Consider the following 48,480-nt stretch of genomic DNA (forward strand, 5'->3'; position numbering starts at 1 on the left):
TGTCGGCGCTGATTGAAAATTGACCCACCCTGCCGATTGAAAAATGACCCAGGGCTGCTTGCCGATTTAGACCCCGGCAATTGTGGATAAGCCTAGCAGTCGACAGCGTCGTAAAAGTGCTGACCCTGCACTCAGCAAGGCCAGCCCAAAGAGGTCAAAACGGGTCGTCCTCCGCCTCCTCGATATCCTGTCGCCTACGCTCCCTCGCCTGGATCTTGGTCTTGGCCACCAAGGTGCTGTTTTGCAGGCGGTACGATTCATTCCCCGTCTCGACGATGTGGCAGTGGTGTGTCAATCGGTCGAGCAAGGCCGTGGTCATCTTGGCGTCGCCAAATACGCTCGACCATTCGGCGAAGCTGAGATTGGTGGTGATGATCACGCTGGTGTGCTCGTAAAGCTTCGAGAGCAGGTGGAACAGCAAGGCTCCGCCGCTCTGACTGAAAGGTAGGTAACCAAGCTCATCAAGGATTACCAGATCTGCACGCAGTAGCCCCCGGGCGATCCGCCCCGTTTTGCCCTCGTGCTTATCACGTTCCAGCAGGTTGACCAGATCGACCGTGGAGTGGAAGCGTACACGCTTGTTGTGTTGGGTGATGCCGGCCACCGCCAGGGCGGTGGCGAGGTGCGTTTTACCGGTGCCAGGGCCGCCGATGAACACCACATTTTGAGCTGTGTCGGTGAAGGTCAGAGTGGACAGTTCCTTGATCAGCCGGGCATCAGCGCTGGATACACCGAAGTCGAAGCCAGCCAGATCGCGGTGCATGGGCAGTTTCGCCATATTCATCTGATGATGTACCGAGCGCACTGCCCGGTCGGCGTGTTCCTGATCGAGGAGATGCTCGATCAGCCATTTCGATGAGGCGGTGGTGGATTCACCTTGTGCGGCCAGATCTGCCCAGGCAGTGGCCATGCCGTGCAGGCGTAAGTCTTTGAGTTCCTCTGTAAGATCACGCATTGCGCACCTCCTCATCTGTGCTGCGCAACCGGTCATAGCGCGCGGTATTGGCGATAGGGGTAACTTTCAGTTGCAGGTTGGTTTCGACCGAGGGTGGTGCGTCACGGGCGGTCAGACGGGCCACGATATTGAGGATGTGGTCAGCGCTCAGGCTGCCGGACTCCAAAACCAGCTCAACCGCTACGAGGACAGCATCCAGCCCAGCGATGGGCACGGCGGCCAAGACCTGGGTCATGACCCGATCACCCTGTAGATGCCGCCGCAGCCCGCGCCTGAGCAGGCGTAGTGGCTTGGGCAGGTCGGCAAACGGGGCACCATTGCGTAGGGCTCCCGGTTTACGCTCAATGAGGGGGATATAGTGTTGCCAGTCGTAGCTGACCTGATCGCGATCAAACAGGCGCTCATGGCTGGCAATCACACCATCATCGGCAATCACGACGATCCGCGAGGGATAGAGCTGACTGCTAACCCACTGTCCAACACGCTCGCAGGGTACTGAATAGCGGTTGCGAGCCACGTTGATCAGACAGGTGCTGGAAACGCGAACCGTGCGCTCTACATAGCCGTTGAAGGGCGTCGGCATCGGCATCATTTCGACGCGCTCCAGCTCCAAGACTTCTGCGACGGTGAGGCCGTTGTACTGCGGATGGATCAGCTCGTGCCACAGAGCCCGGCAGCGCTGGGCAAGCCAGGCATTCAGCTCTTCGAAGCTATGGAAAGTGTTGTCGCGGGCGGCCAGCCAGATGCGGCGCCGACTGTCTTGGACGTTCTTTTCGACGATACCTTTTTCCCAGCCGGACGCTACGTTGCAGAAGTCCGGGTCGAACAGGTAGTGCGAGCACATCACCATGAAACGAGCATTGACCGTGCGACCTTTACCCTTGGAGACCTTGTCGACCGCCGTTTTCATGTTGTCGTAGATGCCGCGACGCGGCACGCCGCCCAAGGCGGCGAATGAGCGGGTATGGGCATCGAACAGCATCTCATGCCCTTGGCTGGGATAGGCCACAAGCCAGAAGGCTCGGCTGGCACAGAGCTTCATATGCGCGACCTGGACGCGCCTGAAAACACCGCCAATCAGCAGACCTTCCTCGCTCCAATCGAACTGGAAGGCCTCGCCCAGCGCGAACGCCAACGGCACAAATGCCCGTACCGCCTTGCCTTGTTCTCCGCGCCAATGACGAACGAAGGCAGTGAGCTGGCTGTAGCCGCCGTCATAGCCTTCAGCGCGAATCATGGCCAGTAGCGCCTTGGCACTGCGGCGATGTTGCTTCGCCCTCAAGGCATCAGCCCGCAGCGCCTGCTCCAACATCTCGTGAAAGGGACTGAGCTTGTTGAACACGGCTCGACGCTGATAAACCGGCTGCTTGGACTCCGGCGCTCTGACCCATTTTCGGATGGTGTTGCGCGACAGGCCGGTGCGCTTGACTATCTCATGCAACGACAGCTTGTCGCGGAAATACATCCGCCGAATTTTGCCCATCATTTCCATGCTGATCACCCTGTGTTCTCCTGCTCAAAAAATGAGCAGGTGCAGTGGAACACCTGGGTCAGTTTTCAGTCAGCACAATGGGCGAAACTGGGTCAGTTTTCGGTCAGCGGCAACAGCTTCACGTTTGACGTTGCAACGCAGCACCTTGGTAGGCAGTGGCACGGCAACGGCAGCCCAACTGTTTGGTAATGCCGAGTTGATCGCGCAAGACAGCACGATAGTGGGAGGCAGCGATGGCTTGCGCGTGCTGGCGGACTCCGCCTTTACCGGGCCTGCCAAGGTTAATTTGGTGGGCTCCACAGTTGAGGGCAAGGACGGCTCGGCAATTGTGGTGGGCAATCCGCTAATCGGCCCGGCAAAGGCAGACATCATCGTTGCTGGCGGTACCAGCCTGGTGGCGAGCAATGGCGTCCTGCTTGATGTGGTCGGCGGGTCGGACGCCAACATGACCGTAGACAACAGCCACTTGGTGGGGGACGTACGAGTCGAAGCGGGTTCTACGGCCTCGTTGATGCTGGACAACCAGGCCAGCCTGACCGGCAGGCTGGAGAACGTGGCTGGGTTGAGCTTGAGCAACCAGGCACGTTGGAACATGGTGGAGGACAGCCAGGTCGGCAGCCTGGCGCTCGACGGTGGTGTAGTCAATTTTGGCGAACCTGGGCAATTTCAGCGGCTCACACTCGGCACGCTGGCCGGTAACGGTACTTTTGTCATGGATGCCGATTTCAGTACGGGTGAGTCCGACTTCCTCGATGTAGGTAACGCCAGCGGCACCCATAGCCTGCTTGTGAGCAGCAGTGGTGCGGACCCGCTGACTGAAAACCGGATTCACTTGGTGCATACCGCAGCTGGCGATGCCAGTTTCTCCCTGCTCGGCGGGGTGGTGGATCTGGGGGCCTTCTCATACGAACTGTTGCAGCAAGGGGGTGATTGGTACCTTGACGGTTCGCGCAAGATCATCAGCCCTGGTACCGCATCGGCGTTGGCGCTGTTCAATACTGCACCCACCGTATGGTACGGCGAGTTGACGACGCTGCGCAGCCGCATGGGCGAGTTGCGCCTGGATGAACGTAAATCGGGCGCCTGGATGCGCGCCTACGGCAACAAGTACAACGTATCGGACAGTGCCGGCAGCCCCTATAGCCAAGTTCAGCGCGGCTTTTCGATCGGTGCCGATGCGCCGCTGCCGGTTGGCGATGGCCAGTGGCTGGTCGGGGTGATGGCGGGTCACAGTTCGTCGGACCTGGACCTGATCCGTGGGAGTTCTGCCGAGGTCAAAAGTTATTACGTCGGGCTCTATACCACTTGGCTGGATGCCCAGAGCGGTTACTACTTCGACGGCGTGGTGAAAGCCAACCGCTTCGATAACAGCGCCAAGGTCGAAATGAGCGACGGCAAGCGCAGCAAGGGCGATTTCAACAACGTGGGCGTGGGTGCCTCTGCTGAATTCGGGCGCAATATCGACCTGGGCAAAGGCTACTTCGTGGAGCCCTATACCCAATGGTCGGTGGTATCGATCCAGGGAAAGGACTATCACCTGGACAACGGGCTGCAAGCGCGTGGTGATGATGCGCGGTCGGTGCTGGGCAAGTCGGGGGCAACTGTCGGGCGTACTCTGCAGCTTGGTAATGGCCAGCAGGTCCAGCCTTATGTACGGCTTGCCTACGTGCATGAGTTCATTCGCAACAATGAAGTGAAGGTGAATGACCATCGGTTCGACAACGACTTGTCAGGGTCACGGGCAGAACTGGGAATGGGCGTCGCCATCAATCTGAATGATCGCATGCAGCTGCATGCCGACTTCGACTACTCCAACGGGGAGAAGATCGAACAGCCGTGGGGGGCGAATGTAGGGCTCCATTACAGCTGGTAAGTATCAAGACGAAGGAAGGCCTGGGCCTTCCTTTTTTGTGGCTGGCAAAAAGAGGGTGGTGTAATGCGCATGATTCTAAAGCGGGCGCTGGGTTGGCTGAGCGCACTGTGGCCTGGCTTTTTCCAGACCAAGTTGCTTGCCCCGCCAGACGCGCCAGATGCGTTGGAGGATATTCCTGACGGCGAGCCAAACCTGCTGCCGCTTTCAATCCTGGGTCAGCCCTTGAAGATTACAGTGCCCATGTGGCCGATCTCCAACCCGACACCGGCCACCCCGGAAATGCTTCGGCTGTACTGGAACGATGCGCTGGTTGATGAAAAGCGATGGGAGGCTCCGATTGCCGAAGCGGACCTGTTCGTTGAGGCCCCGGTTTCCGTACTGCAGCATGGCCGGGCAGAAGTATCGTACGAGGTGCAGGGTTTCAATAGTGTCATTACACCTTCCCAAGTGTTGATAGTGACGATAGACAAAGTGCCGCCAGTGCTCGGCAGTGCTGAGGGACTTCTGCTTTTCGATGAGGCGGTCCTGCGCGAAGGGTTAACGGCGCGCTATCTGGAGCAGCACGAGGATGTTGTACTTGCTGAGTTGCCCCCTTACGATGCGCCCGCTGTGGGTGATGTCATCACCTTGTATTGGGATGATAAGCCGTTCGCCAATGATCGGCTAAGTGAGCGCATTGTCACCAGGCAAGACCTTGACAAGACGATTTACCTGTCGATACCAGGGGATGATGTCAGGGCCCGCGGCGATGGGCAGCGCTATGTTCATTACCAGATTCGCGACCGTGCGGGTAACCTCAGTGCGCGCTCCAGGCCGGCAGTGCTGGAGGTGGATGCCACGCCCATTCCCAGAAGCCTGCCGTGGATCGAGGTGCCCCAGGCCGTTGGTGCCGAGGGCGACCTTTCCATGAGGTTGGATGATTATGCCGACCCGTTGGTGGTCATCGTACCGGCAGATGCGGTGATCTATCCGGACGAGCGGATCACCGTGCAGTGGGGGGCGCCGGGTGACCATGGTTACTACACCTCGTCCGAGCCGCAACCGGGAACGAATGACCGGTTTTTGATTCCAGAGCCTAATGTATTGGCGTACAGCAAGCGCACGCTGGAAGTCAGATATGTGGTGAACGATGGAAAACAAGATTTCGCAAGTGTGCCATGCAGCCTGAAAGTGATCGAATTTGCTACGGGGGGATTGCCCAGAGTCGCGCTCGAAGGGGCCAATTCCAGCGGCTTCAGCCTCGGCTCAGCGCCACAGCAGGTGCCTGTCAGCCTGGGGACATGGAGGGGGATTGCCGTAGGGCAGCGGGTCAACATCACGGTGACCGGGGTGCTTCAGAGTGGGGCGGATGCGCGCCCCTACAATGTCCTGACCGCCCATGCAGTCACGCAGGCGCAAGTAAGGCAGGGCATTGGCGCGAACAAGGAAGTGACCCTGCCCAGGGCCTATCTTGAAACGCTGCGCAGAGGCGAGGCGTTCACCTTCCATGTCCAGGTCAGTTTTGACGGCGGTACCACATGGGTCGACTTCCCACTCTACAGCCCCAAGCTGATCCCTTGAGTGCATTCACAGGCGCCCCACTGGGCGCGACAATTCGGGCGTGAGGCCGCCGTAGTCATTGATGGTTGTGAACTGGACCTTCAGGCCGTCCTGCACGGTTGCAGCTTTGAGTGGGTAGGTTTGTCTGCCCATGGGGATAGCCATCTTCCTGGCATCGATTTTTTCGCTGCCCTTGGCGCTGTGCAAGGTGAGCTGGTTGAAGGTGAAGTAGTACGGAGATGGGTTGTCGACCACCAGGTGAGGCTTGCCGTCCAGCGTTTGCACCGACCAGGCCAGGCTTTGCAGGTAGTCTTGTGGACGGCCCTTGAGTTGGGTGGGGCGGTAGAAGACCTTGATGCGGGTCCGCAGGGCGATGGTCAGGCTATTGCTCGGCTTATCGTCTGCCTGCGGAATTTCCTGCAGATTGAAGTAGAACACCGACTCACGGTCGTTGGGCAGATCATTGGGCAGGCGGTTGAGCTGAACCGTCTGTTCGCCGGTCGGATCGATGCGGAACAGGGCAGGTGAAGCGATCAGGGGTACTGCGGTGGTGCTGTCGTCGGCCTCGGTATTGATCCAGGCCTGGGCCGCGTAAGGGCGTTGGCTGGGGTTGGCGACCACGATGCTGGTGCTTTGACGGTCGCTGGGCTGGATCACTCGGGTAGAGCTGATGGTCAGGGCAGCGTGGGCGCTGGCTTGGACGAGCAAGGCAAGGCAGGTGCCGATTACCATGGCAAGCCTGGAGGCAAAGGAGTTGGGGCGGGGCATGGGCATGTCTCTCTGCTGCATTTCGCAGGGGACTCCAGGTGCATTCGCGGACGCGCCTGGAGTGCAACGGATTACTTGATGTCCACGAGGAAGGTGACTTCCGATGCCGCGTCGCCTTCAGTTACGGTAGCTGCGGTGGACTGATACATGGCGTAGAACAGCATGTCGGTGGGTTTTGCAACATCGAGCAGGTAGGCGACCGATTCCTTGTCCGGGGCCAGGTTGGTCAGGCTCTTGTCCTGAATGGCCAGTGCCAGCCCGCTGGTGCCGCCTGGGCGCAGTGCGTAGAGGTCGGTGCCTTCGGGGCCGTAGATCGCCGAGAAGGTGACATAGCCCTGTTCGCCAGCGGCGATGGTGCAAGTACCAGGGGTAAGGCGCAGGGCGAACGGAATAGGGCGTGTTTGCTTGCCGACCTTGTCGAAGAAACTTGGGTGATAGCTACCGATCACGACGCGAGGCAGACCACCGCCAGTGCCCGGTTCGACCACTTCGATAGGGCAGGTACCGCCTGGGGTGATGGTGCCGTGGAAGTTGATATTGCCAGTGTTTGCAAATGCTGCAGTGCTCGCCAGGCTCATGGCGAGAGCGATAAGGGTCCGTTTCATTGTTTATATCCTGGTGTTGGGAGGCGTTCGAACATGCATCTGAATGTTCGGTCGGCAGGATATTCAGGCGAGGCGGGTCGAGGCTGTAGGGCAATTCAACAATGGATGCAGGAGCGATGGACAAAAACCGGGACGGCGCAGCGAACCACGCCGGTCGGTCGACGTGGCTAGATGCACAGACTCAGTGTTGGAGGTTCCCGCCAGCTTGGCTCAGCAACTGCTTATGCTGGTTCCAGTCAAAGGCTTCGCCGTTCTGTTCAGCCTCGTAACGGCGTTCTTCCAGCTGTTGGTAAAGCTCCAGCTCTGGGTCAGGCATGAAGTGCAGGCAGTCGCCGCCGAAGAACCACAACAGGTCGCGCGGAACCAGGTGAGCAATTTGCGGGTAGCGCTGTATCACCTGGCAGATCAGGTCCTGGCCCAGGTACTGGCTTTGCAACGGGTCTGTCGGCAGCAGGGTCAGCAGTTCGTCGAAGCGTTCGAGGAACAGGCCGTGGCTTTCCTCCGGTACCTGCTCGGCCTCACCCAGTGCCACCAAGATGGTGCGCAGGTGATGCAGCAGTTGCAGGTGGTATTCCAGGTGGGGGTTGGCCATCGTGTGATCCTTGAGGGTAATTCAAACAAGGCAGAAGTATACGCCGGTTGTGGGTCTATTGTGGAACGTCCGCCGGACCAGCCGCCTGTCTGCCCATGATGTGTGCCGACCTATCATTTCTGCCAGGTGCGTGCCTGTCGCCGCTGATTTAGATTCAAGCCTGAGTCAACGATGCGGTCCTTCAACAGGTGATGGCCGGTGTCGAGGGCATACAATTTTCTGCGCGAGATCAGCACCATGGCAAACGACAACACCCTAAAGCAGAGCGGTTCTATCATCTTCTGGAATGGCAGCAACGATAGCGTTGGACTCAACTTGCCGGCAGAAGGAAGCGGCGAAAGCGTCAGCAAGACAATTGTCGCCAACTACAGCAAAATCGAGATGAGTGACATCCCTTCTGCCACGACCATCACGTTGGTCTACAGACCAGCCCCAGACGACTGGACTGTCCTATCCTCCATTACACTGCGTACCACTCACAGACCCGCGTCGCTTAACCGTACCGAATACAGCTATCTCTTGAACACCTATGCCGTTGGCGATTTCATCAGTGAGGCGCTAGGTGTGGAGGTGATTGCAAAAAAGGCCGGACCTTCCCGTCAGGCTGATGTCCTGGCGGACCATCAAGTCGATTGTCACGTCAAACTTTCCAGCTCGCCGCCCAGCGCCTGAACGGATCTCACCCCGGCATATGAGTATCGGTGATTGCAAGGTGCGGGGGCGTGCCGGGGAGGCACGCGGATGACGCTGCCTCTTGGCCAAGCGCCGCCCTGGCACCTGAATGGGGTTATCGCCTAGCGCACCTTACCCGCTTGCGGTAGCAACTGCCCCTTGTCGAAAGCGTCCACATCAATCACTGCGCGGCAGGCTTGCTCTGCTTCGCGCAGCCGTTGTGCCGAGCCGGGTTGAAGCACGCCGCATTCGACTGCCGCGTCGATCACCGATTGACCGAGCGCCGTTTGCACCTTTCCCTCCTTTATTGCCTGATGCAGCACCTTGCGCAATGGCCCTACTTCATCAAGTAGATCACAGGCCCGCTGCAGTGTTGCCACAGGGTCGTCTTTGGCGTGTGGTCGGAAGCAGCCGGCCAACAACGCTTCCAGCGCCGGGTCGCCTTTGCTGCGCCCGATCAGTGCCGCCACTTCGGCATCCAATTCATCGCTCGGCCCTGTATGACGGCGGCCGAACGGGAACACCAGCACGCGCAGCGCGCAGCCGACAAACCGGTTAGGGAAGTTGTCGAGCAACTGATCCAGGGCTTCTTCGGCCTGGCCCAGGCTTTCTTCCATGGCCCAGCGCAGCAAGGGCTGCATGTGTCCTGGCGAACCCAGGTCGTGGTAGCGCTTGAGTGCGGCGCTGGACAGATACAGGTAGCTCAGCACATCGCCCAGGCGTGCACTCAGGCGTTCGCGGCGCTTGAGCGCACCGCCAAGCAGCATCATCGACAGGTCCGCCAGTAGAGCAAAGGCGGCAGCCTGGCGATTGAGGGCGCGGAAGTAGCCCTGGCTCAACGTATCGCCCGGTACTTTCTCCAGGCGCCCTAGCCCCAGCCCGAGTATCAGCGTACTGGCGGCGTTGCCGGCGGCGAACAGGATGTGTTTCATCAGCAGGTCGTCGAATTCCTTCAGTGCCTGGTCACTGTCTTCCCGGCCGGCCAGGGCCATCTCCTTGAGCACGAACGGGTGGCAGCGAATGGCGCCCTGACCGAAGATCATCAGGTTGCGCGAAAGGATGTTGGCGCCTTCGACGGTGATGAAGATCGGCGCCCCTTGCCAGTTGCGGCCCAGGTAATTGTTCGGCCCCATGATGATGCCCTTGCCACCGTGCACGTCCATGGCGTGCTGGATGCATTCGCGGCCACGCTCGGTCAGGTGGTACTTGAGGATCGCCGACAGCACCGAGGGTTTTTCCCCCAGGTCCACGGCCTTTGCTGTCAGCAGTCGGGCACTGTCCATCAGCCAGGCGTTGCCGCCAATGCGCGCCAGCGACGCCTGAATGCCCTCGAAGGCTGCCAATGGCACGTTGAACTGTTCGCGAATGTTGGCGTACTGGCCGGTGACCAGGCTGGTGTACTTGGCCGCACCGGTGCCAACGGCCGGCAGCGAGATCGAGCGGCCCACCGACAGGCAGTTCATCAGCATCATCCAGCCCTTGCCGAGCATGGCCTGGCCGCCGATCAGGAAGTCCAGCGGTACGAACACATCCTTGCCGCTATTGGGGCCGTTCATGAAGGCAGCGCCCAGAGGCAGGTGGCGTCTGCCGATTTCGACCCCAGCGGTGTCGGTGGGGATCAGGGCCAGGCTGATGCCCAGTGCTGTCTCTTCACCCAATAGATGGTCCGGGTCATAGGCCTTGAATGCCAGCCCAAGCAACGTCGCGACGGGGCCGAGGGTGATGTAGCGCTTCTCCCAGTTCAGGCGCAGGCCGAGCACTTCTTCGCCGTTCCACTGGCCTTTGCAGATGATGCCGGTGTCGGGCATCGCGCCGGCATCGGAGCCGGCCAGCGGGCCGGTGAGGGCGAAGCATGGGATCTCGTCGCCGCGTGCCAGGCGCGGCAGGTAGTGGTTGCGTTGCTCGTCGGTGCCGTAATGCAGCAGCAGTTCGGCGGGGCCCAGCGAGTTGGGCACCATCACCGTCGAGGCCAGGTCGCCGCTGCGGGTGGCGAGCTTCATGGCTACCTGCGAGTGGGCGTAGGCCGAGAAGCCTTTGCCGCCGTATTCCTTGGGGATGATCAGGGCGAAGAAGCCCTGTTCCTTGATGTACTGCCAGGCTTGGGGCGGCAGGTCCATGTCCTGACCGATCTGCCAGTCGCTGACCATGGCGCAAAGCGTTTCGGCAGGGCCATCGATGAATGCCTGTTCTTCTTCGGTCAACCTGGGCGCTGGGTAGGCAAGCAGGGTGCCCCAGTCGGGGCGGCCGCTGAACAGTTCGCCGTCCCACCAGACGGTGCCGGCTTCGATGGCTTCGCGTTCGGTCTGCGACATCGGCGGCAGGGTCCGTTTGAACCATTTGAACACCGGGCCGGTGAATACCTTGCGCCGCCATTCCGGCAGTGCAACCAGGGCAGTCTTCAGGGCCAGCACGATCCACAGTAGCGCCAGCAGCCAGCCAGGTGCGCTGCTGAAAATGCTCATCAGCAGCACATAGGCCGCCATGGTGCCGAGAATCTGCAAGGGCGCCAAGCGCCGATGCGTGAGGTACGCTGCGCCGATCACCAGCACCACCAACCACAACAGCAACATAATCGGTCCTCCTTGGAACCAGGGGCTTGAGCCGTCCCAGATAGCTTAGACGCATCGCTGTGAACGACAGGTTCACAACAGTGACAGGGTGTGGCGGTGGGAGTTTCAGTTGTTTGTTTGCCTGTGCCGGCTCTTTCGCGGGTAAACCCGCTCCTAGAGGAATATCGATGGCCTGAAGGTTGGGGCGATCCTGTAGGAGCGGGTTTACCCGCAAAAGGGCCGGTACAGGCGGCGAAGGTCTGGAGTAGACTGTGCCCCTCCCGCATTCATAAGGACGTTGCCATGCTGAAGATCTGGGGCCGCAAGAATTCGAGCAATGTGCGCAAGGCGCTGTGGATCGCCCATGAGCTGGGCCTTGATTTCGAGTCCATCGATGCCGGCGGTGCCTTCGGCGTGGTCAACGAGCCGCACTACCGGGCTCGCAACCCCAATGGCCTGGTGCCCCTGCTGGAAGACGGCGACCTGACCCTGTGGGAATCCAACGCCATCGTCCGCTACCTGTGCGCAGAATACGGTGCAGAGCAGGGCTGGTACCTGGACGACCCGCGCCAGCGCGCCCTGGCGGACAAATGGATGGACTGGACCACCTCATCCTTCGCCGGCCCGTTCCGCCCATTGTTCTGGGGCCTGCTTCGCACCCCCGAAGACCAGCGCGACTGGGTGGCGATCAATGCGGCGCACAAGCAATGTGCCGAACTGCTGTCGATCGCCGACCAGACCCTGGCCCACCAGCCATACCTGTCCGGTGACCAGATCGGCATGGGCGACATCCCACTGGGTTGCTTCATCTATGCCTGGTTCGAAATGCCTATCGAGCGCCCGGAAATGCGCCATCTGGAGGCTTGGTACGCGCGCCTGAAACAGCGGCCCGCCTACCAGGCAGCGGTGATGACTGCGCTGACTTGATGCCGCTTCGATAGTCACTATCAATAGACATGACTGTACTTGTGCGGCCAGGCCTTGCACCATGGCCGCACTCACTGCGCCAGTGACCTGCCCTGGCGTGTCCTGACCTTTTCACTCGGTACGTGACCCGCTATGAGTTCCGCCCTGTCCATCCGACAGCTGACCAAGACCTACGGCAACGGCTTTCAGGCCCTCAAGGGCATCGACCTTGACGTCGCCGAAGGTGACTTTTTCGCCTTGCTTGGCCCCAACGGTGCTGGCAAGTCCACCACCATTGGCATCCTCTCGACCCTGGTCAACAAGACCAGCGGCACGGTGAGCGTGTTCGGCCATGACCTGGACCGCGAGCCAGCGGCGCTCAAGCGCTGCCTGGGCGTGGTCCCCCAGGAATTCAACTTCAACCAGTTCGAAAAGACCTTCGACATTGTCGTGACCCAGGCCGGTTACTACGGCATCCCGCCCAAGGTGGCCAAGGAGCGCGCCGAAAAGTACCTGACCCAACTGGGGTTGTGGGACAAGCGTGACGTGCAGTCGCGTTCGCTGTCCGGCGGCATGAAGCGCCGTCTGATGATCGCCCGCGCGTTGATCCATGAGCCGCGTCTGCTGATTCTCGACGAGCCGACCGCAGGTGTGGACATCGAGCTGCGCCGCTCGATGTGGAGCTTTCTCACCGAGCTCAACCAGAAGGGCATCACCATCATCCTGACCACTCACTACCTCGAAGAAGCCGAGCAGCTGTGCCGCAACATCGGCATCATCGACCACGGCACCATCGTCGAGAACACCAGCATGCGCCAGCTGCTGGGCAAGCTGCACGTCGAGACCTTCGTGCTGGACCTCAAGCAAGACCTGGCCAGCGCACCGACATTGCAAGGATACCCCTGCCGCTTGCTGACCCCGCACACCCTGGAGGTGCAGGTGGACAAAGATATTGGCATCACCGCGCTGTTCGGCCAGCTGGCGCTGCAGAACATCGAGGTGCAGAGCCTGCGCAACAAGACCAACCGACTCGAGGAGCTGTTCGTGTCCCTGGTGGAAAAGAACCTGTCGAAGGTGGCCGTATGAGTGTGGAGCTGCGCACCAACTGGGTCGCCCTGAACACCATCGTCTACCGCGAAGTACGGCGCTTCCTGCGCATCTGGCCGCAGACCCTGCTGCCGCCAGCGATCACCATGGTCCTGTACTTCGTTATCTTCGGTAACCTGATCGGTCGGCAGATCGGCGACATGGGCGGGTTCACCTACATGGAGTACATCGTCCCGGGCTTGATCATGATGTCGGTGATCACCAACTCCTACGGCAACGTGGTGTCGAGCTTCTTCGGCAGCAAGTTCCAGCGTTCCATCGAAGAGCTGATGGTGTCGCCGGTTTCGCCGCACACCATTCTGGTCGGCTACGTGCTGGGTGGCGTGCTGCGGGGCCTGGCAGTGGGTGTGATCGTGACCATCCTGTCGTTGTTCTTCACCCATTTGCAGGTCCATCACTTGGGGGTGACGGTGGTGGTGGTGTTGCTGACCGCGACCATCTTCTCGCTGCTGGGCTTCGTCAATGCGGTGTTTGCGCGCAACTTCGACGATATCTCGATCATCCCGACCTTCGTGCTGACGCCGCTGACCTACCTGGGTGGGGTGTTCTACTCCATCAACCTGCTACCGCCGTTCTGGCAGACCGTGTCGCTGGCCAACCCGGTGCTGCACATGGTCAACTCGTTCCGCTACGGCATCCTAGGGGTGTCGGACATCAGCATTGGCACGGCGATCACCTTCATGCTGGTCGCCACCGCAGTGCTCTACGGGGTGTGCGTTCGCCTGCTGGTCAGCGGCCGCGGCATGCGCGCCTGAGGCCTTGCACCGGCATTGGCGGCGGCGCCACTGCCGGCCCACCCACCAGCGCCAGTAGGCCATGGTGGTGAAGTAGGCAAGGATGCCGAGGACGATTCCGCATACCACCGAACCCAGCAGGAAGGGCTGCCAGAGGGTCGACAGCTGGTCGGTGATCCATTCGAAGGTCAGGTCGTCGGGCAGCGTGCGTGCCGGTGTCTGCAGCAACCAGGCACCGGTCATGTAGGTGACGAAGAACACCGGCGGCATGGTCAGCGGGTTGGTCAGCCACACCAGGCTGACCGCGATCGGCAGGTTGCCGCGCACCGGAATGGCCAGGCTGGCTGCCAGCAGCATTTGCATGGGAATGGGAATGAGCGCCGCGAACAGGCCAACCCCCATGGCCCGCGCCACCGAGTGGCGGTTCAGGTGCCAGAGGTTCGGGTCATGCAGCAGCTTGCCGAAAAAGCGTAAGGACTTGTGTTCCCGAATGCTGGTCGGGTCCGGCATGTAGCGTTTGAAAAGTCGGCGCGGCATGTAGGCTCCCGGGGCGTTGATGAAGGCAGTATGCCCTGATTCCATCTCTGCCTTGTTCAGAGTTTGTGACAATTGTTGAGCAAGCTCAGGCGCCAATTCGTCTATGCCTCAGAAGGTATTTTCGCTTCTGGAGCTCTATCTCATGCGCAAAGGGATGCTTGCGCTCGCCATTGGGCTGTTGTGCCTGGGGTTTCTGCCGGCCTTGCCGTCGGTCGGCTGGCTATTGCTGTTGCTGTGCTGTGGCTTGGGCTGCCTGTGTGTTCGGTGGTGGCCGGTCGCCTGTTTTCTGCTGGGCGTGTGCTGGGCCTGCTGGTCGGCCCAGCAGGCCCTGGATGATCGGTTGGCGCCGCAGCTCGATGGCCGTACGTTATGGCTGGAGGGCAGGGTGGTCGGGTTGCCGACTCGCACCGCGCAAGGCGTGCGTTTTGAGTTGTCGCAGCCACTCTCGCGCCGAGCCGAGTTACCGACCCGTCTGCAACTGAGCTGGTTCGACGGTCCGCCGCTGCGCGCGGGCGAACACTGGCGTCTGGCCGTGACCTTGCAGCGTCCGACAGGCTTGCTCAACCCCCATGGCCCGGACCGCGAGGCAAGCCTGTTGGCCCGACGGATCGGCGCAACCGGCACGGTCAAGGCCGGCGAGAAGCTGTCGTCCGTAGCGGGCAGTTGGCGCGACCAACTGCGTCAGCGGCTGCTCGCGGTCCAGGCACAGGGCCGTGAAGCCGCGCTGGTTGCCTTGGTGTTGGGCGATGGAGCGGCATTGGCCCGGGACGATTGGCAAACCTTGCAGGCCACGGGCACGGTGCACTTGCTGGTCATCTCCGGGCAACACATCGGTCTGGTGGCCGGCCTGCTGTACGGGTTGGTCGCCGGGCTGGCGCGCTGGGGGCTCTGGCCTCATCGCCAGCCTTGGCTGCCGTGGGCCTGTGGCCTGGCCATGGCGGCGGCGCTGGGGTATGGCGGGCTGGCGGGGTGGGGCGTGCCGGTGCAGCGAGCCTGTTTGATGTTGGCCGTGGTACTGGCCTGGCGCCTGCGCTTCCGCCACATCGGTTCCGGGATACCCTTGCTGTTGGCGCTCATCGCGGTGCTGTTGTTCGAGCCATTGGCTGCGTTGTTGCCCGGGTTCTGGTTGTCTTTCGCCGCGGTGGCCGTACTCATTTACTGCTTCAGCGCACGTCTGGGTGGCTGGCGACCCTGGCAAGCCTGGACCCGTGCGCAGTGGGTAATCGCCATTGGCCTGCTGCCAGTGTTGGTCGCCACAGGGCTGCCGGTCAGCCTGAGTGCGCCCCTGGCCAACCTCTTTGCAGTGCCCTTGATCAGCCTGACGGTGTTGCCGCTGGCGTTGCTCGGCACGCTGCTGCTGCCATTGGGCAGTGTGGGCGAGGGCTTGCTGTGGCTGGCGGGTGGCTTGTTGGAGCTGCTCTTCTGGCTTTTGGGCAAGGTGGCGGGTTGGCGTTCTGCCTGGATGCCCGCTGCATTGCCCCTGTGGGCATGGCTGTTGGTGGCGGGCGGGGCACTGCTGGTGTTGTTGCCCGGAGGCGTGCCACTGCGTGGCTTGGGTGGGGTGATGCTGCTGGCCTTGTGGGTACCGCCAGAGCAGGTGCCGCAGGGGCAGGTGGAGGTCTGGCAATTGGATGTCGGCCAAGGGTTGGCGGTACTGCTGCGAACCCGAACCCACAGCCTTCTGTACGATGCAGGGCCGGCACGCGGTGACAGCGACCTAGGTGAATGGGTGGTGCTGCCGACCCTGCGCAAGCTGGGGGTGAGCCGCCTGGACATGATGCTGATCAGCCATGCCCATGCCGACCACGCCGGTGGCGCGCAGGCTGTGGCGCGCGGGTTGCCCATCGGGCGCCTGCTGGCGGGAGAGGCACAGGCGCTGTCTGGAGCGCAGCCCTGCGTCAGCGATGAGCGCTGGGAATGGGATGGCGTGCGATTTTCGCTGTGGCGATGGCCCGAGGCGCAAGGCAGCAATGACCGCTCTTGCGTGCTACTGGTCGAGGCGCAAGGCGAGCGGCTGCTTTTGGCGGGTGACATGGAGGCGGGTGCCGAGCGTGCCTGGCTGGCCGCCAGCGAGCAGCCCGACATCGACTGGTTGCAATCGCCCCATCACGGTAGTCGCACGTCGTCCACCGAGGCTTTCATCAAGGCCACCAAGCCGCGTGGCGTGTTGATTTCTCGAGGGCGCAACAATGGGTTTGGCCATCCGCACCCGCAGGTGATCGAACGCTACCGGCGCCATGGCGTGGTGATTCATGATACGGCGGTGGAGGGGGCATTGCGCTTGCGCCTGGGGCATCGCGGTGGGGTAGAGGGCCTGCGTGCGCAGCGGCGTTTCTGGCGTGCGGCAGCCCCCTCGCCATCCAGCCAGGTACCGCGCTGATGCCTGTGGGAGCCGGCTTCGCGGCGATAGGGCCAGTGCCGTCGGCACAATTCCCTGACCTCCGGCAGATGAGCCCCCTCCGGTCCTATGGTAGAGTGGCGGCCTTTTTCCGAAGGGGCGTTTACTGTGTGGGAATTGGTCAAGTCCGGCGGTTGGATGATGCTGCCGATCATTCTGAGCTCCATCGCCGCCATGGCTATCGTCGTCGAGCGCCTGTGGACCCTGCGCGCCAGCCGTGTCACTCCGCCGCACCTGTTGGGCCAGGTGTGGATCTGGATCAAGGACAAACAGCTTACCAGTGACAAGCTCAAGGCCTTGCGCGCCGACTCGCCGCTGGGTGAAATCCTCGCCGCAGGCCTGGCCAACTCCCGCCATGGCCGCGAAATCATGAAAGAGTGCATCGAGGAAGCCGCCTCGCGCGTCATCCACGAACTGGAGCGCTACATCAGCACCTTGGGCACCATCGCCGCCATGGCTCCGCTGCTCGGCCTGCTGGGCACCGTGTTGGGCATGATCGACATCTTCAGTGCCTTCATGGGCTCGCAGATGACCGCCAATGCTGCCGTGTTGGCCGGGGGGATCTCCAAGGCCCTGGTCACCACCGCTGCGGGCCTGATGGTCGGTATTCCGGCAGTGTTCTTCCATCGCTTCCTGCTGCGCCGCATCGATGAGCTGGTGGTCGGCATGGAGCAGGAAGCGATCAAGCTGGTGGAAGTGATCCAGGGCGACCGCGAAGTGGAAGTGGCTGGAGGCAAGGCGTGAAGTTCCGGCGCAATCGCCAGCGGGAGAACGTCGACATCAACCTCGCGTCGCTGATCGACGTGGTGTTCGTGCTGCTGCTGTTCTTCGTCGTCACCACCACCTTCACCCGCGAAACCCAGTTGCGGGTCGAACTGCCCGAGGCCGCCAGTGCAGAGCAGCCACCAGCCGACCAGGACAAACTGGTGGAAATCACCATCAGTGCCGATGGCGTGTACTCGGTGAACAACCACCTGCTGCCCAAGAGCGACCTGGCCACCCTGACCGAGGCCATCGAGCGCGAATCCGGTGGTGACACTACGTTGCCACTGGCCATTAGCGCCGATGGCAAAACCCCGCACCAGGCCGTGGTCACTGCGATGGATGCTGCCGGTAAGCTCGGTTTCAGCCACCTGCGCATGACCACTGTCGAGGCTGCCCAGGGGACGCCTTGATGGCCTTCGCCGACCGTCTGCTCGCGGCCTGGTATGCCGGGCACCCGGCCCTGGCCCTGCTGCGCCCGCTCGAAGCCTTGTACCGGCGTGTGGTGGTGGGCAAGCGCGCGCGATTTCTCAGCGGCGAAAGCCCCAGCTACCGTGCGCCGGTGCCGGTCATCGTGGTGGGCAACATCACCGTCGGCGGTACCGGTAAGACACCGATGATTCTGTGGTTGATCGACCACTGCCGCCAGCGCGGGCTCAAGGTCGGCGTGGTCAGTCGTGGCTATGGCGCCAAGCCGCCGCAGTTGCCGTGGCGCGTCAGCGCTGAGCACAGTGCCGAACAGGCCGGCGACGAGCCGTTGCTGATCGTCCAGCGCACAGGCGTGCCGTTGATGATCGACCCAGACCGCTCCCGCGCCGTGCAGGCGCTGCTGGCCAGCGAACCACTGGACCTGATCCTGTGCGACGACGGCATGCAGCACTACCGCCTTGCCCGCGACCTGGAACTGGTGCTGATCGACGCCGCCCGTGGCCTGGGCAATGGCCGCTGCTTGCCGGCTGGGCCCTTGCGCGAGCCAGCCGAGCGCCTGCAGGCGGCCGATGCGGTGCTGCTCAACGGCGCCAGCGCTGACCGCGAGGGTGGTTTCGCCTTCAGCCTGCAGCCCTCTGCGCTGGTCAACCTGCGCAGTGGCGAGCGTCGTGCGCTGGACCATTTCCCTGCCGGCCAGGCACTGCACGCCGTGGCGGGCATCGGCAACCCCCAACGTTTCTTCAACACCCTCCTAGGGCTAAACTGGCAGCCGGTGCCGCATCCTTTCGCTGACCACGCGCAGTTCAGCGCTGAAAGCCTGGCCTTCAGCCCTCCGTTGCCGCTGGTCATGACCGAGAAAGATGCGGTCAAATGCCGGGCCTTCGCAGCGGATGACTGGTGGTACCTCACCGTCGAGGCGCAGCCCTCGCCAGCGTTCGTCGGCTGGTTCGACGGCCAGCTGCAGCGCTTGCTGCCCCAGCCCTGAGCCCTTATTCAACACACGGCCACCTGGCCTCAAGGACGCTTTCCATGGACACCAAACTGCTCGACATCCTGGCCTGCCCGATCACCAAGGGCCCGCTCAAGCTCAGCGCCGACAAGACCGAGCTGATCAGCAAGGGTGCAGGCCTTGCCTACCCGATCCGCGATGGCATCCCGGTTATGCTGGAGAGCGAGGCTCGCACCCTGACCGACGACGAGCGTCTGGACAAATGAACCTGAACTTCACCGTGGTCATTCCGGCCCGCCTGCGCTCCACGCGCCTTCCGGGCAAACCGCTGTTGCCGATCGCCGGCAAGCCGATGATCCAGCACGTCTGGGAACAGGCCCGCAAGAGCGGTGCCAACCGCGTTGTGATCGCCACCGACGACAGCAGTATCGTCGAAGCCTGCCAGGCATTCGGCGCCGAAGTGCTGATGACCCGTGCCGACCACGAGTCCGGCACCGACCGTCTGGCCGAAGTGGCGGCCCACCTGGGACTGCCTGCCGATGCCATCGTGGTCAACGTGCAAGGCGACGAGCCGCTGATTCCCCCGGTGATCATCGACCAGGTGGCGGCTAACCTGGCGGCCCACCCGGAAGCGGGCATTGCCACCCTGGCAGAGCCGATCCACGAGCCGCAGGCGGTGTTCAATCCCAACGCGGTCAAGGTGGTCAGCGACAAGAACGGGCTGGCCCTCACGTTCAGCCGCGCGCCACTGCCGTGGGCTCGCGATGCTTTCGCCAAGGACCGCGATCGACTGCCCGAGAGCGTGCCTTACCGCCGCCATATTGGCATGTACGCCTACCGCGTGGGCTTCCTCCAGGACTTCGTCAGCTGGGGCCCATGCTGGCTCGAGCAGACCGAGGCACTGGAACAGCTGCGCGCCCTGTGGCATGGCGTGCGTATTCACGTCGAAGATGCGATCGAAGCGCCAGCGGTGGGTGTGGATACCCCTGAAGACCTGGAGCGCGTCCGGCGCTTGCTGGAGGCCTGATGCGCGTTCTGTTCGTCTGCCTGGGCAACATCTGCCGTTCGCCGACCGCCGAAGGGGTGCTACGCCATCAACTGCGGGCCGCTGGCCTGGCCGACCAGGTGCACGTGGCCTCGGCCGGCACGGCTGAATGGCATGTGGGCAAAGCCCCTGACAGCCGCACCAGCAAGGCGGCGCTGGCGCGTGGCTACGACCTGTCGCAGCAACGTGCGCAGCAGGTGAAGGCGGCGCATTTCACCGAGTACGACCTGATTCTGGCCATGGATGAAAGCAACCTCAGCCACCTGCGCGCCCTACGTCCGCATACGGCAAAAGGCGAGCTGGACCTGTTCCTGCGCCGCTACGGTGCTGAGCTCGACGAAGTGCCAGACCCTTACTACGGTGGGGCAGAAGGTTTCGAGCGCGTGCTGGACCTGATCGAAGCGGCATGCCGCGAGCTGGTCGTGGAAATCAAGGGGCGGTTATGACGGCGCATTGGCAGGAGCAGGTATCGCTCAAGGCCTACAACACCTTCGGCATCGACGTGAAGGCACGATATTTTTTCCAGGCCCACAGCGATGCCGAAGTGCGCGCGGCGTTGGCCGAGGCGCAGCAGTGTAACGTGCCGGTGTTCGTTCTGGGGGGAGGCAGTAACCTGCTGCTGACCCGCGACATCGACGCACTGGTGCTGCACATGGCCAGTCGCGGCCAGCGGGTGTTGCTGGACGATGGCAGTCGCGTGGTGGTCGAGGCCGAGGCCGGTGAGCCCTGGCATCCTTTCGTGCAATCGACGTTGGCGAAGGGTTTCAGTGGTCTTGAGAACTTGAGCTTGATCCCCGGCACTGTTGGCGCGGCGCCAATGCAGAACGTGGGTGCCTATGGCGTCGAGATCAAGGACGTGTTCGCTGGGTTGACCGCGCTCGACCGGGAAACCGGCGAGGTGCGGGATTTTGCCCTGGAAGAATGCGCGTTCGGCTACCGTGACAGCGTATTCAAGCGCAACCCAGGCCGCTGGCTGATCTTGCGCGTGCGCTTTGCCCTGAGCCGAGCCTTGCAGGCGCATCTGGATTACGGCCCGGTGCGCCAGCGTCTGGTGGAGCAAGGCATCGAACAGCCGACTGCGCAAGCGATAAGCGACGCGATCTGCAGCATTCGTCGCGAGAAATTGCCTGATCCGGCCGAGCTTGGCAATGCCGGGAGCTTCTTCAAGAACCCGGTGGTACCCGCAGCGGTGGCTGAGCGAATTCGTGCACAGCATCCAGGCGTGGTGGCGTATGCCCAGGCCGATGGCCAGGTCAAGCTGGCGGCGGGTTGGTTGATCGAACAGGCGGGCTGGAAGGGCTACCGTGATGGGGATGCCGGCGTGCATCGGTTGCAGGCGCTGGTGCTGGTCAATCATGGCCAGGCAAGTGGGGCGCAGTTGCATGATCTGGCGCGACGGATTCAAGCGGATATTTACGAACGGTTTGGGGTTGAGTTGGAGATGGAGCCCAACCTCTACTGAGGGCTGGGGTTGCCTTGCGCTTGTCTTGGGTTTAGAGGTGGTGGGTAAATCGAGCGCCGCCCGCGCGGCGCATCGCGAGCAAGGCTCGCTCCTACGCTTGTTTACGGCCAAACATGTCTGTGACAGGCGCACGTGACCGCTTTCTTGCGTCGTGTGACAGAGCGCTCGCGCGCAAATCCCGCAGGACTCATTGGCCCGAAACAAGCGTAGGAGCGAGCCTTGCTCGCGATGCGCCGCGCGGGCGGCGCTCGATCTCAAAGCCGCTGAAAAACCTCCGACAAGCGCATCCATCCTCAAATCAAAACGCTCCCCAAGAAAAAGCCCCGCCCAGTTTGCACTGGCGGGGCTTTTTCACTCAGGCGATGGCATCAACCGTGGTGTGGCTTCTGCTCGTCAGCGGTTTCCAGCGCTGGCTCTCCAGCCGACGCAGCCGCTTCTTGCGCAGCCTTGGCCGCTGCTTCGGCTTCGAGGCGGCGGCGGCGCACTTCACGTGGGTCGTTCGGTGCACGGCCGTTTGGCAGCATCACGGTAGCAGGTGCTTCAGCCGCTGCTGGCTCGGAAACCACAGGGGCGGGCTCGGCCGCTACTTCGGGCTGGGCTCCGACCGCCGGGGCCTCGACCACGGGCTCGGCAACCGGGGCCGCTTCAACGACCACAGGTGCCTGCTCGACTTCGACGGCAGGTGCTTCAACGGCGGCTACTTCCGCCGGCGCTTCGACAACCACCGCAGAGGCTTCTTCTACCGCAGGCTGTGGCGCGACTTCCACTGCCGGCTCGACACTGGCTTCAACCGGAGCGACCGGCTCGCTGACTGGCTGTTCGACCGCAGGGGCAATCGCCACTTCTTCAGCCTGTTCAGCCTTGACGCTTGCTTCAACCTGCTCGGCAGCCTGAGGCGCTTCGACGGTTTCAGTGCTGGCGACTTCAGCGGTGGCACGCTCTGCCTGCTGATTGGCTTCGGCCTCGGCGGTGGCGCTGATGTTGCTGGTGGCGACCGCGGCGGTGACGGCCAGGCCGGCTGCCAGTTCGGCACCCAGCTCGGTGGCCTGGTGCTGTTGTGGCTGCTCTTCGCTGCCTTCTTCCTCGCTGCCTTCGATCAGCTCGCCGTTGGCATTGCGCTGGCGCTCACGGCGGTTGCTGCGACGACGCTGACCGCGCGAACGGCGGCGTGGGCGCTCGCCATCGGCACCTTCCAGCTCGTCCTGCAGTTGCTCTTCGTTCGGCAGTTGCTCTTCGGCCTGCTCCGCAGCCTGTTCGCTAGCGCGAGGCTGGCGCTCCTCACGCGGTGGGCGCGGCGCACGCTCCTCACGGGGGGCGCGTTCTTCGCGTGGGGCGCGTTCTTCACGCGGAGCCCGCTCTTCGCGTGGTGCTCGTTCTTCACGCGGAGCGCGCTCTTCACGTGGCGCGCGTTCCTCACGCGGTGCACGTTCTTCGCGAGGCGCACGCTCTTCACGCGGTGCGCGTTCTTCTCGGGGCTGACGTTCTTCACGCGCGGTCGGTGCGGCGTCCAGCGGTTCGCGCAGTTCGCGTACCCGCTCTTCACGGTTGGCACGGCGATCTTCGCGGGGTTGGCGTGGTTGACGCTCCTCGCGTGGGGCGCGCTCTTCGCGGGCGACACGCTCCTCGCGCGGTGCACGTTCCTCACGCGGCTGGCGCTCTTCGCGGGGGGCGCGCTCGGCACGCTCTTCACGCGGCTTGCGTTCGTCGTCGCGACGGCCGTTTCGGTTGCGGCTCTGCTGGCGACCGTTACGACGCTCTTCGTTGCGTTGAGGGCGTTCGGTAGCGGGCTTCTCGGCGGCGACCGCTGGCGCTGCGGCAGGCTCTTCCTTGCCGGCGAACAGGCTGACCAGCGACTTCACCAGGCCTTTGAACAGGCTTGGTTCTGGTGCGCTCGGGGCCGGGGCCGGGGCGGGTGTTGCGGCAGGCTGTTCTTCAGCGCTCGGGACCGGTGCGTTGGCGCGGGCCGGGGCGGTCTTGACAGCGGCTTCCTGACGAACCAGGGTGCGGGTGGCGGTCGGCTGCGGCGCTTCTTCGGTCTCGGCGGCGGCGATTTCGTAGCTGGACTGGTTGTTCAGCACGTCCGGGTTGTCGTCGCGCAGGCGCTGGACTTCGAAGTGCGGTGTCTCCAGGTGATCGTTCGGCAGGATGATGATGCGCGCACGGGTACGCAGTTCGATCTTGGTGATCGAGTTGCGTTTCTCGTTGAGCAGGAAGGCCGCGACTGGGATCGGCACTTGGGCGCGAACCTCGGCGGTGCGGTCTTTCAGCGCTTCTTCTTCGATCAGGCGCAGAATCGCCAGCGACAGCGACTCGACGTCACGGATGATGCCGGTGCCGGAGCAGCGTGGGCAGACGATACCGCTGCTTTCGCCCAGCGACGGACGCAGGCGCTGACGGGACATTTCCAGCAGGCCGAAACGCGAAATGCGGCCAACCTGGACACGGGCGCGGTCGGCTTCGAGGCATTCGCGCACGCGTTCTTCGACGGCACGCTGGTTCTTGGCCGGGGTCATGTCGATGAAGTCGATGACGATCAGGCCGCCGATGTCGCGCAGGCGCAGTTGGCGGGCGATTTCCTCGGCCGCTTCCAGGTTGGTCTGCAGGGCGGTTTCCTCGATGTCGCTACCTTTAGTGGCGCGCGCCGAGTTGATGTCGATGGACACCAGGGCTTCGGTCGGGTCGATCACGATCGAGCCGCCGGACGGCAGGTCGACGACGCGCTGGAAGGCGGTCTCGATCTGGCTTTCGATCTGGAAACGGTTGAACAGCGGCACGCTGTCTTCGTACAGCTTGACCTTGCTGGCGTACTGCGGCATGACCTGGCGAATGAAGGTCAGGGCTTCTTCCTGGGCGTCGATGCTGTCGATCAGCACTTCGCCGATGTCCTGGCGCAGGTAGTCGCGGATGGCGCGGATGATGACATTGCTTTCCTGGTAGATCAGGAAAGGCGCGGCGCGATCTTGGGATGCTTCCTTGATGGCGGTCCACAGCTGTAGCAGGTAGTCGAGGTCCCACTGCATTTCTTCGCTGCTGCGGCCCAGGCCGGCGGTGCGCACGATCAGGCCCATGTCGCCGGGAACGGTGAGGCCGTTCAGGGCTTCGCGCAGCTCGTTGCGCTCTTCGCCTTCGATGCGGCGGGAGATGCCACCGGCGCGCGGGTTGTTGGGCATCAATACCAGGTAGCGACCAGCCAGGCTGATGAAGGTGGTCAGGGCGGCGCCTTTGTTGCCGCGCTCTTCCTTCTCGACCTGGACGATGACCTCCTGGCCTTCGCTGAGGACTTCCTTGATGTTGACGCGGCCTTCAGGGGCTTTCTTGAAGTATTCGCGGGAGATTTCTTTCAGCGGCAGGAAGCCGTGACGTTCGGAGCCGAAGTCGACGAAGGCGGCTTCGAGGCTAGGTTCGATCCGGGTGATCTTGCCTTTGTAGATGTTGGCCTTTTTCTGCTCGCGGGCCCCGGACTCGATGTCCAGGTCGTAGAGACGTTGGCCGTCCACCAGGGCTACACGCAACTCTTCGGGTTGAGTCGCGTTAATCAGCATTCTTTTCATGTTGTACCGTCGGTTTCCGGGCTGCCGGAAACGGCGTTCGGCACACACGACTTCTCATGGTCGGTGCCAAGGTGCGCAAAGGGTGGTAAGGCCACCCCCGTGTCTGGCGACGTTCGGCACCAGCCGGTTGCCCAGCCTGCCGTTGTCGCGACGACGCGTCCTGTTTGCTGCGGTGTCATGAAGCCTGTGGTATCCGAATCAACCAAGCAGGCCTCGTGCACTCAGTCAGGAGGAGGAATCAACCGTCAGCCGTGGACGCCCGGAGGCATCTGTTCAGGACCTTATCCGCTCGCCGGCCATTCAGTGGGCCGGTGGCCGGACGCGGTGCTACACGGTCCGAGGGCTGTGCATCTCCACCCTGCACGTATCCCTGATAATTCGGGTGCTGCCGCGCGCTGAATCCGCAACGGGTTGCATTTTTCGCCAGCGCATGTTCTGGGCTGGCGCCATTCATGTCCGAGGCAGGTATTTCCGAAGCATTCGCCAAACGTTGCGTGGAAGCGACGGGCGGGCAGAGGTGCAGCGAAAAGAATCGGGTAAGCAGGTGAAACACCGCACTTGTCGTTTTTTTTCGGTCTTCTCTACACAGCGCTGGTGGCGATTCCAGGCAATTCGGTAAACTGGCGAAAACCCCGTCGGACGGCCTCGCGTCCTCGAGAATTGCGTTGGTCAGGGCCGGCGAAGAGCCTGGTGCCGCTGGCCTGCCGCTTTTGGCGGCGTTCGCGACTATAGCAGTAATGATTAAGTGCTTCAATTCCATAAAAAATTGTTATGATCCCGCCATGACGACCAATACCCCTCCGACTTCCGGCGTTCAGCTGATCGAAGTCGCGCCGGAACTTGCCGGCCAACGCATCGACAATTTTCTCATTACGGCCCTCAAGGGCGTGCCCAAGACACTTGTGTACCGCATCCTGCGCAAGGGTGAGGTGCGGGTGAACAAGGGGCGGGTCAAGCCTGAATACAAGATTCAGGCTGGCGACATCGTCCGTGTACCGCCTGTCCGGCTGCCTGAGCGCGACGAGCCAGCGCCGGTCGCCCAGGGCTTGTTGCAGCGGTTGGAGGCGGCCATCGTCTACGAAGACAAGGCGCTGATCGTGATGAACAAGCCGGCTGGCATCGCCGTGCATGGCGGTAGCGGCCTGAGCTTTGGTGTGATCGAAGCGCTGCGTCAATTGCGTCCGGAAGCCAAGGAGCTGGAGTTGGTGCACCGCCTGGACCGCGACACCTCTGGCCTGCTGATGATTGCCAAGAAGCGCAGCATGTTGCGCCACCTGCATGCCGCGTTGCGCGGTGATGGCGTCGACAAGCGCTACATGGCGCTGGTGCGCGGACATTGGCCGGCGTCCAAGAAGCAGGTGAGTGCGCCCTTGCAGAAGAGCAACCTGCGCTCCGGTGAGCGTATGGTCGAGGTGGATGAAGAGGGCAAGGAGGCGTTGACGCTGTTCCGCGTCCTGCGCCGTTTCGGTGAGTTCGCGACCATCGTCGAGGCGCGTCCGATCACCGGTCGTACCCATCAGATACGCGTGCACACCTTGCATGCCGGTCACATGATTGCCGGCGACAGCAAGTATGGTGACGAAGATTTCTCCCGCGAGATCCGCGAGCTGGGTGGCAAGCGCCTGTTCCTGCATGCCTATGCCCTGACCGTGCCGCTGCCGGATGGTGGTGAGCTCAAGCTCGAAGCGCCCGTGGATGAAATGTGGGCCAAGACCATTGAACGCTTGAGTGCGAGCTGATCCATGCGAAGCCGTTACGAGCTGTTGATCTTCGACTGGGACGGCACTCTGGCCGATTCCATTGGTCGCATCGTTCATGCCATGAACGTCGCTGCCGAGCGCGCTGGCGAGTTGCCAAGTGATGATGAGGCGGTGAAAGGGATCATCGGCCTGGCGCTAGATGAGGCCATTGCCACGCTGTATCCGCATCTCGATGCTGTGCAGGTTGAACGTTTCCGTCAGCACTATGCCGATATTTACGTGGCTCTGGATCAACAGCCTTCGCCGTTGTTCGACGGCGTGGTGGAGTCGCTGGAAGCGTTTCGTGCCGAGGGCTACCGCTTGGCGGTGGCCACTGGCAAGGCCCGTCGAGGCCTGGATCGGGTGCTCAAGGCCAATGGCTGGGAGCACTTTTTCGATATTGCGCGTGCGGCGGATGAGTCGCGCGGCAAGCCGCACCCGCTGATGCTCGAGCAGATTCTCGGCCACTGCCGGGTCGATGCCGGGCGTGCGTTGATGGTGGGGGATTCGGCATTCGACCTGCAAATGGCCAGCAATGCCGGCATGCACTCGGTTGCAGTGGGTTATGGCGCCATGTCGCTGCACGCGTTGGCCGAATTTGGCCCGCAAGTGTGCATCGATCATTTTTCTCAGTTGCGCGACTGGCTGTCCGGTTCCGCGCACGTTCAATTCCAAGGTAGGTGAGCATGGCTGACGAATGGAAGGCGCCCGAGCCCGAAGGTGACGGCGAAGAGCGCAAGAGCTGGAAGTTGCTGGAGAAGACCCTGCTGGCGGGTGTTCAGGAGCAGCGCCGCGCGCGCCGCTGGGGGATTTTCTTCAAGCTGCTGACCTTTCTCTACCTGTTCGGTATCTTGTTCCTGTTCATGCCGATGATGGGTGTGGACAAGGCGGCTTCGCGCAGTGCCAGTCACACCGCGCTGGTCGAGGTGCGTGGGGTGATTGCCGACCAGGAAGCAGCCAGCGCCGACAATATCGTCAAGGGGCTGCGCGAGGCGTTCAGGGATGCCAAGACCAAGGCCGTGGTGATGCGCATCAACAGCCCGGGGGGCAGTCCGGTTCAGGCGGGTTACGTGTATGACGAGATCCGGCGTCTGCGGGCCGAATACCCGGCTATCAAGCTCTATGCGGTGATCAGCGATCTGGGGGCTTCCGGTGCCTACTACATTGCCAGCGCCGCTGACGAAATCTATGCCGACAAGGCTAGCTTGGTGGGTTCTATCGGGGTTACCGCGGCGGGTTATGGCTTCGTTGGCTCGATGGAGAAGCTCGGTGTCGAGCGTCGCACCTATACGGCAGGCGAGCACAAGGCCTTCCTTGATCCGTTCTCGCCTGAGAAGCCTGAGGAGAGGGCGTTCTGGCAGGGTGTGCTGAACACCACGCATCAGCAGTTCATCGCCATGGTCAAGCAGGGGCGGGGCGATCGTTTGAAGGACAAGGAGCATCCGGAGCTGTTCAGTGGCCTGATCTGGTCCGGTGAGCAGGCCAAGGCGCTGGGGTTGGTGGATGGCCTGGGCAGTGCCAGCTATGTGGCGCGTGAGGTCGTTGGCGAGAAAACACTGGTGGACTTCACTGTGGAAGAGTCGCCGTTCGATCGGTTCTCCAAGCGCATTGGTGCCAGTGTGGCGGAGCACCTGGCGATGTGGATGGGGTTCCAGGGGGTTCAGTTGCGTTGAGTGATCGTCGCGCGCGCTGAGGTGGGTGTGAGATCGAGCGCCGCCCGCGCGGCGCATCGCGAGCAAGGCTCGCTCCTACGTTTGTTTCGGGCCAGTAACCCCAGCAATAGGCGCGCGCGACCGCCTTGTTTGTACGGCTCAATATCGCGCCCAGCACCAAAGCGGTCGCGCGCAGATCCCACAGGCATAATTGGCCCGAAACAGACGTAGGAGCGAGCCTTGCTCGCGATGCGCCGCGCGGGCGGCGCTCGATCTCACTCGCGCCGAAGCCCCCAGGCCGTACTAGGGCACTGCCACCCCCTCAACCTTCAACATATCCACCAGCCGAATCAACGGCAGCCCGATCAGGCTGGTCGCATCGCACCCATGGGTGCTCTTGAACAAACTCACGCCCAACCCTTCTGCCTTGAAGCTGCCCGCGCAATCGAGTGGTCGTTCCGCTTCCACGTAACGCTCCACGCGCGCTCGATCCAGCTCTCGCATCGTCACCGTGAACGGCACGCAATCGACCTGGCATTGCCCTGTGGCGCTGTTCAGTAGCGCCAGGCCGGTCAGGAAGGTCACTTGCTGTCCGCTGGCCTCCAGCAGTTGCTCGCAGGCCCGTTCGAACGTATGGGGCTTGCCGAGGATCTGTTCGCCGAGCACCGCTACCTGGTCGGAGCCGATAATCAGGTGGTCCGGGTAGCTGACCGCCAGTGCTTGCGCCTTCTGTCTGGCAAGACGTCGAACCAGCTCCGTAGCCGGCTCGTCATCAAGCCTGCGCTCGTCTACGTCGGGGCTTGCCCAGATAAAGGGCAGGCGCAGGCGCTCAAGCAGTTCGCGCCGATAGGGAGAGCTGGAAGCCAGTAACAAGGGAAGCATGATAGACTCCTGATCGTTTGAACCGAATTCTAACATGTGAGATGCCGCCGAATTTCCTTTGACAGGGGCGGGGGGCATCCCTAGAATGCTGCGCCTATGTTGAATGACCCGATTCCACCTCACGTTGACCCGCGCAAATTAGCCGATCGTGGCGTAACCATTAATGGTTCGCTGCTACTCGCTGATTTGGAAAGACTCTGCGACCCGCTTTCCGACGATGTCGGTACGGTGCAGGCGAAGTTCGATTTTGAACGAGATGAACAGCACGTGGTGGTTATCCACAGCGAGCTGGATGTCGAAGTCAAAATGGTTTGCCAGCGTTGTCTTGAGCTGGTCACCCTGCCGATTCACAGTGAATGTACATACGCTGTGGTGAAGGAGGGTGCGAATACCCAGTCGTTGCCGAAAGGCTATGACGTGCTGGAACTGGGCGAAGATCCTTTGGATCTGCAGGCATTGATCGAGGAAGAGCTTCTGCTCGCCTTGCCAATCGTGCCTGCTCATCATCCGGAAGAATGCCAGCAGCCGGCGGGCGCAGACGAGCCCGAATCGAGCAAGGACGAGGTATCGCGGTCCAACCCGTTCAGTGTTTTGGCGCAGTTAAAGCGTGACCCAAACGTTTAGGAGTTAATCAATTATGGCTGTTCAGCAGAACAAAAAATCCCGCTCTGCCCGTGACATGCGCCGTTCCCACGACGCCCTGTCGGAAAACGCGCTGTCGGTAGAGAAAACCACCGGTGAAGTACACCTGCGTCACCACGTGTCGCCAGAAGGCGTATACCGTGGTCGCAAAGTGATCGACAAGGGCGCTGACGAGTAATCCTTGTCCGCTCAGATCATCGCGATCGACGCAATGGGCGGGGACTTCGGTCCCCGCAGCATTGTCCAGGCAAGCATTGCCTGCCTTTCGGCTACTCCCTCGCTACACCTGACCCTCGTCGGTCAACCCTCCCTCCTCGAAGAGCTTGTCAGCGGCCTACCGGCTGCGGATCGCGCGCGCCTGCAGATTGTTGCGGCCAGTGAGGTGGTCGGCATGGACGAGCGGCCCTCCCAGGCGTTAAGGGGCAAGCCGGATTCGTCGATGCGCATTGCCCTTGAACTGGTGCGTGATGGCAAGGCCCAGGCCTGCGTGAGCGCTGGCAACACCGGGGCGCTGATGGCGCTGTCGCGCTTCGTGCTCAAGACCTTGCCCGGCATCGATCGGCCGGCCATGGTGGCGGCGATCCCTACCCAGACGGGCTACTGCCAGTTGCTCGACCTGGGCGCCAATGTCGACTGCAGCGCCGAAAACCTCTACCAGTTCGCCGTGATGGGTTCGGTGGCCGCACAGGCGTTGGGTATTCATCGCCCGCGCGTGGCGCTGTTGAATATCGGCACCGAGGACATCAAGGGCAACCAGCAGGTCAAGCTGGCGGCCACCTTGCTGCAGAACGCCCGGGGCCTCAACTACGTCGGTTTCGTCGAAGGTGACGGCCTGTACCGCGGCGAAGCGGATGTGGTGGTGTGCGACGGTTTCGTCGGCAATATCCTGCTCAAGTCCAGTGAGGGCCTGGCGACCATGATCGGTGCGCGCATCGAGAAGCTGTTCAAGGGTGGTGTGCTATCGCGTGCCGCCGGTGCCTTGGCCATGCCTTTGCTCAAGCGTCTGCAGGACGACCTTGCGCCTGCACGGCACAATGGTGCCAGCTTCCTGGGGTTGCAGGGTATCGTCATCAAGAGCCATGGCTCGGCGGGCGTGCAGGGTTTCCAGAGTGCGATCCAGCGAGCGTTGATCGAGATTCAGGAGAACCTGCCGCAGCGCCTGCATGGTCGGCTTGAAGACCTGTTGCCTTAGTTTGCCGGCATTGGCCGCTTCGCAGGCAAGCCGGCTTCTGCATGGCGCGCACGCTTGCGGTGTGCGCCTTCCTGTTGGTGATGAGGTCGCGGCTGACACGACAAAGGCCTTAGGCATATCGCCGATGAAGTGCTTAAATGTGACCGCTTGGTCTGCGTCTTCATCCAAGCTTTCAGATTCCGCGTCCGGCCCAAGGCCCGACGCACCCTATCCGACGACAAGATCATAAGGGCTTGTTCAATGTCTGCATCCCTCGCATTCGTCTTTCCCGGTCAAGGTTCCCAGTCGCTGGGCATGCTTGCCGAGCTCGGCGCCGAGAAGCCGGTGATCATCGAGACCTTCAAAGAGGCCTCTGACGCTCTGGGTTACGACCTGTGGAAACTGGTCCAGGAAGGCCCGGAAGAACAACTCAACCAAACCGACAAAACCCAGCCGGCCATCCTTACCGCCTCCATCGCGTTGTGGCGCCTGTGGCTGGAAGAGGGCGGCGCGCAGCCAGCCTTCGTTTCCGGCCATAGCCTGGGTGAGTACAGCGCGCTGGTCGCCGCTGGCAGTCTGTCGCTGAAGGACGCCGTTCGCCTGGTCGAACGGCGCGGTCAGCTGATGCAAGAGGCCGTGCCTGCTGGTCACGGCGCCATGGCAGCGATCCTTGGCCTGGATGACGCCGTGGTCGTGGAAATTTGTGCAGAAGCGGCTGAAGACGAAGTGGTCAGTGCGGTCAACTTCAACTCGCCGGGCCAGGTGGTCATCGCCGGTAACAAGGCTGCGGTCGACCGTGCCATCGAGCTGTGCAAGGCCAAGGGTGCCAAGCGCGCCCTGCCGCTGGCGGTCAGCGTGCCGTCGCACTGCGCCCTGATGAAGCCTGCCGCCGAGCGTTTCGCCGAATCGGTCAACGCCATCGAATGGAAGGCCCCGCAGATTCCGGTCGTGCAGAACGTCACCGCCGCTATCGCCGCCGACCTCGATACACTCAAGCAGGACCTGCTGGCGCAGTTGTACCAGCCGGTACGCTGGGTCGAGTGCGTGCAGACCCTGGCGGCCAATGGCGCCGTCAACCTGGTCGAATGCGGCCCTGGCAAGGTTCTGGCAGGCCTGAACAAGCGTTGCGCGGATGGCGTGACCACTTACAACCTCAATACCCCTGATGCCGTCGCTGCCACCCGTGCGGCGCTGGCCTGATTTGGAGAAGCTTGCATGAGCCTGCAAGGTAAAGTTGCACTGGTCACCGGCGCCAGCCGTGGTATCGGCCAGGCCATCGCCCTCGAGCTGGGCCGCCAGGGCGCGACCGTGATCGGTACCGCCACTTCGGCTTCCGGCGCCGAGCGCATCGCTGCCACCCTGAAAGAGCACGGTATTGCCGGTACCGGCATGGAACTGAACGTCACCAGCGCCGAATCCGTCGACGCCGTGCTGTCCGCCATTGCCGAGCAGTTCGGCGCTCCGGCTATCTTGGTCAACAACGCTGGCATCACCCGCGACAACCTCATGCTGCGCATGAAGGACGACGAGTGGTTCGACGTCATCGACACCAACCTGAACAGCCTCTACCGTCTGTCCAAGGGCGTGCTGCGCGGCATGACCAAGGCGCGTTGGGGTCGTATCATCAGCATCGGCTCGGTGGTCGGTGCCATGGGTAACGCAGGTCAGGCCAACTATGCCGCCGCCAAGGCCGGTCTGGAAGGCTTCAGCCGCGCCCTGGCCCGCGAAGTCGGCTCGCGTGGCATCACCGTCAACTCGGTGACCCCAGGCTTCATCGACACTGACATGACCCGTGAACTGCCAGAAGCGCAGCGCGAGGCTCTGCAGAAGGAAATTCCGCTGGGCCGCCTGGGCCAGGCCGAGGAAATCGCCAAGGTGGTTTCCTTCCTGGCATCCGACGGCGCAGCCTATGTCACCGGCGCTACTGTGCCGGTGAACGGCGGGATGTACATGTAAACTGCAACTCAATGTGACGGATTGCTTAAAAAAAGAGTCATACTCCGAGCCTAAAATCCGTTATAAAGCTGCAACCAGATTCCAGGCAGAGGCTTGGTCGAGTCATACGAAGGTGTGTTCCGCTTGAAAAGCGAACGTCTTTCTATAAACTTGGACACCGGCCAGCTGCCTGACATATGTCCATTAGGAGTGAAAACTAGGTATGAGCACCATCGAAGAACGCGTCAAGAAAATCGTCGCCGAGCAACTGGGCGTCAAGGAAGAAGAAGTGACTGCTGAGAAGTCCTTCGTCGATGACCTGGGTGCCGATTCGCTTGACACCGTTGAGCTGGTGATGGCTCTGGAAGAGGAATTCGAGACCGAAATCCCTGACGAAGAAGCCGAGAAGATCACTACCGTTCAAGCTGCTATCGACTACGTCAAAAACCACCAGGCTTAAGACGTTTTAGTCGACGCTTCTTGTCGGGAAAAACCGCACTGCCTTTGCCGGCGTGCGGTTTTTTCTTTGCGAGGCGCCTGCGTCGCGCAACGAGCATCGAGAGCTTGTTGCCATTTCATTCCGTTGCCTTGAATGCAATGGCAAGAAACTCTGTTATTAGAAAAGGAGAGTACTGTGTCGCGTAGACGCGTCGTGGTCACCGGTATGGGTATGCTGTCGCCACTGGGTACCGATGTACCGAGCACCTGGCAGGGCATTCTGGCTGGCCGCAGTGGCATCGGTCCGATCGAACACACGGACCTGTCTGCCTACTCCACCCGTTTTGGCGGCTCGGTGAAGGGCTTCGAGGTCGAGCAATACCTGTCGGCCAAAGAGGCTCGCAAACTTGACCTGTTCATCCAGTACGGCCTGGCGGCCGGCTTCCAGGCAGTGCGTAACGCCGGTCTGGAAGTGACCGATGCCAACCGTGAACGCATTGGCGTGGCCATGGGCTCGGGGATCGGCGGTCTGACCAACATCGAGGACACTAGCCGCACCCTGCACGAGCAGGGGCCGCGCCGTATTTCGCCGTTCTTCGTGCCGGGTTCGATCATCAACATGATCTCGGGTTTCCTGTCGATCCACCTGGGTCTGCAGGGGCCGAACTACGCCATTGCCACCGCGTGTACCACGGGTACCCATTGCATCGGCATGGCTGCGCGCAACATCGCCTACGGCGAAGCCGACGTGATGATTGCCGGCGGCGCCGAAATGGCCGCTTGCGGCCTGGGCATGGGCGGCTTCGGCGCCTCCCGCGCGCTGTCTACGCGCAATGACGAGCCGACCCGCGCCAGCCGTCCCTGGGACAAAGGCCGTGATGGCTTCGTGCTGTCCGATGGTGCCGGTGCCCTGGTACTCGAAGAGCTGGAACACGCCAAGGCCCGTGGCGCCACCATCTATGCCGAGCTGGTTGGTTTCGGCATGAGCGGCGACGCGTACCACATGACCTCGCCGCCCGACTCCGGTGAAGGCGCTGCCCGCTGCATGGCCAATGCCCTGCGCGATGCCGGTATCCAGCCTGAGGAAGTGAGCTACATCAACGCCCACGGTACGTCTACCCCCGCCGGTGATGTCGCCGAAGTGGCCGCGATCAAGCGCGTGTTCGGCGAACATGCCTACAAGCTGGCCGTGAGCTCCACCAAGTCGATGACCGGTCACCTGCTGGGTGCCGCCGGTGCGGTGGAGGCGATTTTCAGCGTCCTGGCCATCAACAGCCAGATGGCGCCGCCTACCATCAACCTGGACGAGCCGGATGAAGGCTGCGACCTCGACTTCGTGCCCCACGAAGCACGTAGCATGAATATCGACGTTGTACTGTCCAACTCCTTCGGCTTTGGCGGCACCAACGGTTCGCTGGTGTTCCGCCGGTTCGCCGGTTGATGCACAGCTGGATCGACGGCCAGCCGGCGACTGCGGTCAATCTGCAGAATCGCGGCCTGGCCTACGGCGATGGCCTGTTCGAGACCCTCGCCGTGCGCAGTGGGCGGCCCAGCTTGCTGGAGGGCCATTTCGCCCGCCTGGCGCTGGGTTGCCAGCGTCTGGGCATCGACGCCGACCTGGCCCTGGTCCGCGATGAAGTCCTGCGTTATGCCAGTCAGCTCGGCGACGGTGTCGCCAAGCTGATCCTCACCCGAGGCGATAGTCAGCGCGGCTACGCTCCGGCTCCCGGCGCTGCCCCCCGGCGCATCCTGCAAGCCAGCCCGCTGCCCAGCTATCCTGAGCAGCATGCCGAACTTGGCGTGCGCTTGTTCGAGTGTCAGACCCGCCTCGGGGAACAACCGCTGCTTGCCGGCCTCAAACACCTCAACCGCCTGGAGCAGGTGCTGGCCCGCGCCGAATGGCAGGACAGCGAACATGCCGAAGGCCTGATGCGAGATGGGCAGGGCAGGGTGATCGAAGGGGTCTACAGCAACCTGTTCATGGTGCGTGACGGCGTGTTGCTCACCGCCGATCTGCGTCGTTGCGGCGTGGCTGGCGTGATGCGTGGGGCCTTGCTCGAACAGGCACAGGCGCTGGCAATCCCGGTGCAGGTCCGTGACCTGGCCTTCGGCGAGCTGCAGCAGGCGGACGAGGTGTTTGTCTGCAACAGCGTCTATGGCATCTGGCCGGTGCGGGCATTGGCTGCGCTGAACTGGTCGCCGGGGCCGCTCACTCGTAAACTGCAGGCCGTTGCCCGTACGTTACTGGAAACCTGAATTCGTGAGACGCAAATTCCTGCTGCTGCTGGAAATGGGGTTGATCCTGGCTGGCCTGGCATTTGGCTGGTCGGCCTGGAAAGTCAACTCGGTGCTGGAGCAGCCTCTGCAAGTGGCCCAAGAGCGCTTGCTCGATGTGCCCAATGGCACCACCCCGAACCGCATGTTCTACCGCATGCAGAACGAGGGGCTGCTCGACGACGCCCTGTGGTTGCGCCTGTATTGGCGCTTCAACATGGCTGGCACTCCTTTGCACACCGGCGAATATCGCTTGACCCCCGGCATGACCGTGGGTGAATTGTTCGACGCCTGGCGCCGCGCTGACGTGGTGCAGTACAACCTGACCCTGGTGGAAGGCTGGACCTTCCGCCAGGTGCGTTCGGCCGTGGCCAAGCACGAGAAGATCAAGCACACCCTGGACGGACTTTCGGATTCGGAAGTAATGGACAGGCTCGGCCATACCGGCGTATTCCCCGAGGGGCGCTTCTTCCCTGACACCTATCGCTTCGTACGCGGCATGACCGATGTCGAGCTGTTGCAGCAGGCGTACATGCGTCTGGAAGAAGTGCTCGCCAAGGAGTGGGCCGAGCGCACGACCGACTTGCCCTACCGTGACCCTTACCAGGCGCTGATCATGGCCTCGCTGGTGGAAAAGGAAACCGGCATTCCTCAGGAGCGTGGCCAGATCGCGGGTGTGTTCGTGCGCCGCTTGCGCCTGGGCATGATGCTGCAGACCGACCCCACGGTGATCTACGGCATGGGCGAGCGTTACAACGGCAAGATCACCCGTGCCGACCTGCGCGAGCCAACCCCTTACAATACCTACACCATGACCGGCCTGCCGCCGACGCCGATCGCTATGGTCGGACGCGAAGCGATCCATGCCGCGCTCAACCCGTCCGATGGTTCCAGCCTGTACTTCGTCGCCCGCGGCGACGGCAGCCACGTGTTTTCCGATGATCTGGACGACCACAATTCGGCCGTGCGAGAGTTCCAGCTCAAGCGCCGCGCCGATTACCGCTCCAGCCCGGCACCGCAAGGCCAGCCTGGCGCCAGCGAGACGACGCTGGCACCGGATGCGCAGTCCGAACCCGAACCAGGCGAGTCGCAAGAGCAGGCGCCATCTTCTGAAAGCGAAGCGGCGCCGGCCAATGAGCCAACGCCCGACGAACAACACTAAGGACTGCCTGTGAGCGGCTTGTTTATTACCCTTGAAGGCCCCGAAGGCGCGGGCAAGAGCACCAATCGCGACTACCTGGCGGCGCGTCTGCGTGAGCAGGGGCTGGATGTGGTGCTGACCCGTGAGCCCGGTGGTACACCGTTGGCCGAGCGAGTGCGTGAGTTGCTGCTGGCGCCCAGCGATGAAGTGATGGCCGCCGACACCGAGCTGCTGCTGGTGTTCGCTGCGCGTGCCCAGCACTTGGCCGAAGTGATTCGACCTGCGCTGGCCCGGGGTGCGGTGGTCCTGTGCGACCGTTTCACCGATGCCACCTACGCCTATCAGGGGGGGGGGCGTGGCTTGTCCGTCGAGCGTATCGCCCAACTGGAACAGTTCGTCCAGGGCGACCTGCGCCCGGACCTGACCCTGGTCTTCGATCTGCCGGTCGAAGTCGGGTTGGCCAGAGCTGCCGCAAGGGGCCGTCTGGATCGCTTCGAACAGGAGGGCCAGGCCTTCTTCGAAGCTGTTCGCCAAGCCTACCTGCAGCGTGCCCAGCGGGCGCCGCAACGCTATACCTTGCTTGATGCCGCACAACCGCTGGACGCGGTACAGCGCGCCATCGATGGGTTGCTGCCAGGCATCCTGGAGCGCTGCCGTGGCTGAGGCCTACCCCTGGCAGCAGGCAATCTGGCAACAGCTGGCAGGCCGTAGCCAGCACGCCCACGCTTACCTGCTGCACGGGCCGCAAGGCATCGGCAAGCGAGCCCTGGCCGAGCGTCTGATGGCTCGCCTGCTGTGCCAGCACCCTCAAGGGCTGGATGCCTGCGGTCAGTGCAAGTCCTGCTTGTTGCTCAAGGCCGGCAGCCACCCAGACAATTTCGTGCTGGAGCCGGAAGAGGCCGACAAGCCCATCAAGATCGACCAGGTGCGCGAACTCGTCACCTTCGTCGTGCAGACCGCGCAACTGGGCGGGCGCAAGGTGGTGCTGATCGAGCCGGTGGAGGCGATGAACGTCAATGCTTCCAACGCCTTGCTCAAAAGCCTTGAAGAGCCTTCCGGCGACACGGTGCTGCTGCTGGTCAGCCATCAGCCCAGCCGCTTGCTACCGACCATCAAGAGCCGTTGTCAGCAGGTAGCCTGCCCGCAACCGAGCTTCGCCCAGAGCCAGGCCTGGCTGGCCACGGCACTGGCTGAGAGTGACGAGTCGGAGCGTGACGAGCTGTTGACCCTTGCCGCTGGTTCGCCGTTGCTGGCGGTCAGCCTGCAGGCCCAGGGGGTGCGCGAACAGCGCGCGCTGGTAACCGATGGCGTCAAGAAGTTACTCAAGCAACAGCTGTCACCGAGCCAGTTGGCCGAGGCCTGGAACAGTGTGCCGCTGCTGCTGCTGTTCGACTGGTTCTGCGATTGGTCGCACCTGATCCTGCGCTACCAGTTGACCCAGGACGAAGAGGGTTTAGGCTTGGCCGATATGCGTAAGGTGGTGCAGTATCTGGCCCAGAAGAGCCGGCAGGCCAAGGTCCTCGAAGTTCAGGCGTGGATTCTCGAGCAGCGTCAGAAGGTGCTGGGCAAGGCCAACCTCAACCGCGCCCTGTTGCTGGAAGCGTTGCTGGCCCATTGGCAGCAACTGCCGGTTTCCCGCTGACTTTCAATCGTTCTTCCATGTGTGCCTACTTCCCATGCTTGTAGATTCCCATTGCCACCTCGACCGTCTTGACCTGAGCGCCCATCAGGGCTCCCTCGATGCCGCCCTGCAGGCGGCCCGCGAACGTGGGGTCGGGCATTTTCTGTGCATTGGTGTCAGTGCCGAGAACGCCGGGGCGGTCAAGGCCTTGAGCGAGCAGTATGCCGATGTCGATTGTTCGGTGGGCGTGCACCCGCTGGACCTGGCGCCGGACGAAACCCCAGCGCTTGAGTGGTTGCTGCGCGAACTGGCCCACCCCCATGTGGTGGCCATTGGCGAGACGGGGCTGGATTATCACTACGAGCCGGAAGCTGCGCAGTTGCAGCAGGCCTCGTTCCGTCTGCACCTGGAGGCCTCGCGTCAGACCGGCAAACCGGTGATCGTGCACACCCGCGCAGCGCGGGCCGATACCTTGGCGTTGCTGCGCGAGGCAAACCTACCGCAGGCCGGTGTGCTGCACTGCTTCACCGAGGACTGGGACATGGCCAAGGCGGCGCTGGATCTGGGCTATTACATCTCCCTGTCCGGGATCGTCACGTTCCGCAATGCCGACGCCCTGCGCGAAGTGGCCCGGCAGGTGCCGGTCGACCGCTTGCTGGTGGAGACCGACTCGCCGTACCTTGCGCCCATTCCGCACCGGGGCAAACCCAACCTGCCGCAATACGTGCGAGAAGTGGCTGAGTACGTGGCATCGCTGCGCGGGGTCAGCTTCGACCAGTTGGCCGAGCAGACCACCGCCAACTTCAAGCGCTTGTTCCCCTTGGCTCGCGTAGCCTGAGCGCGCAAGACCGGTTGGTCGCTGAGGCCGAGGTCGGCGCACGGGCAAAAAAAACCCGGGTTCTGGGGGGGGAATCCGGGTTAAGACCATTAGGAGTAAAACAAAGGTACGCGGTCCCTGAGCACCTTTATCGGCGCGCCACTTGGGGGGGATGCGCCGCGCCAACACTTCAAGTATTGGTCAGGTTTGGCGCAGTGCCAGTGTCTGTTGGTCGTTTTTTAAACAGATTTGGAATACGCCGGGGATCCATTCCTTCCTCAACGCATGGCCAGTCGCCGTACTTGTTGGATAGTCTCGTCGATAAGGCGCTCATCGGTGTAGAAATGGGGTGAAAAACGCACTCCACCACCGCGCAGGGCACAGATCGTCCTTTCGGCGCTCAGCGCCTGATACAGCTCGGTACTGGGGCGTCCCTTGAGGCTGATGGTGACGATGCCGGCCCGTCTCTGCGAGGCCGCAGGCGTATGCAGGCAGACGCCGGGTATGGCGGCGAGGCCCTGGTACAACTGATCGACCCGTTGCCCGAGCAGTCGCGCTACTTTTTCCATTCCCACGTCTTCCAATAGCGAAAGGCTTGCCTCCAGCGCGCAAGCACCCAGCATGTTGGGGCTGCCGCATTCGAAGCGGCGGGCGCTGCGGGCCGGTTGCCACTGGCGGCGCTCGAAGTCGCCCAGGTGTTCCAGCATGTGCCATCCGTAGGCATTGAGGCGCAGCTGCGGGCGCAAGGCGGCGCGGCAGTAGAACACGCCAAGCCCTTCGGGCCCGAGCATCCACTTGTGGCCGTCGGCCATGGCGAAATCGCACTGGTACGCCTGCACGTCGAAGGGCAAGGCGCCGATCTGTTGGATGGCATCGATGCAGAACAGCACCTGGCGCGCCTGGCAGCCTTCGCCAAGGCGCTCGAGGTCCAGGCGCAGGCCGCTGCCGAACTGCACGGCGCTTATCGCCAGCAAACGCGTATGGCGGCCACAAGCATTGAGCAGTGCCGCTTCGGGGTCGGCGCCTGCAAGGCTTACCTGAACCACTTCGACCCCTTGATCGGCCAAGGCTTCCCACACCACGCGATTGGAGGGAAATTCCTCGTCGCTGATCACCACCTGGTCGCCGGGTTGCCAGTCGAGGCCGAAAGCAACCAGCGAGAGCGCTTCCGACGTGTTCTTCACCAAGGCAATGTCGCCTCGGGAGGGCGCGTTGAGCAGGCGGGCCAGGCGTTCGCGCAGGCGCCGCTCGGTGGCGAGCCAGGCCGGATAGTCGCTGGCGCCCTGCGCAACGTTCTCCTGGGCGAAGCGAGCTACGGCGTGGCTGGCGCGTCTTGGCCAGGGGGCGACCGCGGCATGGTTCAGGTAGCGCAAGCCCGGGGACTGGTCGAACTCATCATGAAACATAGACATGGTTGGAAGATCCGTGCAATTTGCCGCCAGTTAGGCATAATAAACCGCTTCGATTGTCATCCAGTCCTTCCTATGCAGAAAGAACCTCGTAAGGTCCGTGAGTTTCGCCGTCGCGAACAGGAAATCCTCGACACGGCGCTCAAGCTGTTTCTCGAACAAGGTGAAGACAGCGTCACCGTCGAGATGATCGCCGACGCCGTGGGCATCGGCAAAGGCACGATCTACAAGCACTTCAAATCCAAGGCGGAGATCTACCTGCGCCTTATGCTCGATTACGAGCGCGATTTGAACGGGTTGTTGCATTCGGCCGATGTGGACCGTGACAAGGAAGCACTGTCACGGGCCTACTTCGAATTCCGTATGCGTGACCCGCAGCGCTACCGGTTGTTCGACCGCCTGGAAGAAAAGGTGGTCAAGGGTAACCAGGTGCCGGAAATGGTCGAGCAGCTGCACAGCATTCGTGCCTCCAACTTCGACCGCCTGACCCAGCTGATCAAGGGCCGTATCAGCGAAGGCAAGCTCGAAGACGTGCCGCCCTATTTCCATTACTGTGCAGCCTGGGCGCTGGTGCATGGCGCCGTGGCCCTGTATCACTCGCCGTTCTGGAGCAATGTCCTGGAAGATCAGGAAGGCTTCTTCCAGTTCCTGATGGATATAGGCGTGCGCATGGGCAACAAGCGCAAGCGCGACCCGGAAACCGCGAACTGAAGCCTTCCGTCCATAGGTCCAGCGCCAGATCGTGATATTGGCGTTGTCCCGGTGAGGCGGGGTAACCGCGAAGGAGCGCGCAGCGGCTCCGTTCAATTGTGCCCGGCATGGAACAAGGGGCTTGCAAAAACCTGATTTATGAGTCAGGTTTTGCCAGCCCCGATTCATCCATGCCGGAGTTTTTCATGATCGTCGATCGTCAAGGCAGGCGTTTTCGTAACCTGCGTGTCAGCCTCACGGCTGCCTGCAACTACGCCTGCACGTATTGCGTACCGGACGGCAAGCGTCTGGTCGCGGCACAGGACGAACTGTCGGCAGAGGCACTGGCGCGGGGTGTGGCCTACTTGGTCGAGGCCGCAGGTATCGAGCGTCTACGCATAACGGGCGGTGAGCCACTGATCAGTCCTCGCCTGGACGCATTCCTGGCGGCGGTCGCCCGGCTCGGTCTGGAAGACATCACGCTGACCACGAATGGTCAGTTGCTCGCGCGCAAGTTGCCACAGTTGCAGGCAGCTGGCGTTCGCCGCCTTAACGTATCCCTCGATACTCTCGATCCACAGGCGTTCCGGCGCATTGCCCGCGGCGGCGACTTGGCGACCGTGTTGGCTGGCATGGAGCAGGCCAGTGCGATGGGCATGCAGATCAAGGTCAACATGGTGCCGATGCGCGGGCAGAACCTGGACCAAGTCCTGCCGCTGCTTGACTATTGCCTGGCGCGAGGCTTCGAATTGCGCTTCATCGAATTGATGCGCATGGGCCATCTGGCCCGAGACCCCAATGCTTTCCTGCAGCATTTCGTCGGCCTGGAGCAGTTACTCGACCTGATCGGTCGCGAGCACGCCCACCACCCGGTCGATGCGCCAACGGATGCCACCGCGCTGCGCTACCAGATCTCGGGTAAAGGTGTTTTTGGTGTGATCGCCAACGAAAGCGTGCCGTTCTGTCGGAGTTGTTCGCGGCTGCGCCTGTCATCCACCGGTTGGCTGCACGGTTGCCTATCTTCCAGCAACCGTCACTTTATCGGCGACTTGCTGGAACAGCCCCGTCACCAAGCGCTGCCTGCCCTGCAACGGTTGCTGGTCAAGGCCCTGGCCGATAAGCAGGCACTGGCTTTTTCCGGGGGCGTGACAGTGATGAAGGTGATTGGCGGCTGACTCTGGCGCAAAAGCTGCATCCGCTGGCTATTCGCCGGTTTTTCGTCGCCGGCCATTGGAGGAAAGATGCGTAGCCTGGTCTTGCTGCTGGCGCTGATGGCGCTGGGCGGCTGCATGAATGTCAGCGATATGGGCGAGGGCGTCCGTTACCACATGAGCGATGCCGGGTTGTTGGACCACAGTGACACGCGCCGCTCGCTGTCGATACGGCTGCAACCCGATTCGTTCATCTTCATCGGTCAGGGGGCATTCATGCCACCCGGCAAGGGGCCATTGCCGCGGCAGAACGTGGTGGCCGAACAGGCGTTCAAGAGTTTCGTCGAATACTTCCCACTGGTACGCCGTGCCCAGGGGCCGCTGGGCCTGGAAGAAGCGATCGCGCAGGCGCGCTCGGTGGGCGCCGACTATGTGCTGTATACCCGCTTCGCCCGTACCGACGATCGTATCGGCAATGGCGACGAGTGGTACGACGAGCAAGCCGTCGACCGTCTGGGGTGGGACACTGGCGTCGTGCAGATGATGCTCATCGAAACCAACAGCCGGTATTTGATCGATACCGTGCGCATCAAGAGCCGTGGCGGTTTGTTGACGTTCCACGACAACACCCCGGAGGATTTGCTAGCTGCGCCAATGCGCGAGTACGCTCGTAGCCTTCTGGGTATGAGCGAGTGAGGGCAGGGTGATGACGGATTCCGGCAAGGCCAACGATCTTCTGGCGCAGATTCCCAAGCACAAGGGATTGCCGCCCGTGCATCTGTGGAACCCGGATTTCTGTGGCGATATCGACATGCGCATTGCCCGTGACGGTACTTGGTACTACTTGGGTACGCCCATCGGGCGCAAGCCAATGGTGCGGCTGTTCTCCACCATCATGCGTCGCGACGGCGATGACTACTTCCTAGTAACGCCGGTGGAAAAGGTCGGCATTCGCGTCGACGATGCGCCATTCGTCGCCGTGGCGCTGGACGTGGAAGGTTCGGGTGAGCAGCAGGTGCTGCGCTTTACCAGTAATGTCGATGACCTGGCTGAAGCTGGCCCGGAGCATCCCCTGCGGGTCGAGATAGACCCGGTTACGCAAGAACCTGCCCCGTACGTGCTGATGCGCAGCAACCTCGAGGCGCTGATTCACCGCAATGTGTTTTATCAGTTGGTGGATCTGGCGGTGCCACGTGTCATCGACGGCGAAGAGTGGCTTGGGGTCTGGAGTCGCGGCGAGTTCTATCCCATCGGGCTCAATGGCTGACGTTTCCTGGGGCTCATCGGCGACAAGCCGGCTCCCGCAGGAGGCGGTCTAGGCCGCGACTGATCGGCCTCCTGGTTTTCCTCTGAATTGGCCGTTTGCCGCGTGCACGCCTGGGCCTAACCTGCTGGCAAATACCCATCAGGAGACGCCCATGAAACCCGCTCATCTTTCAATTGCCTTGTTCATCGCCGCGGGCCTGCTCGCCGGCCAAACGTCCGCGTGGGCGCATGGCGAAGCCGTCGACCAGGTCAAGGTGCTGCAGGAAAAACGGCCCTCCAATGCTCCCGGCAAGAAAGCCGTCATGCTCACCGTCAGCTACGCGCCTGGGCAGGCGTCGCCCGCACATCAGCATCCGGGCGCGGTGATGGCTTATGTACTGGAAGGGGCGGTGGTCTCGAAGCTCAACGATGAGCCGGAGAAAACCTACAAGGCTGGCGAGTACTGGTACGAGGCTCCAGGCACCGTGCACAGCGTGTCGCGCAATGCCAGCAGCGGTCAAGCGGCCAAGTTGCTGGTGTGGAGCCTGGTGGACGAGGGCAAGCCCGTGACCGAACCAGTGGGCAAGTAACGAGCGCAGAAACGAAAAAGCCTCCAGTGCTTGCGCAACTGGAGGCTTTCTCAGTGTTTGGCTCCGCGACCTGGACTCGAACCAGGGACCCAATGATTAACAGTCATTTGCTCTACCGACTGAGCTATCGCGGAATCTGCGGGTATGATACCGGCTACCAAGGGGAAGTCAAGCTACCCCTTGGTAAATCAAGCAGTTACAGCACTTCCACGATGGCCTTTGTAACCACGTGAATGTTGCTTTGGTTCAGCGCGGCGACGGCGATACGGCCGGTGTCCAACGCATAGATGCCGAACTCTTCCTTCAGGCGCTTGACCTGGTCGACGGTCAGGCCCGAGTACGAGAACATGCCCGCCTGGCGGCCCACGAAGCTGAAGTCACGCTTGGCGCCGTATTGGGCCAGCAGCTCGACCATTTGCTTGCGCATGCCATGGATGCGCTCGCGCATCTCGGCCAGCTCGTCTTCCCACATCTGACGCAGCTCGGCGCTGTTGAGCACGGTGGCGACGATGGTGGCGCCGTGGGTCGGCGGGTTGGAGTAGGTGGTGCGGATCACGCGTTTGACCTGGGACAGCACGCGGGTGCTCTCGTCCTTGGAGCCGGTGACGATCGACAGCGCGCCGACACGCTCGCCGTAGAGCGAGAACGACTTGGAGAACGAGCTGGAGACGAAGAACTCAAGGCCCGACTCGGCGAACAGGCGCACGGCGAAGGCGTCTTCGGCGATGCCGGCACCAAAGCCCTGGTAGGCCATGTCGAGGAACGGTACATGGCCCTTGGCCTTGACCACGTCCAGGACGTTTTTCCAGTCTTCGAGTTTCAGGTCGACGCCCGTCGGGTTGTGGCAGCAGGCGTGCAGGACAACGATCGAGCCCGATGGCAGGTTTTTCAGGTCCTCGAGCATGCCGGCGCGGTTGACGTCGTTGCTCGGGGCATCGTAATAGCGGTAGTTCTGTACCGGGAAACCTGCGCTTTCGAACAGGGCGCGGTGGTTTTCCCAGCTTGGGTCGCTGATGGCGACGACGGCGTCAGGCGACAGGCGCTTGAGGAAGTCGGCGCCAATCTTCAGAGCGCCGGTACCGCCAACGGCCTGCACGGTGACCACGCGACCGGCGGCCAGCAGTGGCGATTCGGCGCCGAAGATGAGCTTTTGCACGGCCTGGTCGTAAGTCGCGATGCCGTCGATCGGCAGGTAGCCGCGGGAGGCGTGCTGGGCGGCACGCTGGGTCTCGGCTTCGATCACAGCGCGCAGCAGCGGGATGCGGCCTTCCTCATTGCAGTAAACGCCTACGCCCAGATTGACCTTGTCGGTACGTGGGTCGGCGTTGAATGCTTCGTTGAGGCCCAGAATAGGGTCGCGGGGTGCCAGCTCGACAGCGGAAAACAGGCTCATTGTTACCTTGGCTCTGAATGGAGTGTGATAGGGCGTACACGCTCCAGCCGAATGCACTGAAGCGGTGCACAAACGGGGAGTCAGTATAGTGATACCCGCCGGTCACTGCGACAGTCTGGCACAGCTTTTCAGGCGATTTGGGCAATTATTTTTCGACCATTGGTCGAAATGCCCGGTCCACATTATGGGTTGCCCACTCCAGGGTCGCGAAACCGACGCCACGCGGCCACATTTGGGTATAGACTACTGGCTAAATTTACAGTTGCTGCGTTGCGCGAGGCCTATCATGTCCGAGTTCCAGCTCGTTACCCGTTTTCAGCCGGCCGGCGACCAGCCCGAGGCCATTCGTCAGATGGTCGAGGGCATCGAGGCCGGGCTATCGCACCAGACGCTGCTTGGGGTGACCGGTTCGGGCAAGACCTTCAGTATCGCCAACGTCATCCAGCAGGTGCAGCGCCCGACGCTGGTGCTGGCGCCGAACAAAACCCTGGCTGCGCAGTTGTACGGAGAGTTCAAGGCGTTCTTCCCGAACAATGCGGTGGAGTATTTCGTTTCCTACTACGACTACTACCAGCCGGAGGCCTATGTACCGTCGTCGGACACCTTCATCGAGAAGGATGCCTCGATCAACGACCATATCGAGCAGATGCGCCTGTCGGCGACCAAGGCGCTGTTGGAGCGGCGCGATGCGATCATCGTGACCACCGTCTCGTGCATCTACGGTCTGGGCAGCCCCGAGACTTACCTGAAAATGGTCCTTCACGTGGACCGTGGCGACAAGCTCGACCAGCGTGCACTGCTGCGGCGTCTTGCCGACCTGCAATACACCCGCAATGAAATGGATTTCGCCCGTGCCACGTTCCGGGTGCGTGGGGATGTGATCGACATCTTCCCGGCCGAATCGGACCTGGAAGCCATCCGTATCGAGCTGTTCGATGACGAGGTGGAGAACATCGCCGCCTTTGACCCGTTGACTGGCGAAGTCTTCCGTAAGTTGCCGCGTTTTACCTTCTACCCCAAGAGCCACTACGTCACCCCGCGTGAAACCCTGTTGGACGCGGTGGAGGGCATCAAGGAGGAGCTAAAGGACCGGCTTGAGTACCTGCAGAAGGCCAACAAGCTGGTGGAGGCACAGCGTCTCGAGCAGCGCACCCGCTTCGACTTGGAGATGATTCTCGAACTTGGCTACTGCAATGGCATCGAGAACTACTCGCGTTATCTCTCCGGCCGTCCGGCCGGCGCGCCGCCACCCACGCTTTACGACTACCTGCCGCCAGATTCCTTGCTGGTGATCGACGAGTCCCATGTCAGCGTGCCGCAGGTGGGCGCCATGTACAAAGGTGACCGCTCCCGTAAGGAAACCCTGGTCGAATACGGTTTCCGTCTGCCCTCGGCGCTGGACAACCGGCCGATGCGGTTCGATGAGTGGGAGGCGGTGAGTCCGCAGACCATTTTCGTTTCGGCCACGCCCGGCCCTTATGAAGCCGAGCATGCTGGGCGTGTGGTCGAGCAGGTGGTACGGCCGACTGGTCTGGTCGACCCGCAGGTGGAGGTACGTCCGGCGCTTACTCAGGTTGACGACTTGCTGTCGGAGATCCGCAAGCGCGTGGACGTTGGCGAGCGGGTGTTGGCGACGACCTTGACCAAGCGTATGGCTGAAGACCTGACCGATTACCTGGCGGACCATGATGTGCGGGTGCGTTACCTGCACTCGGACATCGACACCGTCGAGCGGGTGGAGATCATTCGTGACTTGCGTCTGGGTACGTTCGACGTGCTGGTGGGCATCAACCTGCTGCGTGAGGGGTTGGATATGCCGGAGGTATCGTTGGTGGCGATTCTCGATGCTGACAAGGAGGGATTCCTGCGTTCCGAGCGTTCATTGATTCAGACCATCGGGCGTGCGGCTCGTAACCTCAATGGCCGGGCGATTCTGTATGCCGATCAGGTGACGGGGTCGATGCAGCGTGCCATCGACGAGACTGAGCGGCGTCGGGAGAAGCAGATAGCCTTCAACCAGGCGCATGGGATCGTGCCCAAGGGGGTGGTCAAAGACATCACCGATATTATGGAAGGCGCTACAGTGCCGGGTGCGCGTAGCAAGAAGCGCAAGGGGATGGCCAAGGCGGCGGAGGAGAGTGCTCGGTACGAGGCGGAATTGCGGACGCCGGCGGAGATCACCAAACGCATCAAGCAGTTGGAAGAGAAGATGATGCAGTTTGCGAGGGATCTGGAGTTTGAGGCTGCCGCGCAGTTGAGGGATGAAATTACTCAGCTTCGTGAGCGTTTGATAGCCAGCTGATAAGCCCAGTCCCGCAAGTCAGCGTTGTTTTTGCTCTGCTTTTGCTCTGCTTTTGCTCTGCTTTTGCTCTGCTTTTGCTCTGTTTTTGCTTCTAGTGCGCGGCAGTTCAGGCGCTGCCAATTGCGACGTCAGTAGGCCGAGCGTAGGTTTTGCGGAGGGAGGTGACGGGCATGGATGCCCGTCAAGCGCTGCGGCCCAGGAGGGGCCGTTCAGCGCGGTCCACCCGGGAGCAAGACCGTAGCGAGGGAACCCCGAAGCGAAGCGTAGGGGCCGGATGATAGGAGCCAGCGGTTTTTGCCTACTTTTGCCCAAGAGCAAAAGTAGGTCGCCGTAAAGGCGAAAAGGTGAATGAGCGCCTCCATGGCGAATGGATATTCACGCTATCTGAATGCCGCCCTTAAATCTGTGCTTTGAAGTTTGAGGTTTTGGTTTCTGGATGCGTGAGCATATCCATTTGCCAAGG

At 62.1% G+C, this 48,480-nt stretch carries 45 protein-coding genes, 1 tRNA gene and 1 pseudogene; 35 read left to right on the forward strand and 12 right to left on the reverse strand.

Going from position 1 to position 48,480, the window contains the following annotated elements; all coding sequences use genetic code 11:
- Positions 1-154: 154 nt before the first annotated feature.
- Both istB and istA read right to left on the reverse strand, forming a co-directional pair.
- The gene (istB, locus tag H620_RS0117015) at positions 155-955 is read right to left on the reverse strand and encodes an IS21-like element helper ATPase IstB (protein WP_023379379.1); all 801 of its coding nucleotides are present in this window, start codon (positions 953-955) and stop codon (positions 155-157) included.
- The gene (gene istA / locus H620_RS0117020) at positions 948-2,447 is read right to left on the reverse strand and encodes an IS21 family transposase (protein WP_167332798.1); all 1,500 of its coding nucleotides are present in this window, start codon (positions 2,445-2,447) and stop codon (positions 948-950) included. Before istA ends, istB begins: the two co-directional genes overlap by 8 nt.
- Positions 2,448-2,571: 124 nt before the next feature.
- Here istA and H620_RS25855 point away from each other — a divergent pair, with 124 nt between their 5' ends.
- On the forward strand, positions 2,572-4,320 hold the full coding sequence (locus tag H620_RS25855; RefSeq protein ID WP_244880965.1) for an autotransporter outer membrane beta-barrel domain-containing protein: 1,749 nt from the start codon (positions 2,572-2,574) through the stop codon (positions 4,318-4,320).
- Between the two features lie 63 nt (positions 4,321-4,383).
- A complete protein-coding gene (locus H620_RS0117030) occupies positions 4,384-5,880 on the forward strand; it encodes a hypothetical protein (protein ID WP_049818807.1) in 1,497 nt (498 codons plus the stop codon).
- Positions 5,881-5,886: 6 nt separating this feature from the next.
- Here H620_RS0117030 and H620_RS0117035 read toward each other — a convergent pair whose 3' ends face one another.
- From H620_RS0117035 to H620_RS0117045, 3 genes are all read right to left on the reverse strand, one after another.
- Complete coding sequence (locus tag H620_RS0117035) at positions 5,887-6,627, reverse strand: fimbrial biogenesis chaperone (protein WP_081669716.1); 741 nt, start codon at positions 6,625-6,627, stop codon at positions 5,887-5,889.
- Between the two features lie 71 nt (positions 6,628-6,698).
- Entirely contained in the window at positions 6,699-7,232 is a 534-nt protein-coding gene (locus H620_RS0117040; protein ID WP_023379384.1) for a fimbrial protein, read from the reverse strand.
- Positions 7,233-7,413: 181 nt separating this feature from the next.
- Complete coding sequence (locus H620_RS0117045; RefSeq protein WP_027907738.1) at positions 7,414-7,824, reverse strand: PA2817 family protein; 411 nt, start codon at positions 7,822-7,824, stop codon at positions 7,414-7,416.
- Between the two features lie 237 nt (positions 7,825-8,061).
- Here H620_RS0117045 and H620_RS0117050 point away from each other — a divergent pair, with 237 nt between their 5' ends.
- The gene (locus H620_RS0117050) at positions 8,062-8,496 is read left to right on the forward strand and encodes a hypothetical protein (RefSeq protein WP_049818810.1); all 435 of its coding nucleotides are present in this window, start codon (positions 8,062-8,064) and stop codon (positions 8,494-8,496) included.
- A gap of 122 nt (positions 8,497-8,618) precedes the next feature.
- On the opposite strand, the gene H620_RS0117055 is transcribed toward H620_RS0117050, so the two are convergent.
- Positions 8,619-11,066 (reverse strand): acyl-CoA dehydrogenase, encoded by a 2,448-nt coding sequence (locus H620_RS0117055; protein ID WP_027907740.1) that lies wholly within the window; start codon positions 11,064-11,066, stop codon positions 8,619-8,621.
- Positions 11,067-11,348: 282 nt separating this feature from the next.
- Here H620_RS0117055 and H620_RS0117060 point away from each other — a divergent pair, with 282 nt between their 5' ends.
- The 3 genes from H620_RS0117060 to H620_RS0117070 all read left to right on the forward strand — a co-directional run bounded on the left by H620_RS0117060 (position 11,349) and on the right by H620_RS0117070 (position 13,813).
- The gene (locus H620_RS0117060) at positions 11,349-11,972 is read left to right on the forward strand and encodes a glutathione S-transferase (RefSeq protein ID WP_027907741.1); all 624 of its coding nucleotides are present in this window, start codon (positions 11,349-11,351) and stop codon (positions 11,970-11,972) included.
- Between the two features lie 132 nt (positions 11,973-12,104).
- Positions 12,105-13,037 (forward strand): ABC transporter ATP-binding protein, encoded by a 933-nt coding sequence (locus H620_RS0117065; protein WP_023379389.1) that lies wholly within the window; start codon positions 12,105-12,107, stop codon positions 13,035-13,037.
- Positions 13,034-13,813: an ABC transporter permease gene (locus tag H620_RS0117070; protein ID WP_027907742.1), complete on the forward strand. Its 780-nt coding sequence runs from the start codon at positions 13,034-13,036 to the stop codon at positions 13,811-13,813. The genes H620_RS0117065 and H620_RS0117070 overlap by 4 nt, the downstream gene beginning before the upstream one ends.
- 9 nt (positions 13,814-13,822) lie before the next feature.
- Here the strand turns inward: H620_RS0117070 and H620_RS25860 are convergent.
- Positions 13,823-14,329, reverse strand: a pseudogene (locus tag H620_RS25860) (DUF2062 domain-containing protein); the annotation flags it as partial.
- A 142-nt stretch (positions 14,330-14,471) separates the two neighbouring features.
- Here H620_RS25860 and H620_RS25865 point away from each other — a divergent pair.
- The 8 genes from H620_RS25865 (at position 14,472) to murB (ending at position 21,374) form a co-directional block, all read left to right on the forward strand.
- Positions 14,472-16,709 (forward strand): DNA internalization-related competence protein ComEC/Rec2, encoded by a 2,238-nt coding sequence (locus H620_RS25865; protein ID WP_049818808.1) that lies wholly within the window; start codon positions 14,472-14,474, stop codon positions 16,707-16,709.
- A gap of 126 nt (positions 16,710-16,835) precedes the next feature.
- A complete protein-coding gene (locus H620_RS0117085; protein WP_023379394.1) occupies positions 16,836-17,471 on the forward strand; it encodes a MotA/TolQ/ExbB proton channel family protein in 636 nt (211 codons plus the stop codon).
- Entirely contained in the window at positions 17,468-17,902 is a 435-nt protein-coding gene (locus H620_RS0117090; RefSeq protein WP_023379395.1) for an ExbD/TolR family protein, read from the forward strand. The genes H620_RS0117085 and H620_RS0117090 overlap by 4 nt, the downstream gene beginning before the upstream one ends.
- Positions 17,902-18,903, forward strand: a complete 1,002-nt coding sequence (gene lpxK, locus H620_RS0117095; protein ID WP_023379396.1) for a tetraacyldisaccharide 4'-kinase — start codon at positions 17,902-17,904, stop codon at positions 18,901-18,903. Before H620_RS0117090 ends, lpxK begins: the two co-directional genes overlap by 1 nt.
- 44 nt (positions 18,904-18,947) lie before the next feature.
- Complete coding sequence (locus tag H620_RS0117100; RefSeq protein WP_003247142.1) at positions 18,948-19,133, forward strand: Trm112 family protein; 186 nt, start codon at positions 18,948-18,950, stop codon at positions 19,131-19,133.
- On the forward strand, positions 19,130-19,894 hold the full coding sequence (gene kdsB, locus H620_RS0117105; protein ID WP_027907743.1) for a 3-deoxy-manno-octulosonate cytidylyltransferase: 765 nt from the start codon (positions 19,130-19,132) through the stop codon (positions 19,892-19,894). The genes H620_RS0117100 and kdsB overlap by 4 nt, the downstream gene beginning before the upstream one ends.
- Positions 19,894-20,358 (forward strand): low molecular weight protein-tyrosine-phosphatase, encoded by a 465-nt coding sequence (locus H620_RS0117110; protein WP_023379398.1) that lies wholly within the window; start codon positions 19,894-19,896, stop codon positions 20,356-20,358. Before kdsB ends, H620_RS0117110 begins: the two co-directional genes overlap by 1 nt.
- Positions 20,355-21,374: a UDP-N-acetylmuramate dehydrogenase gene (murB, locus tag H620_RS0117115; protein ID WP_027907744.1), complete on the forward strand. Its 1,020-nt coding sequence runs from the start codon at positions 20,355-20,357 to the stop codon at positions 21,372-21,374. The genes H620_RS0117110 and murB overlap by 4 nt, the downstream gene beginning before the upstream one ends.
- A gap of 368 nt (positions 21,375-21,742) precedes the next feature.
- Here murB and rne read toward each other — a convergent pair whose 3' ends face one another.
- Positions 21,743-24,925 (reverse strand): ribonuclease E, encoded by a 3,183-nt coding sequence (gene rne, locus H620_RS0117120; RefSeq protein WP_027907745.1) that lies wholly within the window; start codon positions 24,923-24,925, stop codon positions 21,743-21,745.
- Positions 24,926-25,707: 782 nt separating this feature from the next.
- On the opposite strand from rne, the gene rluC reads away from it, so the two are divergent.
- The 3 genes from rluC to H620_RS0117135 are packed head-to-tail and all read left to right on the forward strand — an operon-like array spanning position 25,708 to position 28,337.
- A complete protein-coding gene (rluC, locus tag H620_RS0117125; RefSeq protein ID WP_027907746.1) occupies positions 25,708-26,664 on the forward strand; it encodes a 23S rRNA pseudouridine(955/2504/2580) synthase RluC in 957 nt (318 codons plus the stop codon).
- A 3-nt stretch (positions 26,665-26,667) separates the two neighbouring features.
- Positions 26,668-27,348, forward strand: coding sequence for an HAD family hydrolase (locus tag H620_RS0117130; protein ID WP_027907747.1), 681 nt, complete (start codon positions 26,668-26,670; stop codon positions 27,346-27,348).
- Between the two features lie 2 nt (positions 27,349-27,350).
- Positions 27,351-28,337: a S49 family peptidase gene (locus H620_RS0117135; RefSeq protein ID WP_027907748.1), complete on the forward strand. Its 987-nt coding sequence runs from the start codon at positions 27,351-27,353 to the stop codon at positions 28,335-28,337.
- A 282-nt stretch (positions 28,338-28,619) separates the two neighbouring features.
- Here the strand turns inward: H620_RS0117135 and H620_RS0117140 are convergent, their stop codons facing one another.
- Entirely contained in the window at positions 28,620-29,198 is a 579-nt protein-coding gene (locus H620_RS0117140) for a Maf family protein (RefSeq protein WP_027907749.1), read from the reverse strand.
- A gap of 96 nt (positions 29,199-29,294) precedes the next feature.
- Here H620_RS0117140 and H620_RS25870 point away from each other — a divergent pair, with 96 nt between their 5' ends.
- The 12 genes from H620_RS25870 (at position 29,295) to H620_RS0117200 (ending at position 39,258) form a co-directional block, all read left to right on the forward strand.
- Positions 29,295-29,822, forward strand: a complete 528-nt coding sequence (locus H620_RS25870) for a YceD family protein (protein ID WP_023379405.1) — start codon at positions 29,295-29,297, stop codon at positions 29,820-29,822.
- 13 nt (positions 29,823-29,835) lie between these two features.
- The gene (rpmF, locus tag H620_RS0117150; protein WP_010223221.1) at positions 29,836-30,018 is read left to right on the forward strand and encodes a 50S ribosomal protein L32; all 183 of its coding nucleotides are present in this window, start codon (positions 29,836-29,838) and stop codon (positions 30,016-30,018) included.
- 3 nt (positions 30,019-30,021) lie between these two features.
- Positions 30,022-31,032, forward strand: a complete 1,011-nt coding sequence (gene plsX / locus H620_RS0117155; protein WP_081669717.1) for a phosphate acyltransferase PlsX — start codon at positions 30,022-30,024, stop codon at positions 31,030-31,032.
- Between the two features lie 240 nt (positions 31,033-31,272).
- A complete protein-coding gene (gene fabD, locus H620_RS0117160; protein WP_023379407.1) occupies positions 31,273-32,211 on the forward strand; it encodes an ACP S-malonyltransferase in 939 nt (312 codons plus the stop codon).
- Between the two features lie 15 nt (positions 32,212-32,226).
- On the forward strand, positions 32,227-32,967 hold the full coding sequence (gene fabG, locus H620_RS0117165; protein ID WP_023379408.1) for a 3-oxoacyl-ACP reductase FabG: 741 nt from the start codon (positions 32,227-32,229) through the stop codon (positions 32,965-32,967).
- A 202-nt stretch (positions 32,968-33,169) separates the two neighbouring features.
- Positions 33,170-33,406 (forward strand): acyl carrier protein, encoded by a 237-nt coding sequence (acpP, locus tag H620_RS0117170; RefSeq protein ID WP_009685065.1) that lies wholly within the window; start codon positions 33,170-33,172, stop codon positions 33,404-33,406.
- Between the two features lie 174 nt (positions 33,407-33,580).
- On the forward strand, positions 33,581-34,825 hold the full coding sequence (gene fabF, locus H620_RS0117175; protein WP_023379409.1) for a beta-ketoacyl-ACP synthase II: 1,245 nt from the start codon (positions 33,581-33,583) through the stop codon (positions 34,823-34,825).
- A complete protein-coding gene (gene pabC, locus H620_RS0117180) occupies positions 34,825-35,640 on the forward strand; it encodes an aminodeoxychorismate lyase (protein WP_023379410.1) in 816 nt (271 codons plus the stop codon). Before fabF ends, pabC begins: the two co-directional genes overlap by 1 nt.
- Before the next feature lie 4 nt (positions 35,641-35,644).
- Complete coding sequence (gene mltG / locus H620_RS0117185) at positions 35,645-36,820, forward strand: endolytic transglycosylase MltG (protein ID WP_023379411.1); 1,176 nt, start codon at positions 35,645-35,647, stop codon at positions 36,818-36,820.
- A 9-nt stretch (positions 36,821-36,829) separates the two neighbouring features.
- Positions 36,830-37,462, forward strand: coding sequence for a dTMP kinase (gene tmk / locus H620_RS0117190; protein WP_027907750.1), 633 nt, complete (start codon positions 36,830-36,832; stop codon positions 37,460-37,462).
- Entirely contained in the window at positions 37,455-38,441 is a 987-nt protein-coding gene (locus H620_RS0117195) for a DNA polymerase III subunit delta' (protein ID WP_023379412.1), read from the forward strand. Before tmk ends, H620_RS0117195 begins: the two co-directional genes overlap by 8 nt.
- A 34-nt stretch (positions 38,442-38,475) precedes the next feature.
- Positions 38,476-39,258, forward strand: a complete 783-nt coding sequence (locus tag H620_RS0117200; protein WP_027907751.1) for a TatD family hydrolase — start codon at positions 38,476-38,478, stop codon at positions 39,256-39,258.
- 257 nt (positions 39,259-39,515) lie between these two features.
- On the opposite strand, the gene H620_RS0117205 is transcribed toward H620_RS0117200, so the two are convergent.
- On the reverse strand, positions 39,516-40,649 hold the full coding sequence (locus H620_RS0117205; protein ID WP_027907752.1) for an aminotransferase class V-fold PLP-dependent enzyme: 1,134 nt from the start codon (positions 40,647-40,649) through the stop codon (positions 39,516-39,518).
- Positions 40,650-40,721: 72 nt separating this feature from the next.
- Between H620_RS0117205 and H620_RS0117210 the strand changes: the two genes are divergently transcribed.
- From H620_RS0117210 to H620_RS0117230, 5 genes are all read left to right on the forward strand, one after another.
- Positions 40,722-41,357 carry a TetR/AcrR family transcriptional regulator gene (locus H620_RS0117210; RefSeq protein WP_023379417.1) on the forward strand — a complete coding sequence of 212 codons (636 nt, stop codon included), beginning with the start codon at positions 40,722-40,724 and terminating at the stop codon, positions 41,355-41,357.
- A 185-nt stretch (positions 41,358-41,542) separates the two neighbouring features.
- Positions 41,543-42,511, forward strand: coding sequence for a GTP 3',8-cyclase MoaA (locus H620_RS0117215; RefSeq protein WP_027907753.1), 969 nt, complete (start codon positions 41,543-41,545; stop codon positions 42,509-42,511).
- Positions 42,512-42,577: 66 nt separating this feature from the next.
- The gene (locus H620_RS0117220) at positions 42,578-43,183 is read left to right on the forward strand and encodes a DUF4823 domain-containing protein (protein ID WP_023379421.1); all 606 of its coding nucleotides are present in this window, start codon (positions 42,578-42,580) and stop codon (positions 43,181-43,183) included.
- Positions 43,184-43,193: 10 nt separating this feature from the next.
- Entirely contained in the window at positions 43,194-43,754 is a 561-nt protein-coding gene (locus H620_RS0117225; RefSeq protein WP_023379422.1) for a DUF1285 domain-containing protein, read from the forward strand.
- 151 nt (positions 43,755-43,905) lie between these two features.
- On the forward strand, positions 43,906-44,322 hold the full coding sequence (locus H620_RS0117230; protein ID WP_023379423.1) for a cupin domain-containing protein: 417 nt from the start codon (positions 43,906-43,908) through the stop codon (positions 44,320-44,322).
- A 58-nt stretch (positions 44,323-44,380) separates the two neighbouring features.
- Here H620_RS0117230 and H620_RS0117235 read toward each other — a convergent pair.
- Together H620_RS0117235 and H620_RS0117240 are read right to left on the reverse strand one after the other, a co-directional pair.
- A tRNA-Asn gene (locus tag H620_RS0117235) sits at positions 44,381-44,456 on the reverse strand.
- A gap of 62 nt (positions 44,457-44,518) precedes the next feature.
- Complete coding sequence (locus H620_RS0117240; RefSeq protein ID WP_023379424.1) at positions 44,519-45,715, reverse strand: amino acid aminotransferase; 1,197 nt, start codon at positions 45,713-45,715, stop codon at positions 44,519-44,521.
- Positions 45,716-46,001: 286 nt separating this feature from the next.
- On the opposite strand from H620_RS0117240, the gene uvrB reads away from it, so the two are divergent.
- A complete protein-coding gene (gene uvrB / locus H620_RS0117245) occupies positions 46,002-48,017 on the forward strand; it encodes an excinuclease ABC subunit UvrB (RefSeq protein ID WP_023379425.1) in 2,016 nt (671 codons plus the stop codon).
- The last annotated feature ends 463 nt before the right edge of the window (positions 48,018-48,480 follow it).

It is taken from the genome of Pseudomonas taiwanensis DSM 21245 (assembly GCF_000425785.1).
GTDB classification, from domain to species: Bacteria; Pseudomonadota; Gammaproteobacteria; order Pseudomonadales; family Pseudomonadaceae; genus Aquipseudomonas; species Aquipseudomonas taiwanensis.

What these genes read in the sequence shown, in the direction of transcription:
- istB (WP_023379379.1), bottom strand. Translation starts at nt 955, where the DNA reads ATGCGTGATCTTACAGAGGAACTCAAAGACTTACGCCTGCACGGCATG.
- istA (WP_167332798.1), bottom strand. Translation starts at nt 2,447, where the DNA reads ATGGAAATGATGGGCAAAATTCGGCGGATGTATTTCCGCGACAAGCTG.
- H620_RS0117030 (WP_049818807.1), top strand. Translation starts at nt 4,384, where the DNA reads ATGCGCATGATTCTAAAGCGGGCGCTGGGTTGGCTGAGCGCACTGTGG.
- H620_RS0117035 (WP_081669716.1), bottom strand. Translation starts at nt 6,627, where the DNA reads ATGCCCCGCCCCAACTCCTTTGCCTCCAGGCTTGCCATGGTAATCGGC.
- H620_RS0117040 (WP_023379384.1), bottom strand. Translation starts at nt 7,232, where the DNA reads ATGAAACGGACCCTTATCGCTCTCGCCATGAGCCTGGCGAGCACTGCA.
- H620_RS0117045 (WP_027907738.1), bottom strand. Translation starts at nt 7,824, where the DNA reads ATGGCCAACCCCCACCTGGAATACCACCTGCAACTGCTGCATCACCTG.
- H620_RS0117050 (WP_049818810.1), top strand. Translation starts at nt 8,062, where the DNA reads ATGGCAAACGACAACACCCTAAAGCAGAGCGGTTCTATCATCTTCTGG.
- H620_RS0117055 (WP_027907740.1), bottom strand. Translation starts at nt 11,066, where the DNA reads ATGTTGCTGTTGTGGTTGGTGGTGCTGGTGATCGGCGCAGCGTACCTC.
- H620_RS0117060 (WP_027907741.1), top strand. Translation starts at nt 11,349, where the DNA reads ATGCTGAAGATCTGGGGCCGCAAGAATTCGAGCAATGTGCGCAAGGCG.
- H620_RS0117065 (WP_023379389.1), top strand. Translation starts at nt 12,105, where the DNA reads ATGAGTTCCGCCCTGTCCATCCGACAGCTGACCAAGACCTACGGCAAC.
- H620_RS0117070 (WP_027907742.1), top strand. Translation starts at nt 13,034, where the DNA reads ATGAGTGTGGAGCTGCGCACCAACTGGGTCGCCCTGAACACCATCGTC.
- H620_RS25865 (WP_049818808.1), top strand. Translation starts at nt 14,472, where the DNA reads ATGCGCAAAGGGATGCTTGCGCTCGCCATTGGGCTGTTGTGCCTGGGG.
- lpxK (WP_023379396.1), top strand. Translation starts at nt 17,902, where the DNA reads ATGGCCTTCGCCGACCGTCTGCTCGCGGCCTGGTATGCCGGGCACCCG.
- H620_RS0117100 (WP_003247142.1), top strand. Translation starts at nt 18,948, where the DNA reads ATGGACACCAAACTGCTCGACATCCTGGCCTGCCCGATCACCAAGGGC.
- kdsB (WP_027907743.1), top strand. Translation starts at nt 19,130, where the DNA reads ATGAACCTGAACTTCACCGTGGTCATTCCGGCCCGCCTGCGCTCCACG.
- H620_RS0117110 (WP_023379398.1), top strand. Translation starts at nt 19,894, where the DNA reads ATGCGCGTTCTGTTCGTCTGCCTGGGCAACATCTGCCGTTCGCCGACC.
- murB (WP_027907744.1), top strand. Translation starts at nt 20,355, where the DNA reads ATGACGGCGCATTGGCAGGAGCAGGTATCGCTCAAGGCCTACAACACC.
- rne (WP_027907745.1), bottom strand. Translation starts at nt 24,925, where the DNA reads ATGAAAAGAATGCTGATTAACGCGACTCAACCCGAAGAGTTGCGTGTA.
- rluC (WP_027907746.1), top strand. Translation starts at nt 25,708, where the DNA reads ATGACGACCAATACCCCTCCGACTTCCGGCGTTCAGCTGATCGAAGTC.
- H620_RS0117130 (WP_027907747.1), top strand. Translation starts at nt 26,668, where the DNA reads ATGCGAAGCCGTTACGAGCTGTTGATCTTCGACTGGGACGGCACTCTG.
- H620_RS0117135 (WP_027907748.1), top strand. Translation starts at nt 27,351, where the DNA reads ATGGCTGACGAATGGAAGGCGCCCGAGCCCGAAGGTGACGGCGAAGAG.
- H620_RS0117140 (WP_027907749.1), bottom strand. Translation starts at nt 29,198, where the DNA reads ATGCTTCCCTTGTTACTGGCTTCCAGCTCTCCCTATCGGCGCGAACTG.
- H620_RS25870 (WP_023379405.1), top strand. Translation starts at nt 29,295, where the DNA reads ATGTTGAATGACCCGATTCCACCTCACGTTGACCCGCGCAAATTAGCC.
- rpmF (WP_010223221.1), top strand. Translation starts at nt 29,836, where the DNA reads ATGGCTGTTCAGCAGAACAAAAAATCCCGCTCTGCCCGTGACATGCGC.
- fabD (WP_023379407.1), top strand. Translation starts at nt 31,273, where the DNA reads ATGTCTGCATCCCTCGCATTCGTCTTTCCCGGTCAAGGTTCCCAGTCG.
- fabG (WP_023379408.1), top strand. Translation starts at nt 32,227, where the DNA reads ATGAGCCTGCAAGGTAAAGTTGCACTGGTCACCGGCGCCAGCCGTGGT.
- acpP (WP_009685065.1), top strand. Translation starts at nt 33,170, where the DNA reads ATGAGCACCATCGAAGAACGCGTCAAGAAAATCGTCGCCGAGCAACTG.
- pabC (WP_023379410.1), top strand. Translation starts at nt 34,825, where the DNA reads ATGCACAGCTGGATCGACGGCCAGCCGGCGACTGCGGTCAATCTGCAG.
- H620_RS0117200 (WP_027907751.1), top strand. Translation starts at nt 38,476, where the DNA reads ATGCTTGTAGATTCCCATTGCCACCTCGACCGTCTTGACCTGAGCGCC.
- H620_RS0117205 (WP_027907752.1), bottom strand. Translation starts at nt 40,649, where the DNA reads ATGTCTATGTTTCATGATGAGTTCGACCAGTCCCCGGGCTTGCGCTAC.
- H620_RS0117210 (WP_023379417.1), top strand. Translation starts at nt 40,722, where the DNA reads ATGCAGAAAGAACCTCGTAAGGTCCGTGAGTTTCGCCGTCGCGAACAG.
- H620_RS0117215 (WP_027907753.1), top strand. Translation starts at nt 41,543, where the DNA reads ATGATCGTCGATCGTCAAGGCAGGCGTTTTCGTAACCTGCGTGTCAGC.
- H620_RS0117220 (WP_023379421.1), top strand. Translation starts at nt 42,578, where the DNA reads ATGCGTAGCCTGGTCTTGCTGCTGGCGCTGATGGCGCTGGGCGGCTGC.
- H620_RS0117225 (WP_023379422.1), top strand. Translation starts at nt 43,194, where the DNA reads ATGACGGATTCCGGCAAGGCCAACGATCTTCTGGCGCAGATTCCCAAG.
- H620_RS0117230 (WP_023379423.1), top strand. Translation starts at nt 43,906, where the DNA reads ATGAAACCCGCTCATCTTTCAATTGCCTTGTTCATCGCCGCGGGCCTG.
- H620_RS0117240 (WP_023379424.1), bottom strand. Translation starts at nt 45,715, where the DNA reads ATGAGCCTGTTTTCCGCTGTCGAGCTGGCACCCCGCGACCCTATTCTG.
- uvrB (WP_023379425.1), top strand. Translation starts at nt 46,002, where the DNA reads ATGTCCGAGTTCCAGCTCGTTACCCGTTTTCAGCCGGCCGGCGACCAG.